This is a genomic window from Acidovorax sp. FG42 (genome assembly GCF_057809195.1).
Map to the genome: position 1 here is coordinate 1 of NZ_JBMDJM010000012.1, position 56702 is coordinate 56702.

Annotated in this window: 48 protein-coding genes (1 of these 48 running past the window's edge); 27 read left to right on the top strand and 21 right to left on the bottom strand. The window is 65.4% G+C overall.

From position 1 onward, the window contains the following. The first annotated feature begins 211 nt into the window (after positions 1-211). From ACODSM_RS13565 to ACODSM_RS13585, 5 genes are all read left to right on the top strand, one after another. Positions 212-1267 carry a histone deacetylase family protein gene (locus tag ACODSM_RS13565; protein ID WP_488805623.1) on the top strand — a complete coding sequence of 352 codons (1056 nt, stop codon included), beginning with the start codon at positions 212-214 and terminating at the stop codon, positions 1265-1267. A 17-nt stretch (positions 1268-1284) separates the two neighbouring features. Further along, complete coding sequence (locus ACODSM_RS13570; protein WP_488805624.1) at positions 1285-2382, top strand: NAD(P)/FAD-dependent oxidoreductase; 1098 nt, start codon at positions 1285-1287, stop codon at positions 2380-2382. Positions 2383-2527: 145 nt separating this feature from the next. Further along, a complete protein-coding gene (locus tag ACODSM_RS13575; RefSeq protein WP_008904788.1) occupies positions 2528-2830 on the top strand; it encodes a DUF883 family protein in 303 nt (100 codons plus the stop codon). A gap of 52 nt (positions 2831-2882) precedes the next feature. After that, a complete protein-coding gene (locus ACODSM_RS13580; RefSeq protein WP_488805625.1) occupies positions 2883-3278 on the top strand; it encodes a phage holin family protein in 396 nt (131 codons plus the stop codon). Next, positions 3275-3625, top strand: a complete 351-nt coding sequence (locus ACODSM_RS13585; protein WP_488805626.1) for a hypothetical protein — start codon at positions 3275-3277, stop codon at positions 3623-3625. Before ACODSM_RS13580 ends, ACODSM_RS13585 begins: the two co-directional genes overlap by 4 nt. A 123-nt stretch (positions 3626-3748) precedes the next feature. On the opposite strand, the gene ACODSM_RS13590 is transcribed toward ACODSM_RS13585, so the two are convergent. Continuing rightward, a complete protein-coding gene (locus tag ACODSM_RS13590) occupies positions 3749-4804 on the bottom strand; it encodes a quinone-dependent dihydroorotate dehydrogenase (protein ID WP_488805627.1) in 1056 nt (351 codons plus the stop codon). Positions 4805-4840: 36 nt separating this feature from the next. Here ACODSM_RS13590 and rpiA point away from each other — a divergent pair, with 36 nt between their 5' ends. Further along, positions 4841-5530: a ribose-5-phosphate isomerase RpiA gene (rpiA, locus tag ACODSM_RS13595; protein WP_060984586.1), complete on the top strand. Its 690-nt coding sequence runs from the start codon at positions 4841-4843 to the stop codon at positions 5528-5530. 135 nt (positions 5531-5665) lie between these two features. Here the strand turns inward: rpiA and ACODSM_RS13600 are convergent, their stop codons facing one another. From ACODSM_RS13600 to ACODSM_RS13620, 5 genes are all read right to left on the bottom strand, one after another. Beyond that, on the bottom strand, positions 5666-6313 hold the full coding sequence (locus ACODSM_RS13600) for a DUF4124 domain-containing protein (protein WP_488805628.1): 648 nt from the start codon (positions 6311-6313) through the stop codon (positions 5666-5668). 68 nt (positions 6314-6381) lie between these two features. After that, positions 6382-8427, bottom strand: a complete 2046-nt coding sequence (locus ACODSM_RS13605) for a M3 family metallopeptidase (protein WP_488805629.1) — start codon at positions 8425-8427, stop codon at positions 6382-6384. 69 nt (positions 8428-8496) lie between these two features. Beyond that, positions 8497-9351 carry a bifunctional methylenetetrahydrofolate dehydrogenase/methenyltetrahydrofolate cyclohydrolase FolD gene (gene folD / locus ACODSM_RS13610; RefSeq protein ID WP_488805630.1) on the bottom strand — a complete coding sequence of 285 codons (855 nt, stop codon included), beginning with the start codon at positions 9349-9351 and terminating at the stop codon, positions 8497-8499. A gap of 72 nt (positions 9352-9423) precedes the next feature. Then, entirely contained in the window at positions 9424-10050 is a 627-nt protein-coding gene (locus ACODSM_RS13615; protein ID WP_015013997.1) for a response regulator transcription factor, read from the bottom strand. Continuing rightward, positions 10047-12608: a PAS domain S-box protein gene (locus ACODSM_RS13620; RefSeq protein ID WP_060984581.1), complete on the bottom strand. Its 2562-nt coding sequence runs from the start codon at positions 12606-12608 to the stop codon at positions 10047-10049. The genes ACODSM_RS13615 and ACODSM_RS13620 overlap by 4 nt, the downstream gene beginning before the upstream one ends. Before the next feature lie 167 nt (positions 12609-12775). Between ACODSM_RS13620 and aceE the strand changes: the two genes are divergently transcribed. The 5 genes from aceE to ACODSM_RS13645 all read left to right on the top strand — a co-directional run bounded on the left by aceE (position 12776) and on the right by ACODSM_RS13645 (position 20960). Continuing rightward, a complete protein-coding gene (aceE, locus tag ACODSM_RS13625; RefSeq protein WP_488805631.1) occupies positions 12776-15484 on the top strand; it encodes a pyruvate dehydrogenase (acetyl-transferring), homodimeric type in 2709 nt (902 codons plus the stop codon). Positions 15485-15503: 19 nt separating this feature from the next. Next, positions 15504-17195 (top strand): dihydrolipoyllysine-residue acetyltransferase, encoded by a 1692-nt coding sequence (gene aceF / locus ACODSM_RS13630; RefSeq protein WP_488805632.1) that lies wholly within the window; start codon positions 15504-15506, stop codon positions 17193-17195. Between the two features lie 16 nt (positions 17196-17211). After that, on the top strand, positions 17212-19062 hold the full coding sequence (lpdA, locus tag ACODSM_RS13635; protein WP_488805633.1) for a dihydrolipoyl dehydrogenase: 1851 nt from the start codon (positions 17212-17214) through the stop codon (positions 19060-19062). Positions 19063-19110: 48 nt separating this feature from the next. Beyond that, positions 19111-19320: a DUF3079 domain-containing protein gene (locus tag ACODSM_RS13640; RefSeq protein WP_015014002.1), complete on the top strand. Its 210-nt coding sequence runs from the start codon at positions 19111-19113 to the stop codon at positions 19318-19320. A 218-nt stretch (positions 19321-19538) separates the two neighbouring features. Beyond that, entirely contained in the window at positions 19539-20960 is a 1422-nt protein-coding gene (locus ACODSM_RS13645) for an aspartate kinase (protein ID WP_060987711.1), read from the top strand. Between the two features lie 114 nt (positions 20961-21074). Here ACODSM_RS13645 and ACODSM_RS13650 read toward each other — a convergent pair whose 3' ends face one another. Further along, positions 21075-22040: a DMT family transporter gene (locus tag ACODSM_RS13650; protein ID WP_488805634.1), complete on the bottom strand. Its 966-nt coding sequence runs from the start codon at positions 22038-22040 to the stop codon at positions 21075-21077. A 149-nt stretch (positions 22041-22189) separates the two neighbouring features. On the opposite strand from ACODSM_RS13650, the gene ACODSM_RS13655 reads away from it, so the two are divergent. Next, entirely contained in the window at positions 22190-23095 is a 906-nt protein-coding gene (locus tag ACODSM_RS13655) for a LysR substrate-binding domain-containing protein (protein WP_015014013.1), read from the top strand. A 16-nt stretch (positions 23096-23111) separates the two neighbouring features. On the opposite strand, the gene ACODSM_RS13660 is transcribed toward ACODSM_RS13655, so the two are convergent. Next, positions 23112-23873 carry a DeoR/GlpR family DNA-binding transcription regulator gene (locus ACODSM_RS13660; RefSeq protein ID WP_488805635.1) on the bottom strand — a complete coding sequence of 254 codons (762 nt, stop codon included), beginning with the start codon at positions 23871-23873 and terminating at the stop codon, positions 23112-23114. A gap of 167 nt (positions 23874-24040) precedes the next feature. Between ACODSM_RS13660 and ACODSM_RS13665 the strand changes: the two genes are divergently transcribed. Beyond that, positions 24041-24673, top strand: a complete 633-nt coding sequence (locus ACODSM_RS13665) for an NUDIX domain-containing protein (RefSeq protein ID WP_015014015.1) — start codon at positions 24041-24043, stop codon at positions 24671-24673. A 24-nt stretch (positions 24674-24697) separates the two neighbouring features. Here the strand turns inward: ACODSM_RS13665 and ACODSM_RS13670 are convergent, their stop codons facing one another. Next, on the bottom strand, positions 24698-27070 hold the full coding sequence (locus ACODSM_RS13670) for a penicillin acylase family protein (RefSeq protein ID WP_488805636.1): 2373 nt from the start codon (positions 27068-27070) through the stop codon (positions 24698-24700). Positions 27071-27207: 137 nt separating this feature from the next. Between ACODSM_RS13670 and ACODSM_RS13675 the strand changes: the two genes are divergently transcribed. Further along, positions 27208-28305: a GlxA family transcriptional regulator gene (locus ACODSM_RS13675; protein WP_488805637.1), complete on the top strand. Its 1098-nt coding sequence runs from the start codon at positions 27208-27210 to the stop codon at positions 28303-28305. A gap of 158 nt (positions 28306-28463) precedes the next feature. After that, positions 28464-29429 (top strand): class I SAM-dependent methyltransferase, encoded by a 966-nt coding sequence (locus ACODSM_RS13680; RefSeq protein ID WP_488805638.1) that lies wholly within the window; start codon positions 28464-28466, stop codon positions 29427-29429. A 111-nt stretch (positions 29430-29540) separates the two neighbouring features. Here ACODSM_RS13680 and ACODSM_RS13685 read toward each other — a convergent pair whose 3' ends face one another. Next, positions 29541-30044 carry a flavodoxin family protein gene (locus tag ACODSM_RS13685; protein ID WP_488805639.1) on the bottom strand — a complete coding sequence of 168 codons (504 nt, stop codon included), beginning with the start codon at positions 30042-30044 and terminating at the stop codon, positions 29541-29543. A gap of 122 nt (positions 30045-30166) precedes the next feature. Here ACODSM_RS13685 and ACODSM_RS13690 point away from each other — a divergent pair, with 122 nt between their 5' ends. After that, positions 30167-32971 (top strand): PAS domain S-box protein, encoded by a 2805-nt coding sequence (locus ACODSM_RS13690; RefSeq protein ID WP_488805640.1) that lies wholly within the window; start codon positions 30167-30169, stop codon positions 32969-32971. A 31-nt stretch (positions 32972-33002) separates the two neighbouring features. Here the strand turns inward: ACODSM_RS13690 and ACODSM_RS13695 are convergent, their stop codons facing one another. Further along, positions 33003-33518: an EVE domain-containing protein gene (locus tag ACODSM_RS13695; RefSeq protein ID WP_488805641.1), complete on the bottom strand. Its 516-nt coding sequence runs from the start codon at positions 33516-33518 to the stop codon at positions 33003-33005. A 316-nt stretch (positions 33519-33834) separates the two neighbouring features. On the opposite strand from ACODSM_RS13695, the gene ACODSM_RS13700 reads away from it, so the two are divergent. Beyond that, the gene (locus ACODSM_RS13700; protein ID WP_488805642.1) at positions 33835-34947 is read left to right on the top strand and encodes a DUF3592 domain-containing protein; all 1113 of its coding nucleotides are present in this window, start codon (positions 33835-33837) and stop codon (positions 34945-34947) included. Positions 34948-34972: 25 nt separating this feature from the next. On the opposite strand, the gene alkB is transcribed toward ACODSM_RS13700, so the two are convergent. The 5 genes from alkB to ACODSM_RS13725 form a co-directional block, all read right to left on the bottom strand. Next, entirely contained in the window at positions 34973-35626 is a 654-nt protein-coding gene (alkB, locus tag ACODSM_RS13705) for a DNA oxidative demethylase AlkB (RefSeq protein WP_209819602.1), read from the bottom strand. A gap of 64 nt (positions 35627-35690) precedes the next feature. Next, positions 35691-36446 (bottom strand): 2OG-Fe(II) oxygenase, encoded by a 756-nt coding sequence (locus ACODSM_RS13710; protein ID WP_488805643.1) that lies wholly within the window; start codon positions 36444-36446, stop codon positions 35691-35693. After that, positions 36443-37576, bottom strand: a complete 1134-nt coding sequence (ada, locus tag ACODSM_RS13715; RefSeq protein ID WP_488805644.1) for a bifunctional DNA-binding transcriptional regulator/O6-methylguanine-DNA methyltransferase Ada — start codon at positions 37574-37576, stop codon at positions 36443-36445. Before ada ends, ACODSM_RS13710 begins: the two co-directional genes overlap by 4 nt. Before the next feature lie 227 nt (positions 37577-37803). Next, positions 37804-40614, bottom strand: a complete 2811-nt coding sequence (locus ACODSM_RS13720; RefSeq protein ID WP_488805645.1) for a DEAD/DEAH box helicase — start codon at positions 40612-40614, stop codon at positions 37804-37806. A 39-nt stretch (positions 40615-40653) separates the two neighbouring features. Next, positions 40654-41526 (bottom strand): helix-turn-helix transcriptional regulator, encoded by an 873-nt coding sequence (locus ACODSM_RS13725; protein ID WP_488805646.1) that lies wholly within the window; start codon positions 41524-41526, stop codon positions 40654-40656. Positions 41527-41692: 166 nt separating this feature from the next. Between ACODSM_RS13725 and ACODSM_RS13730 the strand changes: the two genes are divergently transcribed. From ACODSM_RS13730 to ACODSM_RS13740, 3 genes are all read left to right on the top strand, one after another. Continuing rightward, positions 41693-42169: a DUF3237 domain-containing protein gene (locus tag ACODSM_RS13730; RefSeq protein WP_015014028.1), complete on the top strand. Its 477-nt coding sequence runs from the start codon at positions 41693-41695 to the stop codon at positions 42167-42169. Between the two features lie 69 nt (positions 42170-42238). Continuing rightward, entirely contained in the window at positions 42239-43276 is a 1038-nt protein-coding gene (locus ACODSM_RS13735) for a Bug family tripartite tricarboxylate transporter substrate binding protein (RefSeq protein WP_488805647.1), read from the top strand. Between the two features lie 168 nt (positions 43277-43444). Further along, a complete protein-coding gene (locus tag ACODSM_RS13740) occupies positions 43445-45124 on the top strand; it encodes a DUF6351 family protein (protein ID WP_488805648.1) in 1680 nt (559 codons plus the stop codon). Positions 45125-45203: 79 nt separating this feature from the next. Here the strand turns inward: ACODSM_RS13740 and ACODSM_RS13745 are convergent, their stop codons facing one another. The 3 genes from ACODSM_RS13745 to ACODSM_RS13755 form a co-directional block, all read right to left on the bottom strand. Further along, positions 45204-45719 (bottom strand): hypothetical protein, encoded by a 516-nt coding sequence (locus ACODSM_RS13745; protein ID WP_488805649.1) that lies wholly within the window; start codon positions 45717-45719, stop codon positions 45204-45206. Between the two features lie 96 nt (positions 45720-45815). Next, positions 45816-46067 (bottom strand): GlsB/YeaQ/YmgE family stress response membrane protein, encoded by a 252-nt coding sequence (locus ACODSM_RS13750; RefSeq protein WP_488805650.1) that lies wholly within the window; start codon positions 46065-46067, stop codon positions 45816-45818. An 83-nt stretch (positions 46068-46150) separates the two neighbouring features. Continuing rightward, positions 46151-46858 carry an adenylate/guanylate cyclase domain-containing protein gene (locus ACODSM_RS13755; RefSeq protein WP_488805651.1) on the bottom strand — a complete coding sequence of 236 codons (708 nt, stop codon included), beginning with the start codon at positions 46856-46858 and terminating at the stop codon, positions 46151-46153. 159 nt (positions 46859-47017) lie between these two features. Here ACODSM_RS13755 and ACODSM_RS13760 point away from each other — a divergent pair, with 159 nt between their 5' ends. After that, a complete protein-coding gene (locus ACODSM_RS13760) occupies positions 47018-47467 on the top strand; it encodes a hypothetical protein (RefSeq protein ID WP_488805652.1) in 450 nt (149 codons plus the stop codon). 44 nt (positions 47468-47511) lie between these two features. Here ACODSM_RS13760 and ACODSM_RS13765 read toward each other — a convergent pair whose 3' ends face one another. Further along, entirely contained in the window at positions 47512-48099 is a 588-nt protein-coding gene (locus ACODSM_RS13765; protein ID WP_343736248.1) for a C40 family peptidase, read from the bottom strand. A 166-nt stretch (positions 48100-48265) separates the two neighbouring features. Between ACODSM_RS13765 and ACODSM_RS13770 the strand changes: the two genes are divergently transcribed. The 3 genes from ACODSM_RS13770 to ACODSM_RS13780 all read left to right on the top strand — a co-directional run bounded on the left by ACODSM_RS13770 (position 48266) and on the right by ACODSM_RS13780 (position 52118). Further along, positions 48266-49459, top strand: coding sequence for a PQQ-dependent sugar dehydrogenase (locus ACODSM_RS13770; RefSeq protein ID WP_488805653.1), 1194 nt, complete (start codon positions 48266-48268; stop codon positions 49457-49459). 149 nt (positions 49460-49608) lie between these two features. After that, entirely contained in the window at positions 49609-51180 is a 1572-nt protein-coding gene (locus ACODSM_RS13775) for a thymidine phosphorylase family protein (RefSeq protein WP_488805654.1), read from the top strand. 2 nt (positions 51181-51182) lie between these two features. After that, positions 51183-52118 carry a ribose-phosphate diphosphokinase gene (locus ACODSM_RS13780; protein ID WP_291442934.1) on the top strand — a complete coding sequence of 312 codons (936 nt, stop codon included), beginning with the start codon at positions 51183-51185 and terminating at the stop codon, positions 52116-52118. A gap of 368 nt (positions 52119-52486) precedes the next feature. Here the strand turns inward: ACODSM_RS13780 and ACODSM_RS13785 are convergent, their stop codons facing one another. After that, positions 52487-53389, bottom strand: coding sequence for a LysR family transcriptional regulator (locus ACODSM_RS13785; RefSeq protein WP_042423659.1), 903 nt, complete (start codon positions 53387-53389; stop codon positions 52487-52489). A gap of 126 nt (positions 53390-53515) precedes the next feature. Between ACODSM_RS13785 and ACODSM_RS13790 the strand changes: the two genes are divergently transcribed. The 3 genes in view from ACODSM_RS13790 to ACODSM_RS13800 are tightly spaced (at most 37 nt apart) and all read left to right on the top strand, a layout consistent with a single transcriptional unit that may run on beyond the window. Continuing rightward, on the top strand, positions 53516-54856 hold the full coding sequence (locus ACODSM_RS13790) for an MFS transporter (RefSeq protein WP_042423661.1): 1341 nt from the start codon (positions 53516-53518) through the stop codon (positions 54854-54856). A gap of 37 nt (positions 54857-54893) precedes the next feature. Further along, complete coding sequence (locus ACODSM_RS13795; protein ID WP_060986504.1) at positions 54894-56081, top strand: M20 aminoacylase family protein; 1188 nt, start codon at positions 54894-54896, stop codon at positions 56079-56081. A 3-nt stretch (positions 56082-56084) separates the two neighbouring features. Next, positions 56085-56702: the 5' portion of a glutaminase gene (locus ACODSM_RS13800; protein ID WP_042423665.1), read on the top strand. Its footprint extends 309 nt past the window's final position; the window shows 618 of its 927 coding nt (coding positions 1-618); it begins with the start codon at positions 56085-56087; its stop codon lies beyond the right edge, outside the window.

The window sequence follows — 56702 nt, forward strand, 5'->3', positions numbered from 1 at the left end:
GAGCACTGCCTTCACACGGCAGGGGTCACATGTTCGATCCATGTATCACCCACCAATTTGAAAATCCCTGCAGGTTATTGACCTGCAGGGATTTTTTCTTTTTCGGTCCGAGAGGCCGTGCAGCCCGCAAAACCGTCGTAGCGATCGGTGATGGAGCTTTGCGGGGGGCTGGCACGCTACAGTTGTCCCTCGTACCTGCAACGCAGCATCCATGATCACCTTCCACAATCCCTTGCACCAGGGGCATGCGCCCGTCCACGAATTCTTCCGTGGCGAACGCGTGCCGTGTTTTGAAAAGCCCGCACGGGTGGACTATGTGGAGGAGGCCCTGCGTGCACGCGGCCACACCATGGTGGCTCCTGATGTGGATTGCAGTGCCGTGCTGGAGCAAGTGCATGCACCGCGCTACCTGGCCTTTCTGCAGACCGCGTGGCAACAATGGCTGGCGCTGGACCCCGGCAACGCTGCGGTACAACCCTTTCCGTCGGTATGGCCAGTGCGCACGCTGCGCAGCGATGTGGAGCCCGACAACTTCGTAGCGCGCCTCGGTCTGTATTCGATGGACAACGGCACCCCCATGGCGGCAGGCACCTGGGCCGCAGCCAAGGCCGGGGCAGATGCGGCAGCCAGCGCAGCGGCTCGCGTAGCACAAGGCACGCGTGCCGCGTTTTGCTGCACACGGCCGCCAGGCCACCATGCGGGCCCGGACTTCATGGGCGGCTATTGCTTTTTGAACAACGCCGCCGTGGCCGCACAGACCCTACGCAACCAGGGCGCCCAGCGTGTGGCAGTGCTGGATGTGGACTACCACCATGGCAACGGCACGCAGAGCATCTTTTACGACCGCAGCGATGTGCTGTTTATCAGCATCCACGGCGACCCGCGCACGGAATACCCCTTTTACCTGGGCCACGCCGATGAGACGGGCGAGGGGGCTGGCGTCGGTTTCAACCTCAATCTGCCTTTGCCCGCCGGCACCAGCGCGGCGACCTGGTTCGACGCGTTGGAGAAGGCGTGCGCACGCATCGCGGAATACCGCGCAGACGGACTGGTGATTTCGCTGGGACTCGATGCGTTCGAGGGCGATCCCATCTCGCGGTTTGCGCTGGCCTCGTCTGATTTCACGCGCCTGGGCGAGCGGCTGGCGCGGCTCGGTCTGCCCACGGTGTTCGTGCTGGAGGGCGGTTATGCGGCGGCCGAACTGGGTACCAATGCCGTCAACGTGCTCGATGGTTTTGAACAGGCTGACCCGTCACTCGCCAGGTGAGGCATGGAGACACACGGATGATCGATACGGTGGATTGTGTGGTGGTGGGCGCGGGTGTGGTGGGGCTGGCAGTGGCCCGCGCGCTGGCGCTGCAGGGTAGGGAGGTGATGGTGCTGGAAGCGGCAGACGCCATCGGCACCGGCACCAGTTCGCGTAATAGTGAAGTGATTCACGCGGGGCTGTACTACCCCGCAGGGTCGCTCAAGGCCCGCCTGTGCGTGCGGGGCAAGGAATTGCTCTATGCCTACTGCGCGGAGCGCGGCGTGCCCCACCGCCGTTGCGGCAAGTTGTTGGTGGCTACCTCTGCAGCCCAGTTGGACAGCCTGGAAGGCATCCAGGCGCGCGCCAGTGCCAACGGAGTGCTCGATCTCCAACGCCTGAGCCGTGAAGAAGCCCTGGAGATGGAGCCCGCGCTGGCCTGCGTCGGTGCCTTGCACTCGCCCAGCACCGGCATCGTCGATAGCCATGCGCTCATGCTGGCGCTGCAGGGCGATCTGGAGCATGCGGGTGGTGTTGTGGCGCTGAATTCGCCACTAGCGCTAGCATCTATTGGCTCTGATGCTATTGATTTGGAAGCAGTGGATGGCACGCGCCTGCGCGCTCGCACCGTGGTCAACGCCGCTGGGCTGCATGCCCCCGCGCTGGCTGCGCGATTTGGCGGTCTGGCCCCGCAGCATGTGCCCACGGCGTTTTATGCCAAGGGCAACTACTTCACGTTGACGGGCAAGGCGCCTTTCAGCCGGCTGATTTACCCGGTGCCCGAGGCGGCTGGGTTGGGTGTGCACCTCACGCTGGACCTGGGCGGACAAGCCAAGTTTGGCCCGGACGTGCAGTGGGTGGATTCGCCTGACGATCTGCAGGTGGACCCAGCGCGCGGCGATGCCTTTTATGCCGAAGTGCGCAAATACTGGCCTGGTTTGCAAGATGGCGCTCTGGCGCCCGGCTATGCAGGCATGCGCCCCAAGATTCACGGGCCGGATGCACCGGCGGCAGATTTTGTCATTCAAGGGCCCACCGTGCATGGGGTGGCGGGGCTGGTCAACCTGTTTGGTATCGAGTCGCCCGGCTTGACAAGTGCCCTCGCCATTGCGGAGCATGTGGCTGCGCTGGTTTGATCTGCGGCAAGCCATTTGCAATCAGTAACCTCTTGCGTCCCCGTCCTACGAGGGGTTTCTGCGCGGATGGCTAAGATGAACTTCAGTCCTCCACGTTGGCGTGCGGGATTTCCCATCACTTTTGGCACTACACAGAAAGGCTTGTATGACTGCTTCTGACACCACGACCACCCAGGGCGAACTGGAAAAGCTGGTTTCCGATCTGCGGGGGCTGTTGGCCAACAAGGATCTGGACGCAGTGCCCGAAATCAAGTTGCTTCGCCAGCGCCTGGACGACGGCATGCACAACGTGCGCGAATCTGCTGTTCGCGCAGCCCAGGACGCAGCACGCCAGGCCAAGGAAGCGGCATTGGCGGCCGACCGTTATGCCCATGACGAACCGTGGCGTGTGGCAGGTGCGGCGTTGGCTGTGGGCGCGTTGGTCGGTTTCCTGCTGGCGCGCCGTTGATTGCCGCTGATCCCTCATCCGATATGACGGCACAGCACAAAGGCGACAAGACATGAATTGGCTCTCGCTGCTGGGGCTGGAGGGCTTGGCGGCCCGCTGGCGTGCCAACCTTATCGAGGGGGCCATCGCCGCCGAAGACCGCATGGACCTGGCCCGCCTCGAATGGGCGGACCTTAAACAACTCCTTCAGCAATTGCTGGTGCTCACCATCCTGGTGGCCGGGCTCACGGTGGTGGCGCTCATCATGGTGTCGCTGGCCGTGCTGGTGCACTTTTGGGATTCGCCACAGCGCACGCTGGTGGCATGGCTGGTGGCTGGCGTGTGGGCTGCTGGCTGGGCGGCTGCCACGGTCTCGTTGGTGTCTGTGGCCCAACGTGCGGGCAGTGGTTTCGCACTGACGCGGCGAGAGCTCGCGCAGGATTGGCGTGACATCAAGGAGCGCTTGTGAGTACCCCACATTCCACCACCACACCACGGAGTGCGCCTGTGGCGCGGACTACACCCACCGTGGAGCAGCAGCGTGTGCTCGACCGTATCGAACTACAGCGTGAGCGGCTGCGTGCCCGCCGCGTAGCCCGGGCCCAGGCCCACGCCCACGCCCACGCACTCGCGGAGCAAGCTGGGGGCCCCTCGGGCGGTGCGGACGCCTCACTGGCTCTGCGCGCCGCCGGGTTTGCGCGCGAACATCCACTGGTGGTGGCGGCCATGGCCGGTGTTGCTCTGGTGGCTGGCCCGCGCAGGTTGATCCGGTGGGCAGGCATTGTCCTACCCATGCTGATGCGCTTGCGGCGCTGAGCAGTGCTGCGGTGTGCAGTTGTATCCCGCAGCTCATCCCATAGAGCAACAAAAAGGAGCCCTGATATCAGAGGCTCCGTTTTTTCATGGGGCATAAGCCCCGGGGCTTGTGGGCCCTGCGGGTCAGCGCAGGGCTTTGATGGCTTTGGCGGCCTTGACGACCAACGCCGGTCCTTCATAGATCAGGCCAGTGTAGATCTGCACCACATCTGCACCTGCGCGAATCTTGCTCACGGCGTCGTCAGCGCTCAGGATGCCGCCCACACCAATGATGGGGAAGCCGCTGCCCAATGCGGCGCGCAGTTGCCGAATGACCTGGTTGCTGGCTTCCAGCACCGGGGCACCGCTCAGCCCTCCCGTCTCTTCCGCATGGCGCATGCCCTGCACTGCGGTGCGGCTGATGGTGGTGTTGGTGGCGATCACGCCGTCCATGCCGTGGCGCTGCAGCGTCGCAGCGATGATGGCCACCTGGGCTTCGTCCAGGTCGGGGGCAATCTTCACGAAGACTGGCACACGGCGTTGGTGACGGGTGGCCAGGGCCTCACGCCGCTCGGCGATTGCGCCCAGCAGGGCGTCCAGGGCGGCGTCGCTTTGCAGTGCGCGCAGGTTCTGGGTGTTGGGCGAGCTGATGTTGACCGTGACGTAGTCGGCATGGGGGTACACACCCTCCAGGCAGATCAGGTAGTCGCTGGTCGCGTTCTCGATGGGGGTGGTGGCGTTCTTGCCGATATTGAGGCCCAGCAGCATGGGGTGCTGCTGGCGGGTCTGCTTGCGAAACTGCGCCTGCTGCACATTGCGCAAAAAGGCTTCGAGGCCTTCGTTGTTGAAGCCCAGGCGGTTGATGAGGGCGCGGGCCTCGGGCAGACGGAACATGCGTGGCTTGGGGTTGCCTGGCTGCGCCTTGGGGGTTACGGTGCCCACTTCCACAAAGCCGAAACCCATGGCGCCCAGCGCGTCGATGCAGCGCGCATTCTTGTCCAGGCCCGCCGCCATGCCCACGCGGTTGGGAAACGTCAGCCCCGCCAGGCTAATAGGGTCGTTCACCGTTTCGTTGCACCAGGCCCACTGCAGCGGCGTGCGCTGTCCGCGCGCTAGCATGTCCATGGTGAGTTCGTGGGCGGCTTCGGCGTCCATGCCAAAGAGAAACGGGCGGGTGAGGGCGTAGGGGATGAGGGACATGGAGGGATAATTCAGGATTACCCCCGATTTTCTCCCATGACGACCACCACTCCCCTCACCCAAGACGAACTCAAGACCCTGGTAGGCCAAGCCGCGCTGCAATACGTGGTGCCTGGCGAGATTGTGGGGGTGGGCACGGGCTCCACCGTGAACAAGTTCATTGATGCCCTGGCGGGCATGAAGGACCAGATCAAGGGCGCTGTATCCAGCTCCGTGGCCAGTACGGAGCGCCTGAAGGCACTGGGCATTGCCGTGTTCGATGCCAACGAAGTGTCTTCACTGTCTGTCTATATCGACGGCGCCGACGAAATCGATGGCCAGGGCCATATGGTCAAGGGCGGCGGTGCTGCATTGACCCGCGAGAAGATCGTGGCGGCGTTGGCCGAACGCTTCGTGTGTATTGCCGACGAATCCAAGTTAGTGAAAGCCCTGGGCCAGTTTCCATTGCCAGTGGAAGTGATCCCGATGGCAGCCAACCACATTGCGCGCCGTTTTGCGGCCATGGGTGGACAGGCCAGCCTGCGCCTCAAAGACGGACAGCCGCTGGTGACCGATAACGGCCAGCACATTCTGGACGTGAAGGGCCTGTCCATCACCGATCCGCTGGCGTTCGAATCCGAGATCAACCAATGGCCTGGCGTGGTGACCGTGGGGGTGTTTGCCCACCAGAAGGCGTCCGTGTGCCTGCTGGGCACTGCGCAGGGGGTGCAGACGATCACCTATTGACGATTAGGGCGGTGGCTTGAGCACTCCCAAGCCCACTGTCTTTTGATGCAAAGTCAATGCAAAAGGGGCCTGTCAAGGCCCCTTTTTGCTGGGTGAGCAAATGGTCTCACGGCAGGTAGCGGTCACATGGCACTGTCAGAACCGGATGCCCGCTGGATTGCTCGGCGTGGGACCATCATTCGCCGGTGGTGGTGGCGTGGGCCGCGCAGGAGCTTTTGGAGCGGCCGCTGGTGCCGCTTCTACCGGCTTAGCCGCGACCAGTGGTGCGGGCGCTGGCTGGCGATAGTTGCTGGGCAACTGAGATTGTTTGGGGTAGCCCGCCGCGTCGAGGTATTGGATCCACTCGGCGTCAGAAAAACCCACCAACTGTTGACCCCCGATGGTGCCAAAGGGCAGGCTGGAATTGCCGCTCAAGCGCTGTAGTGCCGCGATGTCTTCATTGCTGACCACAGTGCGTTCGGTGTAAGGCACACCGCGTGCCGTGAGCAGGTTGCGCAAGCTGCCGCAGGGCGCGCAGTCGCTGCCGGTGTAGATGGTCACCGGGTACCGGTTGGCAATCTGCCGCAGTTCGTAGGGCAACGCTCCGTTGCCAGCCGCAGGGCTTGCCGGGGCGGCACTGCTGCGCGCTGGCTGGGCAGTAGCCTCGGCGGGGGGGCGGTCCGAAAAGGTCACCTTGCCATCCGGTCCAACGATGCGATAGACCGCCTGCGCCTGAGCACCTACAGATGCCAAGGCCATCAACAAGGAAGCAGCTGCAGCAGGGACGAACGTAAGACGGGGCATGCGGGTTCTCCTCATTCTTGTGGGCTTTGGTTGTTATGGGTCAGGCTGCGGTTTTTCGGTCTGCGGCCTCAGGCAGTCAGCTCTTCCGCCATGCCCTGGTGGCGCAGCAGGGCATCCAGACTGGGCTCGCGGCCACGGAAGGCCTTGAAGGACTCCATGGCGGGGCGGCTGCCACCCGCTTCCAGGATGGCCTCACGGTAGCGTCTCCCGGTTTCGGTGCTGGGCAAGCCGTCGGTACCGGCGGTTTCTTCAAAGGCGGCGTAGGCGTCGGCGCTGAGTACCTCGGCCCATTTGTAGCTGTAGTACCCCGCTGCATAGCCGCCGGCAAAGATATGGCTGAAGGTGTGGGCCGTGCGGCTGAACGGGGGCGGCTGCAGCACGGCCACTTCCTGGCGCACCTGGGTCAGCAGGGGCATGAAGTCCTGAGCCGGGTCGTGTTCGGTGTGCAGCAGCATGTCGAACAGCGCGAACTCAATCTGGCGCAGCGTCTGCATGCCGCTCTGGAAGTTCTTGGCGGCGATCATCTTGTCGAACAACGCGCGCGGCAGCGGCTCACCGGTGTCCACGTGGGCGGTCATGTGCCGCAGCACATCCCATTCCCAGCAGAAGTTTTCCATGAACTGGCTGGGCAGCTCCACGGCGTCCCATTCGACGCCGCCAATGCCAGAAACATCGCGTTCGTTCACCTGGGTCAGCATGTGATGCAGTCCATGACCAAACTCGTGGAATAGCGTGATCACGTCGTCGTGCGTCAACAGGGGTGGCTTGCCGTCCACACCGTCCGCGAAATTGCAGACCAAGTGGGCGATGGGCGTTTGCAAGACACCCGTGTCGGGGCGTTGCCAGCGCGTGCGCACGTCGTCCATCCAGGCGCCGCCCCGCTTGCCGGTGCGGGCGGGCTGGTCGAGGTAGAACTGGCCGACCAGCTGGCCGTTGCGTTCGATGCGATAGAACTCCACCGCAGGGTGCCACACCGGAGCAGTGTCGCGGCGGATGGACACCTCAAACAGCGTCTCAATGATCTTGAACAGACCTGCCAGCACCTTGGGGGCCGTGAAATATGCCTTGAGCTCTTGCTCGCTGAAGGCGTAGCGGGCTTCCTTGAGCTTTTCGGAGATGTAGGGCCAGTCCCAGGGCTGCGGGTCGGTCAGGCCCAGGTGTTCTGTGGCAAAAGCGCGCAGATCGGCCACGTCCTTCTCCGCATAGGGCCGGGCGCGGCGGGCGAGGTCGCGCAGGAACTGGATGACTTCGGCAGGGGACTGCGCCATCTTGGGCACGACAGACACTTCGCCAAAGTTGGCGTAGCCCAGCAACTGGGCTTCTTCCCGGCGCAGTGCCAGGATTTCGCCGATCAGCGCCGTGTTGTCGAACTTCTGGCCATCGCCCTCGGCTTGGTCTGAGGCCCGGGTGACATAGGCGCGGTACAGCTTGGCACGCAGATCGCTGCGGGTGGCAAACTGCATCACCGGCAGGTAGCAAGGCATCTTCAGGGTGAGCTTGTAGCCTGGCTTGCCTTCCGCCTGCGCGGCCGCCAGAGCGGCTTGCTGCACATCAGCAGGTACACCATCCAGTTCTTCGGCGGTGGCGTAGTAAGCAAAGGCGTCGGTGGCGTCGAGCGCGTTCTCGCTGAACTTCTGGCTCAGCTCGGCCTGGCGTTCCTGGATCTGGGCGAACCGCTCTTTGGCGGCCCCGGTCAGTTCGGCGCCGCTGAGCACAAAGTTGCGCACCGCGTTGCGGTGGGCTTGGCGCTGCTCGGACGTCAGGGTGGCGGGGTCAATGGCCTTGTACTTAGCGTAGAGACGTTCGTCGGCGCCCAGGCGGGTCCAGAACTCGGTGACGCGGGGCAGGGCGGCGTTGTAGGCGGCGCGCAGCTCCGGCGTGTCCGCTACGCTGTTGAGGTGGCTGACGGCTCCCCAGGCGCGTCCGAGCTGTTCGGTGGCTACGTCCAGCACCTTGGCGATGGCGTCCCAGCGGGCAGGAAAGTCGGGCGCCGTGACGGTCTCCAGGGCCTGGTTGGCACGCTCCAGCAGCACATCAACCGCAGGGGCGACATCCTGCGGGGTGATGCGGTCAAAGGCGGGGAGGTCGGAGAAGTCGAGGAGGGCGTTGCTCATGCGGGGTTAGATGGCGCCGGGCGGCGCAGGTTCAAGTTGCAAAGCGGCTGGCGTCTTCCCCGGGCGCGGTCAGCGCGCGGCGGTCCGCTCAGCGGCTTCGATGGTGTTCACCAACAGCATGGTAATGGTCATGGGGCCAACCCCGCCAGGGACGGGGGTGATCCAGCCTGCCACTTCCTTGACGCCGTCAAAGTCCACATCGCCGCACAGTTTGCCTTCGTCATTGCGGTTCATACCCACGTCGATCACCACGGCGCCAGGTTTGACCATGTCTGCAGTCAGCACATTGCGTTTGCCCACGGCCGCGACGATCACGTCGGCCTGCAGTGTTTGTGCCTTCAGGTCCTGCGTGGCACTGTGGCAGATGGTGACGGTGGCGTTCTGGCCGAGCAGCATGAGCGCCATAGGCTTGCCCACGATGTTGCTTCGGCCGATGACTACGGCGTGTTTGCCCTTGAGGCTGTAGCCGATGCTCTCCAGCATCTTCATGCAACCGTAAGGCGTGCAGGGCCAGAAGCCGGGCATGCCGGTCATGAGCGCACCCGCACTGGCAATGTGAAAGCCGTCCACATCCTTGGCGGGTGAGATGGCTTCGATGACCTTTTGCGCATCGATGTGCTTGGGCAACGGCAGCTGCACCAGGATGCCGTGGATGGCCGGGTCGTTGTTGAGCGCTTCCACGCGGGCCAGCAGTGCGGCCTCGGTCATATCGGCATCGTACTTTTCGAGTACCGAGTGGAGGCCGCTGTCCTCGCAGGCCTTGACCTTGTTGCGCACATAGACCTGGCTGGCCTGGTTGTCGCCCACCAGAACTACAGCGAGCCCAGGCGTCACGCCACGGGTTTTCAGCGCCGCAGCGCGTTGCGTCACCTCGCTGCGAAGTTGGCGAGAAAGGGCGTTGCCGTCGATGAGTTGGGCTGTCATGTCAGAAATACAAGTCAAAATGGCCAGTAGCGCTAGTGGAACATGCGCTGATAGCTATCAAAATAAGAGCGATCAGCCCTTGGGCGCGTTCTGTCCCAGGGCGATCTTGAGCAGGTCCGCCACAGTGTTGGCGTTGAGCTTTTCCATGATGTTGGCGCGGTGCGCCTCCACCGTCTTGATGCTGATGCCAAGGTCGTCGGCAATCTGCTTGTTCAGGCGGCCGGCGACGATGCGTTCGAGCACCTGCGCTTCGCGGCTGGTGAGCTTGGAGAGCAGGGCGTCGCGGCTGGCGGCCTGCTGGTAGCCTGCGAAGCTCTCGCGGGCGTGGTCCAGCATGCGCTCGACCAGACCGACCAGTTCTTCCTCGTCAAACGGCTTCTGGATGAAGTCGAGCGCGCCCTTCTTCATGGTGTTCACGGCCATGGGCACGTCGCCGTGGCCGGTGATGAAGACGATGGGCAGCGGGGATTTGCGCTCGATCAGGCGGTCTTGCAGTTCCAGGCCCGTCATGCCGCCCATGCGGATGTCCACGATCAGGCAGGCGACTTCGCGAGGGTCGTAGCGCGACAGGAATGTCTCGGCCGAATCAAAGCAGCGCACCCGGTAGTCCTTGCCTTCCAGCAGCCACTGCAGGGAATCGCGAACTGCTTCGTCGTCGTCCACAACGTAAACAGTGCCTTTTTTCGGAATCAAGCTCATGCAACAGTCCTTGGGTTTTGTTCGTTTGCTACTGAATTTGTAGTGGCATCAGCAGGCTTGGCAAGCGGCAGCCAGAAGGAGAACCTGCAGCCTGTAACCTCCGAGCCATTGTAGAGGTTCTCCGCCTGCATCCGGCCCTGGTGCGACTCGACGATGCTGCGGCACAAATTGAGGCCCATGCCCATGCCTTCCTGCTTGGTGGAGAAGAAGGCCTCGAACAAGCGCTCCAGCACTTCAGGGGCCAGGCCCTTGCCGGTGTCCTGCACCGAAAACTCCACCACCTGGCGATCATCGATCTGCTTGGGCACCACACGCAGTTCCACGCTGCGATTCGGGGCGGGGCGGTCGGCGTGCTGGATGGCTTCGGCGCCGTTCTTCATCAGGTTGACCAGCACCTGCTCGATCAGGATGGTGTCGGCCATCACCTGCGGCAGGCGCGCGGCGACATAGTGCGTCAGGCGCACGTTGTGCCGGCGCAGCTCGATGTCGGCCAGTTCCACGGCTTCGTTGACCATTGAATGCACATCGGCCAGCGCGCGGTTGGGCTCGCTCTTTTTCACGAACGAGCGGATGCGCTGGATGATCTGGCCCGCGCGCTGCGCCTGGTGGGCGGTTTTCTGCAGGGCCGTGAGCAGGGCTTCTTCGGTGAGCTGGCCGCTCTGGATGCGCGAAACCATGCCACTGCAGTAGTTGTTGATGGCCGTGAGCGGCTGGTTGAGCTCGTGCGCCACGCTCGATGCCATTTCGCCCATGGTGATAAGGCGGCTGACCGACTGGGCGCGCTCAGCCTGTCGCTGGGCTTGCTCTTCAGCCAGTCGGCGCGGGGTGATGTCCGTGGCAATCACCATCTGGGCCAAGCGGCCGTCCACCCAGTTCAGATAGCGCGAGCGCACTTCCAGCCACTTTCCCAAGTCGGGCAGGTAGATCTCGGCGTTTTCACTGCGGGCGCTGGTCAGCGTGTCGGTGGGCAGGCCCATCAGGCCGTCCTCATCGTCCATGCCGCTTTGCTCCTTGCCCGCAATCGGCACCACGCCTGCCTGCGCCACCAGTTGCAGGTGTCCGCCGGTTTGCGACCCGAACCACTGGCGGTAGAGCTTGTTGGCAAACAGCAGCTCTTCGCTGCCTAAGGGGGCCACCGACACCGAGGCGTCCAGAGACTCCAGCACGATGGTGAAGCGCTCGTGCGACGCCGACAGTTGTTCGCGGATGCGGTTGGGCTCGGTGATGTCAGTCATCGACGTCATCCAGCCTGTCTGCTGGCCATGGGCGTCGATCAGCGGAGACACATAGAGCCGGGCGTCGAACAGCGTCCCGCTCTTGCGCTTGACGCGTACCTGGAAGCCGCCCGCCATGGTGTTGCCCCGCAGCTCGTCGCGCAGCTTGGCCTGCAGGGTTTCGTGGTCGGCCTCGGGCCAGTAGGGGAAGGGGGCCTTCAGGCCCACCAGCTCTTCCGCGCTCCAGCCTGTCATCTGGCAAAACGCTGCATTCACGTAACTGATGCGGCCTTCCATGTCGAGGGCGCGCATGCCGGTGAGGATGGAGTTTTCCATCGCCCGGCGGAAGTTGGTTTCGGCCACCAGGGCCTCTTGCGCCTGCATGCGGCGGCGGGTGTGGCGCCAGGTGGCGATCAGCATCCAGGCGGTCATTGCGCTCAGCGTACCTACCAGCCAGAACAGGCCGCTGCCCACCACGCCGAGCGACGTGCGGTAAGCCTGTGCGCGCAGCACCAAGCCGTTGCCGACGGGAGAGACGGGCACTTCATACTCGTTGGCCTTGGGTGTCCAGGGTAACAACTGCGTGGCCTTGTTGCGCGGGCCCAGCGGCGTGCCCGCCAGCACCTGGTTCTTGCTGTCGAGCAGGGTCACTGCATAACGCGCCAGCACTTCGGTGGGGGTGCCATAGCGCAGCAGGCTGTCGATGGAGTACTCACCCAGCACCACGCCGCTGAACTTGCCCTGGTTGTTGAGGGGCACCTGCAACTGCAGCAGCGGGGCGGCGTCGCCCGTGGTGGCTGCCGGCTGGGCGTACACGGGTTGCTGCAGGTCCCGCGCCAGGCCAAAGGTGTCGGCCGTCTCGCCGGGCTTGAGCACTTCACCTGCAATGCGCAACTCGCCACTGGCCAGCGTGGGGGCGGCCTGGCTCGCGCGGATACGTCGGCGGTCGTCAATCCAGGTGATCGCCTGCAGTTCCGGGTACTGGCTGATCAGCGCTTCGGCGCGGCTGATGAACTCGGCCTTGCCGAGGTCCTGGTTGGACAGGTCGCGTGCAATGCGCATGAGCTGCTCTTGCCGTTCCAGCAGGCGCAGGCGCACCCGCTGCTGTGCGTATTCCACGTCACGCCGCAGGGCTTCTTGCTCGCGCTCGGCCTCTTCTGCGCGCAAATACCAGAACGCCGCCACGATGGCCGCCAGAAACATCAGCACCGCCGCCAGCGGGGCCAGTGCGGCAAACCGGTCTTGCCGGGTGGGCGACAAGCCGCGCCACCACTTGCGCCACCAGCGAATGGGCGCAGCCACGGTCGGGGCCGTGGGGGAGGGGGCGGTAGGCATCGAATCCATGCGTGGAGTGTAGAGGAGCCCTGGCGGGGTCCCAGTCTGCTGGGTCATGTGCATTTGCAGCAAATTATTGCAATATGAAATGCATAGGCACCATTTGAAATTACGAAAAAATATGCGAAACTAGAGCCAACGTACTAAATTGCTGCCACACCTACAGGAGACAAAGCATGTCAGCTCAGCCCGACCCTCAGGCCGGTTTCGGCATCGGTTCCGACACCGACCAGCAAGAGACCCGTGAATGGATGGACGCGCTGTCCGCCGTCATCGACAAGGAGGGCCCGGAGCGCGCCCACTTCCTGTTGGAACAACTTCTTGAACACGCCCGCCAGAGCAGCATCGATCTGCCGTTCTCTGCGAACACGGGCTACGTCAACACCATCGAGCCTGAAAAAGAGGCCCACTGCCCCGGCAACATCGCCATCGAAAAGCGTCTGCGCGCCTACATGCGCTGGAACGCCATGGCCATGGTGGTGCGTGCCAACCGCCTGAACCCCGCCGATGGCGGCGACCTGGGCGGCCACATCGGTTCGTTTGCTTCGGTGGCCAGCATGTTTGGCGCCGGTTTCAACCATTTCTGGCATGCCGAGAGCGAAGGCCATGGCGGCGACCTGCTCTACATCCAGGGCCACAGCGCCCCCGGCATCTATGCCCGTGCCTACCTCGAAGGCCGCCTGACCGAAGAGCAACTCGACAGCTTCCGCCAGGAAGTGGACGGCAAGGGGCTGTCCAGCTACCCCCATCCCAAGCTGATGCCCGAGTTCTGGCAGTTCCCCACGGTGTCCATGGGGCTGGGCCCGCTGATGGCCATCTATCAGGCACGTTTCCTCAAATACCTGCATGCCCGTGGCATCGCCAACACCGAAAACCGCAAGGTCTGGGTGTTCTGCGGCGACGGTGAAATGGACGAGCCCGAATCCCTGGGCGCGATCGGCCTGGCCGCGCGTGAAAACCTCGACAACCTCGTGTTCGTCATCAACTGCAACCTGCAGCGTCTGGATGGCCCTGTGCGTGGCAACGGCAAGATCGTGCAAGAACTCGAAGGCGAGTTCCGTGGCGCGGGCTGGAACGTGATCAAGCTGCTGTGGGGCAATGGCTGGGACGAGCTGCTGCGCCGCGACAAGAGCGGCAAGCTCAAGCAGCTGATGATGGAAACGCTCGACGGCGACTACCAGGCCATGAAGGCCAATGACGGCGCTTTTGTCCGCAAGAACTTCTTCGGCAAGTACCCCGAAACCCTCAAGCTCGTCGAGCACATGACCGACGAAGAGGTGTTTGAGCTGCGCCGTGGCGGCCATGAGCCCGCCAAGGTGTACGCTGCCTTCCACGCCGCCAACGAGCACAAGAACCAGCCCACCGTGCTGCTGGTCAAGACCGTCAAGGGCTATGGCATGGGCAAGGCCGGTGAAGGCAAGAACACCGTGCACCAGACCAAGAAGCTGTCGGACGAAGACATCAAGTACATCCGCGACCGCTTCAACATCCCGATCCCTGACAGCCAGCTGGCCGAGATCCCGTACTACAAGCCTGCCGACGACACGCCGGAAATGCAGTACCTGCACGAGCGTCGAAAGGCCCTGGGCGGCTACCTGCCGCACCGCCGCGTAAAGGCTGACGAGAGCTTTACCGTGCCCGCGCTGGACACCTTCAAGGCCATCCTCGAGCCCACGGCCGAAGGCCGCGAAATCTCCACCACGCAAGCCTACGTGCGCTTCATCACGCAACTGCTGCGCGACCAGGCCCTGGGCCCGCGCGTGGTGCCCATCCTGGTGGACGAGGCGCGTACCTTCGGCATGGAAGGTCTGTTCCGCCAGATCGGCATCTACAACCCCAAGGGCCAGATGTACACCCCGGTCGACCGCGACCAGGTGATGTACTACAAGGAAGACAAGGCCGGCCAGATCTTGCAGGAAGGCATCAACGAAGCCGGCGGCATGGCCAGCTGGATTGCTGCCGCCACCAGCTACAGCACCAACAACCGCATCATGGTGCCGTTCTACGTGTACTACTCCATGTTCGGCTTCCAGCGCATTGGCGACCTGGCCTGGGCGGCGGGTGACATGCAGGCGCGTGGCTTCCTCTTGGGCGGCACTTCGGGCCGTACCACGCTGAACGGTGAAGGTCTGCAGCACGAAGATGGTCATAGCCACATCCTGGCCAACACCATCCCCAACTGCGTGAGCTACGACCCCACCTTTGCCCACGAAGTCGCAGTGATCATGCACCGTGGCCTCAAGCGGATGGTCGAGCAGCAAGAGAACGTCTTTTACTACATCACGCTGCTTAACGAGAACTACAGCATGCCGGGCCTCACGGCGGGTACCGAAGAGCAGATTATCAAGGGCATGTACCTGTGCAAGCCCGGCGCCGAAGGCGACAAGCGCGTGCAGCTGCTGGGCTCCGGCACCATCTTGCGCGAGTCACTGGCCGCGCAAACGCTGCTGGCTGCCGACTGGGGCGTGCAGGCTGACGTGTGGAGCTGCCCGAGCTTCAACGAGCTCACCCGCGAAGGCCAGGACGTGGACCGCTGGAACCTGCTGCACCCGTTGGAAACACCACGCGTGCCGTTCGTGGCGCAGCAGCTGGGCACCAGCACCGGCCCTGTGGTCGCATCCACCGACTACATGAAGGCCTATGCCGAGCAGATCCGTCCCTTTGTGCCCAAGGGCCGCAATTACAAGGTGCTGGGCACCGACGGCTTTGGCCGCAGCGACTTCCGCAGCAAGCTGCGCGAGCACTTCGAGGTGAACCGCCACTACATCGTCGTGGCCGCCCTCAAGGCACTGAGCGAAGACGGCGTGCTGCCCGTCACTAAGGTGGCCGAGGCGATTGCCAAGTACGGCATCAATGCTGACAAGATCAACCCGCTCTACGCATAAAACGAACGGAGACAGAACAATGGCATTGGTCAACATTCAAGTCCCGGACATCGGGGACTTCGACGAAGTGGGCGTGATCGAGTTGCTGGTCAAGGTGGGCGACACCGTGAAGGCCGAGCAGTCGCTCATCACCGTCGAATCCGACAAGGCGTCGATGGAGATCCCCTCCAGCCACGCAGGCGTGGTCAAGGAACTCAAGATTGCGCTGGGCGACAAGGTCAAGCAGGGCTCTGTGATTGCTGTGGTGGAGTCCGCTGAGGCAGGCGCTGCGGCAGCTCCGGCCGCTGCACCGGCTCCTGCCGCAGCTGCTCCCGCGCCCGCCCCAGTGCCGGCACCAGCACCGGCGGCTCCTGCTGCTGCCCCAGCGGCTGCTGGCCCGGTCGAAGTGCGCGTGCCCGACATCGGCGACTTCAAGGACGTGGCCGTCATCGAGATGCTGGTCAAGGTCGGCGACACCATCAAGGTCGAGCAATCCTTGTTCACCGTCGAATCCGACAAGGCCTCCATGGAGATCCCATCGCCCGCCGCGGGCGTGCTCAAGGAACTCAAGGTCAAGATTGGTGACACCGTCAATATCGGTGATCTGGTCGCTGTGCTCGAAGGCGCTGCCGCCGCAGCGGCCCCGGCCCAGGCCGCAGCTCCCGCACCCGTTGCGGCCGCTGCACCGGCACCTGTGCCCGTGGCCGCCCCTGCTGTGGCTACCGCCGCAGCACCTGCCGCTGCCACAGCCTCGGTGCCTGTCCCAGCCCACCAGCCCGGCACCCCCACCGCAGGCCTGCCCCACGCATCGCCTTCGGTGCGCAAGTTCGCCCGCGAATTGGGTGTGCCCATCGACGAAGTCAAGGGCACCGGCCCCAAGGGCCGCATCACCCAGGACGACGTGGCCGCCTTCACCAAGCAGGTGATGGCAGGCGCCGTGCAGACCAAGGCCCAGGCCGCCAAGGCGCCCGCTGCGGCATCCGGCGGCTCTGGCGTGGGTCTGGACCTGCTGCCCTGGCCCAAGGTGGACTTCACCAAGTTCGGCCCCGTCGAGCGCAAGGACCTCTCGCGCATCAAGAAGATCAGCGGCGCCAACCTGCACCGCAACTGGGTTGTCATCCCGCACGTCACCAACCATGACGACGCGGACATCACCGACCTGGAAGCCTTCCGCGTGCAGTTCAACAAGGAGAACGAGAAGAGTGGTGTCAAGGTCACCATGCTCGCCTTCATGATCAAGGCCGCCGTGGCCGCGCTCAAGAAGTTCCCCGAGTTCAACAGCTCGCTCGACGGCGACCAACTGGTGCTGAAGAACTACTTCCACATCGGCTTTGCGGCCGACACGCCCAACGGCCTCGTTGTGCCTGTCATCCGTGACGCCGACAAGAAGGGCATCGTCCAGATCTCGCAAGAGATGGGTGACCTGGCCAAGAAGGCGCGCGACGGCAAGCTCGGCCCGGCCGATATGACCGGTGGCTGCTTCTCCATCAGCTCGCTGGGTGGCATTGGTGGCCGTTACTTCACGCCCATCATCAACGCCCCTGAAGTCGCCATCATGGGCGTGTGCAAGAGCAGCCTGGAGCCCAAGTGGGACGGCAAGCAGTTCGCTCCACGCCTCATGCTGCCGCTGAGCCTGAGCTGGGACCACCGCGTGATCGACGGTGCTGCCGCCGCACGCTTCAACGTGTACTTTGCCTCGCTGCTGGCGGACTTCCGCCGCATCGTGATGTAACGCGAGGGCAACACACATGGCAATCATCGACATCAAGGTGCCCGACATCGGCGACTTCGCCGAAGTGGCCATCATCGAAGTGCTGGTCAAGCCCGGCGACACCATCAAGGCCGAGCAGAGCCTGATCACCGTGGAGTCCGACAAGGCCTCCATGGAGATCCCCTCCAGCCATGCTGGGGTTGTGAAGGAACTCAAGGTCAAGCTCGGGGACAAGGTCGCCGAAGGCTCGGTGGTGCTGACGCTGGAAGTGCAGGGCGCAGGCGCGGCAGCGCCGGCACCTGCTGCGGCCCCAGCGCCTGCCGCTTCTGAGCAAAAAGCGGCTCCAGCGCCTGTGCCGCAAGCGCAAGCAGCTATCAATCCGGTAGCATCCAGCTTTGCAGGCTCCGCCGATCTGGACTGCGACGTGCTCGTGCTCGGAGGCGGCCCCGGCGGCTATAGCGCAGCCTTCCGCGCGGCCGACCTGGGCCTCAAGGTCGTCATCGTCGAGCGCTACGCCACCTTGGGCGGCGTGTGCCTTAACGTGGGCTGCATCCCGTCCAAGGCGCTGCTGCACGTGGCAGCCGTCATGGACGAAGTCAGCCACATGGCCGACTTGGGCGTGGACTTTGGCGCCCCCGCCGTCAACATCGACAAGCTGCGCGGCCACAAGGAAAAGGTCATCGGCAAGCTCACCGGTGGCTTGGCCGCCATGGCCAAGATGCGCAAGGTGACCACCGTGCGTGGCTACGGTGCTTTTGTCGGCGCCAACCATCTCGAAGTGGAAGAAACCACCGGCACCGGCCAGGAGAAGACGGGCACCAAGAAGGTCATCGCCTTCAAGAAGGCTATCATCGCCGCCGGCAGCCAGGCCGTGCGCCTGCCCTTCATGCCCAACGACCCGCGCGTGGTCGATTCCACCGGCGCCCTGGCGCTCAAGGAAGTCCCCAAGCGCATGCTGATTCTGGGCGGCGGCATCATCGGCCTGGAAATGGGCACCGTCTACAGCACCCTGGGCGCACGCCTGGACGTGGTGGAAATGATGGATGGCCTGATGCAGGGCGCTGACCGCGACCTCGTCAAGATCTGGCAGAAGATGAATGCCAAGCGCTTCGACAACATCATGTTGAAGACGAAAACCGTCGGCGCCGAGGCCACACCCGAAGGCATCAAGGTCACGTTCGCGCCAGCGGAAGAGGGCGGCACCGCCCCCGAGCCACAGGTGTACGACCTGGTGCTGCAGGCCGTGGGCCGCACGCCCAACGGCAAGAAGATCGCTGCCGAAAAGGCAGGCGTGGCGGTGACGGACCGTGGCTTCATCAACGTCGACATCCAGATGCGCACCAACGTGCCGCACATCTTTGCCATCGGCGACATCGTGGGCCAACCCATGTTGGCGCACAAGGCGGTGCACGAGGCACACGTGGCGGCTGAAGTCATCGCTGGTGAACTGCAGGGCAACAGGGAGCTGGCAGCCGCCGCCTTCAACGCCCGCGTGATTCCGAGCGTTGCCTACACCGACCCCGAAGTGGCCTGGGTGGGCCTGACGGAAGACCAGGCCAAGGCCCAAGGCATCAAGGTCAAGAAGGGCCTGTTCCCCTGGACGGCCTCCGGCCGCGCCATTGCCAACGGCCGCGACGAAGGCGTGACCAAGCTGCTGTTCGACGACTCGCCCGAGGCCCATGGCCACGGCAAGATCCTGGGCGGCGGCATGGTGGGCACGCATGCGGGCGACATGATTGGCGAGATCGCTCTGGCGATTGAAATGGGCGCGGACGCTGTGGACATCGGCAAGACCATCCACCCGCACCCCACGCTGGGCGAGAGCATCGGTATGGCGGCGGAGATTGCGCATGGCAGCTGCACGGATGTGCCGCCGCAGAAGAAGTGATCTGACGATCCGAGCGAAGGCAGCAGTCGCAACCGCCTGAGCGCCGCCATGGCAGCAGCCAAAAGGTTCCCCCAAGCCCCCGCCCATCCGGAGCGGGTGTGCTGGGGGTGCGATCGTTACTGCCCAGCCAATGCCATGCGCTGCGGCAATGGCTCTGACCGCACCCAGCACCCTTCAGAGCTGTTTGGCGAGGACTGGGACCAATGGGGCCTGTGCGCCGAAGAGGCTGCCGCAGCGCCTCCCGAGCCACTCTCGTAAACGCCGCCACGTCCCCAGTCTGGTGATGGATCGGCGCCTGGGGCCTGCGTCTGCTTCGCAGGTCCACGCTATTCGAGCGCTGACGGCACCTGTATCAAGATGGCCTGCGTCAAAGTGCCCCGGTAAAAGTCGTGGAAAATAGAGGGTTTCCTGCCGCTGAGCCCCTTGGCAGAGCACCCGTCCAGCTTTCCAACCTTTTTGCTCCCCTGAGCCTGTCCATGCAAGACGTTCAAAACTCCAAGATCTCTGTCGAGAAGATCGGCGGCACCTCGATGACCGCCTTTGGCGATGTGTTGCGCCACATCGTGCTGCACGACCCCAAGCGCATTAACGGCCGGATTTACGTGGTGTCCGCCTATTCGGGCGTGACGAACCAGCTGCTGGAGCACAAGAAGACGGGCGAGCGCGGCATCTATGCCCTGTTTGCCGAAGGCAAGGGTTACCAGGATGCTTTGACGCAACTGGCTGCCAGCCTTAAAAAGCTCAACGCAGGCTATGCCGACCTGGGCCTGCCGCTGGATGTGGCCGATGCCTTTATTGACCAGCGCATTGCCCAGGCACGCGAATATCTGAACGCCATGCAGCACGTGCTGGCCAGCGGCTATTTGAGCCGCAAGGACGTGTTGCTCGCGGCGCGCGAAGTGCTGGCCTCGATTGGCGAGTCGCACAGCGCGTTCAACTCTGTCGAGATCCTCAAGGCCAATGGCGTCAATGCCCTGCTGATGGACCTGGCCGGTTTTGACGACAACGAAGCCTGGACGATTGACGAGCGCATTGCCAACAGCTTCAAGGGCCTGGACCTGAGCGACAAGGTGGTGGTGGCCACGGGCTACACCAAGGGCACCGAAGGCATCATGCGCGAGTTTGACCGGGGCTACTCCGAGGTCACCTTCAGCAAGATCGCCGTGGAAGTGCGCCCCGCCGAGGCCGTGATCCACAAGGAATTCCACCTGTCGTCCGCCGACCCCAACCTGGTGGGCCTGGAAAACGCCATCGTGGTGGGCGCCACCAACTACGACGTGGCCGACCAGCTGGCCGACGTGGGCATGGAAGCCATCCACCCCAAGGCCGCCAAGCCCATGGAACTGGCCGGCATCCCGATCCGCCTGAAGAACACGTTTGAGCCCGACCACCCCGGCACGCTCATCACCAAGGATTTTGTGGGCGAGCGCGCGCGCGTGGAGATTGTCACGGGCACCGACAAGGTCACGCTGATCGAAATCCACGACCCCAGCATGGTGGGTACCGTGGGCTTTGATGCGGGCCTGATGAACGTGTTCTGCAAGCACGATGTGAGCTACATCCTCAAGGCGACCAACGCCAACTCCATCGCCCATCTGGTGTGGGACAACCAGGTCACACCCGAGCTGGTGGCCGAGCTGCAGAAGGACTACCAGGTCGTGACGATCAAGCCCAGCGCCATCGTGTGCACCATTGGCTCCAACATCGGCATCCCTGGCGTGCTGGCCAAGGCCGCGCAGGCGCTGGCCGATGCGCGGGTCAACGTGAATTGCGTGTCCCAGACACTGCGCCAGGTGAACATGCAGTTCGTGATCGAACGCGAGGACTATAAGACTGCGATCAAGGCGCTGAACATGGCGCTGTGTGTGAACTCGGGTGCGCCCATTCCGCGTGCCTGAACAGGTTTTCGCCTTCGGCTCAAAGCCCGCTCCGTGCGGGCTTTTTTGCGTCCACGTCTGGTATCGGGCGCTGGAGCGCAGTGGATCGGCAGATCGTGGGAGACGAGTGCTGTACTACTTTTTGTAGAGCAGAAAAGTCCTGTCCATCAACCCCATGGAGCCCGGCAGTATGCTGATTTTGCTGATCAACATCACCCCCGCGAGCACCAGCGCCGCACCACCCATCTGCCACCAGGTCAACGGTTCATCCAGCAGCCAGACACCAAAAAAGATCGTCAGGATAGGCCCCAGAGTGCCGATCAGCGCGGTCTTGGAGGCGCCGATGCGGCGGATGGCGGCCGAGGTCATGAACACCGGCAACACCGTGGAGAACACGGCCATGCCCAGCGCATGCAGGTAGACCGGCGCGGGCTGCACCAGCGCACCCGCAGGCTGCGACACCACAAAATGCAGCAGTGTGGCGCCCGTGGAGACCAGCATCGCCAGCGCCGTGAAGCGCGCCGCGCCCATGCGGCGTATGGCGGGCTCGCTGCCTGCCTGGTAGAACGCATACGACACGGCCGAGCCAAACACAAACCCTGCGCCCACCAACACGGCGTGCGAATCGCCCGCCACATGCAGGTCGTGCGCAAAGGCCAAGCCAATGCCCGCGTAGGACAACAACAGCGCACCCAGCTCCCGGCGAGAGGCCCGCTTGCCCATGAACAGCACACCGATCACGATGGTGAGCGTGGGGTAGGTGAAGAGGATCAGCCGCTCCAGGCTGGCGGTGATGTACTGCAGGCCGATGAAGTCGAGAATGCTCGCGCCGTAGTAGCCCAGCAGGCCCAGTGCCACGATGGCCAGCCAGTCGCGCCCCGCCAGCGGGGCCAGGTTGCGGCTGGCGCGCCAGCCCACCCAGGCGAACACGGGCACCGAAAACGCCATGCGCAGGCACAGCAGGGTGACGGAATCCACCGGTGCCGCCTGGGGCACGGCATAGGCCAGCTTCACAAAGATGGCTTTGAACGAGAAACCCAGCGCCGCGAGGATGGCGAGGGCGAGACCAAGGCGTTCGGAAGACCAGTTTTTCCAGGGCATGGAGTAGGTTTGCGCGTTTCGTGCGGTTTGGCCGAACGATTTGCATACTTTGTATCGGGAAGGCTGGCATCCTGCCTTTAAATGCTGCAAGGCACAATTGCTGATCCAGCAACCATGCGTTCGTTAATGACGAACGCCAGGGGCCCGCTTTGAACTACGACCTCACCGACCTGCGCCTGTTTGTCGCCATTGCCGAAGAGCGCAACCTCACACGCGGCGCCGCGCGTGCCTACCTGGCGCCGTCGTCGGCCAGCCACCGGCTGCGGCGGCTGGAGGAGGCGCTGAACACCTCGCTGTTTGAGCGCCAGACGCGCGGCGTGGCGCTGACCCGCGCGGGCGAGGCCCTGCTGCGCAACGCCCGCCAGGTGCTGGCCAGCATCGAGCAAATGCATGCCAACCTCTCCCCCTTTGCCACCGGCATTCGCGGCCATGTGAGCCTGTGGGCCAACACGCATGCCACCCACACCTTTTTGCCGGATGACCTGGCGGGCTTTCTCAAGCGGCACCCCCATGTCAGCGTGAGCCTGGAAGAGCGCACCAGCGCCGAAATTGTGGTGGCCGTGGCCAGCGGCGAGATCGAGGTGGGCGTGCTGGCAGACAGTGGCACAGGCGCTGGGGTCGAGCTGTCGCCGTACCGGCAGGACCGCCTGGTGCTCATCGTGCCCGCAGGCCATGCGCTGGCGGCGTGCGGCCGGGTGGGCTTTGCCGAGGTGCTGGACCAGGCCTTTGTGATGCTGCACGCGGGCTCGGCCATCCACACCTTCACGACCAATGCCGCCGCCGCGCTGGGGCGGCATCTGGATGTGCGCATTCAGGTGCGCAGCTTTGAAGCCGTGTGCCGCATGGTGGGCGCGGGCGTGGGTATCGGCCTGGTGCCCCGGGGCGCGGCCTTGCAGGTGGCGGGCCTGAGCGAGCCGCCGGTGCTGGTGGAGCTGGACGAACCGTGGGCGCAGCGCGACTTGCAAATCTGCGTGCGCAAGGGCGCGGTGCTGACGGGCTTTGCCGCAGCCCTGGTCGCGCACCTGCGCCAGGGCGCGGGCACCGCTACTGCCTGATTGCCTGATTGCAGGATCAGCCTGCAGCAATCTCTACCTTGGCCCCACCGGCCTGCAGCTTTTTGCGCAGCGCCTGGGGCGTGGCGGCAGGCACCACCAATGCGGCAAGTTCGCGCAAGGGTGCCACGCTGAACGGCGATGCTGTGCCCAGCTTGTCAAGCGAAGCCAGCACCACCGTCTCTGCCGCCCGCTGGTGCAGGGCGCGCTTGACAGCGGCTTCCTCAAAGTCTCCCGTGGTCAGGCCAGCCTGGGCATGCACGCCGGTCACACCCATCAGGTACAGGTCGGCCCGCAACTGGGCGGCGGCCTCGACCACGCTGGCGCCCACATTCACCATGGAGTGGCGGAACAAGCGCCCGCCCAGCATCAGCACCTCCACCTGCGCATGCCCCGCCAGCGCCACCGCCACGGTGGGGCTGTGCGTGACCACGGTGGCGCGCAAGTCCAGCGGCAGGTGCTGCACCACCTGCAGCGATGTGGTGCCCCCGTCCAGGATCACCACCTGGCCGGGCAGCACCAGCGCGGCCCCGGTGCGGCCCAGGGCGCGTTTGTCTTCGGGGGCCAGCTGCTCACGCACTTGCAGACTGCCCACAGCGGCCGAGGCGGGCAGGGCGCCGCCATGCACACGCTGCAAGCGGCCCTCATCTGCCAGCTCGCGCAGGTCGCGCCGCACGGTGTCTTCCGAGATGCCCAGCTCCTCGCTGAAGGCTTTGGCCACGATCTGGCCGTCCTGCTGAAGTCGAGCGAGCAGGAGCTGTTTGCGTTGGGTGGTCAGCATGAAGGGTTAAATCCGGTGATTGCACGAATTTGCATGTTTGTGCATGATATTGCGCAAATCAATCTTGTCAAAACCATGCGCTTACCACCAGACCCCACTGCCTTCCCGCAGGCGCCCGCCGTGTGTCGCCACCCAAGCCAGCCAAGCCAGCCAAAAGGGAGCCTCGCATGAGCCGCCCCGTGCCCGATGTCCCCATCGCCGAGCTGAACGCCCGCACCGAGCATGTGAAGCTGCTGGACGTCCAGGTGCTCTCCGATAACTGGTATGTGCTGCGCAAGGTCACCTGCTCGCTGCGCAGGCGCGATGGCCAATGGCAGACGATGAGCCGCGAGGCTTATGACCGGGGCAATGGTGCCGCACTGCTGTTGTTCGACCCGCGTCGCAGCACCGTGGTGCTGACGCGCCAGTTCCGGCTGCCCGCCTTTCTCAACGGTTGCGCTGACGGCCTGCTGATCGAGACCTGCGCGGGCCTGCTCGACGGTGACGACCCCGAAACCTGCATCCGCCGCGAGGCCGAGGAAGAAACCGGCTACCGCGTGCGCCAGCCGTGCAAGGTGTTCGAGGCCTACATGAGCCCTGGCTCGGTGACGGAAAAGCTGCACTTTTTCGTGGCCGAATACGAACCCGGCGACCGCATCCGCAGCGGCGGCGGCCTGGAGGGAGAGGGCGAGGACATCGAGGTGATCGAGATGCCGCTGGCCGACGCCCTGGCCGGCATTGCCAACGGCACGATCCAGGACGGCAAGACCATCATGCTGCTGCAGCATGTGGCCTTGCACCTGCGAGGCACCGCCCTGTAAAAAAGGCGCAGTGCTCGCAGGCGCTCAAGGCCGTACCAGCCGCAGCGGCTCGCCCACGCGCGCCTTCACCACATCGTCGCGGTGGAAGGGCAGGGTGTGCCAGCGCTTGGCCGAGAACTCGCGCATCTGGTCGTTGGCGTGGGGCGACGCGGGGTTGGTGGACTGGCCATAGGTCAGGATGGCCTGGGCCACTGGGCCCCTGGCGTCGAAGGTCACGGTCTGCACATAGCTGGTGCCGTAGTCGATGCGCAAGCCTGCCTTGTTGATGGGCGCGGGCTCCTGGCGGCCCAGGTTGTTGAGCACGCCTTCAAACTCCTCGCCGCCGTGCAGTGCAATCGCTTCTTCGGTAGTGGCGGGGCGCTGCACGCTGCCCAGCGTGGCGTCGAGCGTGTAGCCGCTGGTGCGGGTGGCCTTGACGGCTCCGTCCAGCGCCTCCCACACCTTGGCGGCGGTGGCGGCGTCCTCCATCTTCAGGCCTGCAGGGGTGGCCACGGGCTGTTGCGCATCGAAGGGCACGCTGTGCACGCCGGGGATGTTGCGCCCGGTGCGCCAGAACTCGCGGAACACATGGGCGCCGCGTGCATCGATGTTGTTGCGGCGGTCCCAGCCTTTCAGGGCCGCGCAGCCGTCGCGCGACTCGGCCGTGGGCGCCTTGTCGCAGGCGGCCAGCAGGTCGGGCACCACCACTTGTGCCATGAAGTTGCGGTTCTCGAACAACTGGCCCTGGATGGCCTGCAGCGTGACCTTGCCGCGGCTGAGCATTTCAGGAATCTCTGCCAGACCGGCGCGGGTGCGTGGCCGGGTCAGGCTGGCGTCGCCCACCAGGGGCGAGATGCCGTCAAACTTCTGGCCGGGGTGGGTGTAGACAAAGCTGTCGTTGCTGTTATGCACCCAGTCTGTGCGGAAGGCCACCGGCATGCGGCCGATGGGGATGAGTCCCGGCACGGGTGATGCGCTGTCGCGGCGCCAGTCGCACTCGGCGCGTGATCCGTTCAGCACCACCAGGCCGGCTGCAGCGCGCAGTGCGGCGGCGGGCTGGCTGGGGGCGCAACGGGCGAGTTGGGCTGCGTCCACATCGGGCACCACGCTCACGTCGGCATACATGGCCTGGCCGCTGCGGTCGGCCGCGAGCGTGTTCACCCAGGGCAGGCCCAGGTTGGCGTGGGCCTTGTGCAGGTCTTGCACCGAGCGGGCACGCGCAAAGGCCAGGGCCGCGTCCATCATGCGGGTGTTGCCGGTGTTGGCGTCGCGCAGGGCGTAGGCGGTCTTGGCGTTCCAGGTCAGGCCCGCGCGGGGCACCACCACCAGCGGGCCCCAGCGGGTGGACCACACGGTGTGCTCCCGCATCTGCAGCTTGCCATCCGGGCTGGGGACCTGGGCGCTGATCTTGCGGGCGGTCATCTTCTCAGGCTTGCCGTCCACCAGGTAGGTGGTGGGGTCGCCTTCGGCCAGCGTCACTTCGTAGAACGTAAAGCGCTTGCCGGTGGACACCGTGTGCGACCAGGCCACGTCCTTGTTGAAGCCGATGGAGACCATCGGGTAGGTGCCGATGCCCACGCCCATCACGTCCATCTGGCCGGGAATGGTGAGGTGCATTTCATAGAAGCGGTTGGGGCCGCTCCACGGGAAGTGCGGGTTGCCCAGCAGCATGCCGCTGCCGTTGGCCGTCACGTCCTTACCAAAGGCCCAGGCGTTGGAGCCCAGGGGCGAGTCGAGCAGGCCCACGTCGCGCAACGCCTGCGCGGCATCGGCCAGGTTCACGTCAGCGGAGGGCGCCTGCGCGGCCTTGGCGGCGGGTGGCTGGGCGCCCAGCATGCCATCGGCCAGTGCGGCAATACCGGCCTGCACGGCCACCACCTCGGCCATGCGGCGGTACTGGGCCAGGGTCATGGGCTGCACCCAGGGCTTGCCGCTGCAGGCCTCGGGCAGGGTGGCGGCGTTGTCGGCCAAGAAGCGGTTGTAGCCCGCCACATAGCCACGCGCCAGTGCCTGCGTTTCGGCGCTGGTCTGGGCCCAGGCGCGCTCCAGCATGGCGTCGTCCATGTGGGCGGCCATGAACAGGTCGATCTGCGCGTTGGGGATGTAGCGGCGGCCCAGCAGCCCGATGGTCTGCGCGCCGAAGGTGCTGCTGCGCTGGCCGCGTGCTGTGACGAGCTGGTCTACCGTCATGCAGACGTTGTCTTGCGCGTAGGCGTACGCCACGCCGTAGGCCAGGGATTCGGGGTCGTTCGCGGTTATGTGCGGAATGCCGTAGGTGGTGCGCTCGATGGTCACGCTGCGGTCTGTGCCTGCAGCGCCTGGCTGGCCGGCGCAGCCCGCCAGAAAGAGGGCGGTGCAGGCCGCTGCCAGGGTGGTCAGGGCCATTGAAAGGCTGCGGTGGGTTGAGGGTTCGTGCATGGGTGGGTGTCTCCGTTTGTGTGGGCCCGCAACGCAGGCAATGGCTGCGGGGCGCTGTCGTCGCATGGTCATGCTACTGCCCGGTAACACTGTCAAGCGGTGGCGGTTTGGCCACAAAGGGTGGCAAGATCGCCACCATGTCCACTGCCAAAACTGCACTGCCGTCCTGCCTGAACGTGGGCATCCTCTGGGGGCACGGCAGCATTGCAAGCACCGCCGCCGCTGCAGTGGACGCCCTGCGCGCCATGAACATGCTGGCGGCGATGCGCCCCGGGGGCGCGCAGCCTGTGGTGCGCTGGTTCTGGCTGCGCATGCCGCAGGAGCGCGATGCCACACCGCCGCCGGTGCCCGGCGCAGACCTGGGCCCTGAGGCACTGGATGTGGTCGTCATCCCCGGCTGGCTGGTCCCCACCGGGCCGCAATTGCGAGAGATCAGTCAACGCTACAGCCAGCACTTTGGCGCCATGCTGCGGGGCCACCTGCAGCGGGGCGGGCTGGTGGCAGCGCTGTTCAACGGGTCCAGCCTGCTGGCGCACTGTGGCCTGCTGGCGGGGCGCAAGGCGGCGTTGCCCTGGGTGTTTGCGCCGTCCATCGTGCTGCAGTCCAGCGAGAGCGGCGCCAAGACGGCCGATGTGGCGGAAGTGATCTGGCAGCGGGAGCGAACCTGGCAGCGCGATGGCGCCCTGTGGACCACGGCCTCGCTGCAAGACACCCTGGCGGCGATGCTGGACCTGCTGGCCCAGACACCGGCGGCCGAGCTGGCGCAGGCCGCATCGCACGCGCTGCTGTTCGACCCCCAGCGCCAGCTGACCGCCACCACCGCCATGGAAACCCCCACTGGCCACCCCCTGGCTGCGGGCGCGCTGGAGCAGGCGCGGCGTTGGCTGCAGGACCACCGCAACGAGCCCTACAGCGTGCAGGCCACGGCCCGCGCCGCCGCCACCAGCCCGCGCACCTTGCTGCGCTGGTTTGCCCAGGTGCATGGGGAAACACCGCAGGACTACCTGCACCGGCTGCGCATGGCCCAGGCCCAGGCGCTGCTGCAGACCACTTACCTGACGGTGGACGATGTGGCGCAGCAATGCGGCTACAACGACACGGGCAGTTTTCGCAAGGTGTTCACCCGCGTGGCGGGGGTGACGCCAGGGGCCTACCGCCAGCGCTTCAAGCTGCGCACTTCGCGCAAGCAGTGGCTGGGGCGGCAGGGGCTGTCTGGCGACGATGGGCCGGTGTAGGCAGGCCGATGGCATTCGCTGTCGCTGGCGGGTGTTTGCGCCAGCGCTGGCGGTGATAATGCTGCATTGCTATTGAATCAATAGCTGCTCAGGCATGATGGACTAGCGCTTGGTGCCGTTTTGATTCTCAAACTGTTTTTTTGCCGCCATTCTTCTCCATGCAAGCCCTGCTCGACGCCATTGCCGCCATGCCCCTGCCCACCGACGCCCAGCGCGTCTTCCACGGCCGGGGTGGGGCGTTTCCGGGCTGCGAGCAGTGGGTGCTGGACGCGTACTCGCCGGTGCTGGTGCTGACCAGCTTTGCGCCAGCCAGCGAAGCCGAACTGGAGACCATTGGCGCTGCGCTGCAGGTGCGCTGGTCTCAAATTGCACCTGCGGGCGAGCCGCTGAACTGGGTGTTCCAGCATCGGGGCGAGGCCCTGCGCATTGAAGGGCGCAGCGAAACGCGCCTGATGGCCGGTGCTGTGCCCGACCCCCATGTGGTCACTGAAGCGGGCCTGCGCTACCGCGTGCATGTGCTGCGCGGCCAGAACCACGGCCTGTTCCTGGACATGGCCGCGGGCCGCCGCTGGGTGCACGACTACGCCGCCGCGCGCAGCCAGGACCGCTACGGGCTCAAGGTGCTGAACCTGTTTGCGTACACCTGTGCGTTTTCGGTAGTGGCGCTGCAGGCTGGCGCCAAACAGGTGGTCAATGTGGACATGAGCCAAGGCGCCATCGGTATCGGGCAGCAGAACCACCAGCTCAACGGCATCACCTCGGGCGCCACCTTTCTGCCGCACGACATCTTCAGCAGCTGGGGCAAGATCAACCGCAGTGGGCCCTACGGCCTGGTCATCGTGGACCCGCCCAGCTACCAGAAAGGCAGCTTTGTCGCCACCAAGGACTACGCCCGCCTGACGCGCCGCCTGCCCGACCTGCTGGCCCCTGGCGGCCACGCGCTGCTGTGCCTCAATGCGCCCGAACTGGGTCTGGCCTTTTTGCAGGACCAGATGCAGGAGCTGGCGCCTGATCTGCGGTTTGTGGAGCGTGTGGCCAATCCACCTGTGTTTGCCGATGTGGATCCGCAGCGCGCGCTGAAGGTGCTGGTGTACCAAGCGCCTGAACTGGCGGCGGCAGCCTAAGAGCGGCTGACAAAACTCAGCGAAGCGGTTCTGGCAAGGCGCTGTGTCGCAGGCAGTACGAGCAGTACGACAAGACACAGCAACGGCGCTAGAAGAGTCTTGTCAGCCGCTCTAAAACACCCCCATCCCCAGTCCCGCCGCCATGGCCTCTCCCAGCGCGCGGCAGCGCTCCAGGTCGGCCGGGCCAATCTGCTTGGGGGCCAGGATGGCCTCGGGCGTTTGCGCGTGGGTGCAGACGATCAGCGGGTCTGCCACAGGCCGCAGGCGCCAGCCGGTGGCAATGCGTGCGATCTGGCGTGTTGCGTTGGTGCCGTCGCTGCCAGCGCAGACCAGGCTGGCATAGGGGCGGCCGTTGAGCTGGTCGAGTGCGCCGTAGTAGGTGCGGTCAAAAAAGTCCTTGAGCAGCCCGCTGACAGCCGCTAGGTTTTCAGGCGTGGCAAACAGGTAGCCATCGGCCGCCAGCACATCGGCTACCTGGGCCTCGGGTGCAGGCAAGAGCCTTACTGCCACCCCGCTGTCAGCCGCCTGGGCGCCAGCAAAGGCGGCCTCCACCATCTGGCGGGTGCCGCCGGTGTGGGAGTGGTAGACGATCAGCAGGGTTTTGGTGGCGTGCATGGCGCCAGCATAGAGGACATGCATGCGGGTTTCTCCCCGCGCTGCTTTGCGCCACACTGCGTATGCGGCGCAGGGTTCGCTGACAGAATGGAGGCGTTCTGCATCCTGCACTTCCCGATTCCATGCGTCTGACTTCCTCCGTGTCCCGCTGGCTGCACACCACGCGAGCGCGCCTGACCCTGCTGTTTGGCGGCACTGCAGTGGCTACCGGCCTGGCGGTGGGCTTGCTGGCCGACGAGTTGTTGACGCGCCAGCTCACGGACCTCAGCGGGCAGTCGCTCATGAACTCCAGCCAGCCGATTGCGCTGGCACTGGCCCAGGGCATGCAAGAGCGGGAGCGCGAGATTTCGCTGCTGAGCCACCTGCCCATGCTGACCCAGGGGTCGGGTTACGACCCGCAACTGCAGGCCCACCTGGAGCAGATCCGGCAGTCCTATCCGTTCTATTCATGGATCGGTGTGACCGACACCCAGGGCGTGGTACAGGTGGCGACGGGCAACCTGCTGCAGGGCCAGGATGTGTCCCAGCGGCCCTGGTTTGGCGCGGGCAGCCAGGGCCCCTACGTGGGCGATGCGCACGACGCGGTGCTGCTGGACAAGCTGCTGCGCGCGCCGGGCAGCCAGGTGCCATTGCGCTTCATGGACTATGCCTCGCCGGTGCGTGGTCAGGACTCGGCCTTCAAGGGCGTCATTGCGGCCCATGTGAACTGGGCCTGGGTGCAGGACATCATCCAGCGCGCCAGCCCGGCCTCGCCCTTGGCGAGTGGGCTGGAGGTCATGCTGGTCAACAAGGACGGCGTGATCAACACCGAAGGTGCGGTGGATCAGCCCCGTGCGTCCTTGCCCATCCTGCCGGAGCCCGGCGCTTTCCGCGTGATGTCGTGGGGCGGTGCGTCCCCGCAGCCGTACCTGACTGCGGTGGTGTCGGTGCGTGCGCAGACCGCCACCGACCTGGGCTGGCTGCTGGTCACGCGGCAGCCGCTGGAGATGGCCCTGCAGCCCATCAGCCGTCTGCACACCCTGCTGGCGCTGTTGCTGGGGCTGATGGCGGCGCTCCTGGCCGGGCTGGCGTACTGGGTGGCACGGCGATTCAGCCAGCCGCTGGAGCGCCTGGCCCAGGCCGCCCAAGAGGTGCAAGCCACTGGGCAACTGGCTGCACTCCACGTCGATGTGAAGACGCTGGAGTTTCAGCACCTGCGTTCGGCCCTGGAGAACATGGCGCAAGGCCTGCTGGAGGGGCGTGCCGCGCTGCAAAGCGCCAATGCCGAGCTGGAGCAGCGCGTGGCCGAGCGCACGCAGGCCCTGCACCAGAGCGAGCAGCGGTACCTCTCCATCCTGGAGGACCAGACCGAGATGATTTGCCGGTTTGACGCCGGCAACCGCATGACCTTTGTGAACGAGGCGTTCTGCCGGCTGTTCCACCTGCGCCGCGACGAGGTCGTGGGCCAGGTGTGGGCGCCTATCGTGCATCCGGACGACCTGCCCATGGTCACGCGGGCGCTGCAGGGTGTCAGCCCCGCCCAGCCCGTGGTGGTGGTGGAAAACCGCGTGGTGGCGGGCGATGGCGCTATCCGCTGGTGCCAATTCAGCAACCGGGCCCTGTATGACGACGACGGCCAGTTGGTGGAGTGGCAGTCGGTAGGGCGTGACGTGACCGAGCGCCGCCAGCTCGAAGCCGAGCTGGCACAGGCCTCCGAGCGGTTCCAGGACCTGTATGACCACGCCCCCTGCGGGTACTACGCGCTCGACCGCCAAGGCAAGTACGTGCACCTGAACCTGCTGACCCTGCAATGGCTGGGCCTGCCGCGCGAGGAGGTGATTGGCAAGCTGGGGCCGGCCGACTTTTTTGACGACGAAGGCAAGGCACTGTTCAACGCGTGTTTCCCGGTGTTCTTGCAGAACGGCAAGATCGGGCCGCTGGAGTTCAACCTGTGCGGCCGGGGCGGTGAGCAGCGCCGGGTGAGCGTGTCGTCCACCGCCATCCTCAATGCGCAGGGCGACTACGTGATGAGCCGCTCCATCATGTACGACGTGAGCGAGCTGCACGCCGCGCGCCAGCAACTGCACACGTTGAACCTGGAGCAGCAGGCAATGCTGGACAACGACCTGATCGGCATTGCCAAGGTCAAGGACCGCGTCATCGTCTGGCGCAACCCTGCGCTGGAACGCATCTTTGGTTATGCGCCCGGCACGCTGCAGGGGCGCACAACCGAAGAGATGTACGTGGACCAGGAAGACTTTCTGGCCTTTGGCCGCGACGCCTATGCGGTGCTGGCCTCCGGCCAGCACTATCGGCAGCAGCGCCGCATGCGCAAGGTGACGGGCGAGATCGTGTGGATCGACGTCAACGGGGTGTTGCTGGAGGGGCGGGGCGAGTCGCTGTGGCTCATGCAGGACATCACGGCCATGAAGCAGTACCAGGAGCAGGTGGAGCACATCGCGTTCCATGATGCGCTCACCCACTTGCCCAATCGGCTGCTGCTGGCCGACCGCATGACCCAGGCCTTTGCGCTGAGCGACCGCACCCAGACCCAGGCAGCGGTGTGTTATTTCGACCTCAACGGCTTCAAGCCCATCAATGACCGCTACGGGCACGACATGGGCGACGAGGTCCTCAAGATCACTGGCCGCCGCCTGCTGGAGCAGGTGCGGGGCAACGACACGGCCGCCCGCATCGGGGGGGATGAATTTGTGCTGGTGCTCACCGCCGTGAAGGACCCGGCCGAGGTGGACCAGGCGCTGAGCCGGGTGATGGCGGCCATTGAACAACCCATTGACCTGGGCGGGGGCCGCGTGGTCCGTGTGTCAGCAGCCGTGGGGACGGCGCTTTACCCCCTCGACGGCACCACGAGCTTCGAGCTGCTGCGTGCGGCGGACCAGGCCATGTACGCCGACAAGGGGCATGTGTCGGCCGAGCGCAGCTTGTGACCCTTCCTGGGCCCCACTGCACCAATACCTTTCAGTCGCCCTGCATCAGCACCCCAGTGATGTAGTCCCACTCAGACGCCTCCACCGGCGTGATCGAAAGGCGGCTGCCCTTTTGCAGCACCCGCATGTCCGCCAGTGCCGGGTGGGCGCGCAGCTCGGCCAGGCTGATCAGCCGCGTCTTGCGAACGGCCTGCACGTCCAGCAACAGCCAGCGAGGGTTGTCTGCCGGGGACTTGGGATCGTGGTAAGGCGATGCGGGGTCGAACTGGGTGGGGTCGGCGCGGGTGCCGCTGGCCACGCGGGCCAGGCCGGCAATGCCGGGCTCGGGGCAGCTGGAGTGGTAGAACAGCACGCCGTCACCCACCTGCATCGCATCGCGCATGAAGTTGCGGGCCTGGTAGTTGCGCACGCCGGTCCAGGGCACAGTCGCGCCGGGCGCGGCCAGAGCGTCGTCGATAGAGCACTCGTCCGGCTCGGACTTCATGAGCCAGAACTGTGCGGGCCGAGCGCTGGGGGCGATGCTGGAGGGGGAAGGGGCAGTGACCATGCACGCATTCTGTCAAAGATGGAGCGGGTGATGGAAGGTGGCGGCGGGTCTGGAGGCGCTGCTGACGGATGATGTTTGCTATACAAGTGATAGCTATTTGGGCATGTTCGACTAGCGCTTGTGGCCCAAAACACCACAAAAGACCCGTAAGCCCATCGCATGGGGCCCGCCACCCGCACAGGCAGATTGCGCAGTGCTGGAGCGCGCCGCAGAATCTGGCATGGCGAGGTTCGTAGCCTCCGTCTGCCGGCAGGTAGCCACTCACTCGGCATTCTCAGCCCGCCAGTTGGCAGCCTTTTCTTACGCCCGTTCATTCATGGCCAGACACTCATCCACACCCGCCGCGCAACGTACCCCCAGCTCGGTTGCAGGCAAGACCCAGCGCGCCGGCGGCTGGCTGCTGGGCCTGTTTGCCCTGCCATTTGCAGCCGTGGGCGTGGGCATGCTGCTGCTCAGCGTGCTGCCTACGTTGTACGACTGGGCGCGCATGCAGTGGTGGCAACCAGTTCCGGCCACGTTGGAGGCGGCACGCCTGGAGACCAGCCGCAGCAGCAAATCCAGCTCCTACACCGTCAAGGCCAGCTACCGCTACCAGGTAGCGGGGCGTGAGTACCAGGGGGACCGCGTCGCGGTCAGTGGTGGGGGTGACAACGTGGGCGATTTTCAGGAAGCGCTGGGTGCGCGGCTGGAACAGGCGTTGCGCGATGGCGCGCCGGTCCAGGTGTGGGTCAGTCCGTCCGACCCGACGGAGGCCGTCATTGACCGCAGCCTGCGGCCCGGCCTCCTGGCCCTGAAGATGGTGTTCGTGGTGGTGTTTGGCGGCGTGGGCGTCGGTCTGCTGGTGCATGTGCTGCGCCCCACCCGCGCCGCGCAGGGCAGTGCGGGCAGCAGCAGCCAGCCCCTGACGGCGGGCATGCCCGGGCGGGTGGAGCGCATACCCGGCGGGGTGGCCATGTACTTTCCGGCCGGCCGGTGGTGGGGACTCAAGCTGGCGCTGGCAGTGATGGGGGCCGTGTTTCTGACGGTCGGGGCGCTGGTGCCCTGGGAGCAGGAGTCCTCGGGCGAGGTCGGGCCGTGGCTGTTCCGCCTGCTGTTTGGCGGTGTGGGCGGTTTGGTGCTGCTGGGCAGCTTCTACGCCCTGGCCAACAGCCTGCGTGTGCAGCTGGACCACAACGGCCTGCGCACCGAGCGGCGTCTGCTGGGCCTGATGCTGCGCTGGCACCAGGTGCCCCCGCACGACATTGCCCGGCTGCGGGTGGTGGAGAGCTACACGGTGGAGAGCAACAGCAAACGCGACGTTTACTACCGCATCACAGCCGAGCTGCGGGGCGGGCGGCAGCTCACCATCGCCCAGGATCTGAAGGGGCGTGCCCAGGCCGACAAGCTGCTGGCGTCTATTGGCGGCTGGACCGGCTACGCCACGCGTTGAGTCGAGCAGAGTCGCCGAGACGACCTCAACCGGCCTTTCTGAAGGTGAGGTTGATGCGGTGCGCACCCGTCAACGGGTGGTGCGCCTCGGGCAGGGGCAGCACGCCATGAAAGCGCAAGCGCGCCGGTCCGCCCCACACCACCACATCGCCGTGCAGCAGCGCGATGCGGCGGGTCTTGTCCGCCCGCTGCGCGCCGCCCCACAGAAACATCGCCGGAACGCCCAGCGACACGGACACGATGGGATGGGCGTAGTTGCCTTCGTCACGGTCCTGGTGCAGTGACAGGCGCGCGCCGGGGGCATAGCGGTTGATGAGGCAGGCGTCGGGCGCAAAACCGGCGAAGCCAGCCGTTTCAGCTGCTTCGCGCGCGAGTTGGCGAAACAGCAGCGGCATGGTCGGCCAGCTCTGGCCGGTCTGCGGGTCGATGGGGTCATAGCGGTAGCCGCTGCGGTCACTTACCCAGCCCAACGCGCCGCAGTTGGTCATGGCTACCGACATGGTCAGGCCTCCGGGGGTCACCAGATGTCTGAAGGGCGCCTGGGCGGTGATCTGCTGCACCGCAGCCAGTAAGTCCGTCGCCTGGGCCAGCGCAAAGCCGCGCAGCACCACGGCGCCGGGCTCCAGCACCTCGGGTGGCCCGGCAGGCTGGGGTGGGTCGTCGAACAGGCTGGCGGTCATGGCATGGGTCATTGTGGGCGAGTGTGCTGCCTGCAAGGGCACTGCGGGCACTGCGGGCGCAGCGTCACTCAGCATCATGAAAGATGATGCCCAGCGTGTGCCGCTGCCCGCTGCGCAGGCGGCTCACGCCATGGCGCATCTGCACGCGGTACGGCCCGCGCGTGCCCTGCACGGGGCGGTGGTGCACGGCAAACACCACGGCGTCGCCGCGCGATAGCGGCACCACCTCGGCCCGCGACTGCATACGCGGGCGCTGTTCGGTCAGCACGAACTCGCCGCCGGAGAAGTCGCGCCCCGGCTCCGACAGCAGGATGGCCACCTGCAGCGGAAATACATGCGCGCCATACAGATCCTGGTGCAGGCAGTTGTAGTCGCCCGCAGCGTACTGCAGCAACAGCGGGGTGGGGCGCACTTGGCCTGCCGCGTGGCAACGGGCGATGAAGTCGGCATGCTGCGCGGGGTAGCGCACGTCGATGCCCATCGCGGCGTTCCATTGGTTGGCGATGGGGGCCAGATGCGGGTACAGCGCCTCGCGCAGACCTGCCACAAGATCGGGCAAAGGGTAGCTGAAGTACCGGTATTCACCCTGGCCAAAGCCATGGCGCTGCATCACCACGCGGCTGCGAAACGTGCCCTCTGGCGCGTGCCCGTACATCCGGGCCAGCGCTGCGCATTCGGTGGCGTCCAGCAGTTGGTGCAGCACGGCATTGCCATGCTGGTGCAGGGCGTCGGTGGTGCTTTGCCAATCGATAGCGGCCGCGCGTTGGTGCCACGCGTCGTCCGCTGGCGTGCCGGGTGCTGAAAGAGCCGCCAAGCTCATGCCACCTTCTCCGCCGGCAGCGGGGCCGCCTCTACGTCGGACTCGCGCGCCAGCAGGGCACGTTTGCGATCCACGCCCCAGCGGTAGCCCGACAGCGCGCCATCGCTCTTCACCACCCGGTGGCAGGGAATGGCCACGGCCAACCCATTGGCCGCGCAGGCCTGGGCCACGGCCCGCACAGCCTTGGGGCTGCCGATGCGCTGCGCCACCTCGGCGTAGCTGGCCGTCTGCCCGGCCGGAATGGCCTGCAGCACCCGCCACACCCGCTGCTGGAACGCGGTGCCGCGCACATCCAGCGGCAGGTTCAGCCCCAGGCCGGGCGCCTCGACAAACGCCACCACCTGCGCCACCAGGGCTTCAAACGCGGCGTCGCCGCCGATCAGGCGGGCCTGCGCAAACCGGTCCTGCAGCTCGCGCAGCAGCGCATCGGGGTCGTCGCCCAGCAAGATCGCGCAGATGCCCCGGTCGCTCTGCGCCACCAGAATCGCGCCCAGCGAGCATTGGCCGATGGCAAAGCGGATGTCTTGCGACGCACCCCGCGCACGGTACTGGCTGGGCCGCATGCCCAGCACCTGGGCCGACTGTTCGTAAAACCGGCTGCTGGACTGGTAGCCCGCGCCATAGATCGCGTCCGTCACCGAGTCCGTGGTCGGGCTGTCGAGCGCACTGCGCAGCCGTTGCGCACGCTGGGCCACTGCATAGGCCTTGGGGGTGAGGCCCGTGGCCTGCTTGAAGATGCGGTGCAGGTGCGAGGCGCTCAGGCCGACGCGCGCTGCCAGTGCATCGAGCGTGGGGGCGTCTCCGGGTGCGGCGCTTTCGATGATGCGGCAGGCCTCGGTCACAAGGGCCGCGTGGTGCGACAGCGCGGTGGCCTGGCGCGGCTTGCAGCGCTGGCAGGGGCGAAACCCGGCGCGCTCCGCATCGTCGCAACTGGCATGGAACAGCACGTTCTCCGGCCGGGGTGTGCGCGACGCGCAGCTGGGGCGGCAGTACACGCCCGTGGTCTGCACCGAGTACCAGAACGTTCCATCGGCCCCAGTGCTGCGCGCCACCACCGCCGCCCAGCGCGGGTCGGCCTGGGTGGCGGCGGCCTGCGCGGCTTTGGTGTTGGGGCGGTGGCGGGTGGGCATGGGGGCGCTGTGGGGCAGAAGGGTGGACACGTTCATCATGGTGCACGGCTCACGAGGTGGGTTGCAATGCCATGCACTCTAGGGACGGAGGCTGTGGGGCGCACTCCGAAGCTTGCTTTTGAATTCTGCGCTTTTGCGCAAGGTTCCCCGCACGGATGAGTGTGCTCATTGATTGATAGCTGCCAGCGCATGATTTGCCAGCGCTACAAGGCAAAAACGCCCAAAACTCAGGTTTCAGGTGGCTGCAGCGGCCGGGGCCGCCGTTTGCCTGTACCGCCCCAGCGCAGCGCGTCTTCGCCGGGGATGCCCAGCGGGTTGTTGGCCGGTTCGGTCAGGGGCGCGAGCAGTACGTGCAGATCAGCCTCACTGAACTTGACCGCGCCCTCGGCATCGTGCCCCAGCACGCCCTGGGCCAGCGCGGCCTTGCGGGCTTGCAGCTCCAGCATGCGCTCCTCAATGCTGCCTTCCACCACTAGCTTGTAGACGAACACGGGCTGGTCTTGCCCGATGCGGTGGGCGCGGGCGGTGGCCTGTTCTTCGACGGCGGGGTTCCACCAGGGGTCCAGGTGGATCACGGTGTCGGCGGCCGTGAGGTTCAGGCCCAGGCCACCGGCCTTGAGGCTGACCAGCAGGATGGGGGCGCTGGTTGCGTCCTGCGCCTGGAACTGCCGCACCACCGCGCCGCGCTGGCGGGGCGGCGTCTGGCCCGTGAGGGTGAGGTAGGGCAGGGCCAGGGTATCGAGCAGCTCAGCCGCCAGCGCCAGCATTTCGGTGAACTGCGAGAACACCAGAACGCGGCGGCCTTCATCGACCAGGGCGGGCAGCAGGTCGGCCAGCAGTTCGAGCTTGGCGCGCTCCATCGAGTGCGATGTTTTCGTGGTGCCTTTGACGAGGCGTGGATCGCAGCAGACCTGGCGCAGTTTCAGCAGGGCATCGAGGATGGCGATTTGTGAACCTTCAAAGCCCTGGCGCTCCAGCGCACGGCGCACCTGTTTGTCGGCCGTGGTGCGCACGGCCTCGTACAGCTCGCGCTGCTTGCCTTGCAACTGCACGCGCAGGATGGTTTCGGTGCGTGGTGGCAGTTCGGTGGCAACGTCCTGCTTGCGGCGGCGCAGGATGAAGGGGCGTACGCGCTGCGACAGCAGCTGGGCGCGCAGGGTTTCGCCGTTTTCTTCGATGGGCTTGCGCCAGCGGGCGTTGAAGCTGCGCACATCACCCAAAAAGCCGGGCATCAAAAAGTCGAACTGCGCCCACAGCTCGCCCAGGTGGTTCTCCAGCGGCGTGCCCGTCAGGCACAGCAGGTGTGGCGCCCGCAGTTTCCGCAGGGCGCGGGCGCTGCGACTGCCTGCGTTTTTCACCATCTGGGCTTCGTCCAGGATCAGCAGGTGAAACGGCTGCGCGGCCAGCGCCTCCACATCGCGCCAGAGCAGCGGGTAGGTGGTCAGCACCAGATCATGGTCTGCGATGTGCAGGTAGCGTTTGCCGCGGTCCGCGCCATGCAGGGCCAGCACGCGCAGGCTGGGCGCCATGCGCGCGGCCTCGGCCTGCCAGTTGAAGAGTAGCGAGGTGGGTAGCACCACCAGCGCCGGGCGCTTCAGCCGCCCGGCCTCTTTTTCGGTCAGCACGTGGGCCAGCGTCTGTGCGGTTTTGCCCAGGCCCATGTCGTCGGCCAGGATGCCGCCCAGGCCCTGGGCGCGCAGGTACTGCAGCCAGGCAAGGCCTTCGAGCTGGTACGGGCGCAGCTGCACCTGCAGGCCCTGCGGTGCGGCCACCGGCTGGGGCGTGCCGATGGAGCGCAGGCGCTTGGCGAGCTGCGCCAGGCCCACATCGCCCTGCAATTGCCAATCGTTGTTCCACCCGTTCACCGTGCCCACGCGGTGCGCCTGCACCAGCCCGGCGCGCAGGGCCTCGATGCGGCGGGCCTCCCACGCGCCCAGGCGCAGTGGGTCGCCATCCTTGAGTTGTCTGCGGGTGGGGTCGGTCAGCAGGTCCACCATGGCGCCCACGATGGCCTTGAGCGGCCCGGCGGGCGCCTCGATGCGCTTGCCGCCGGGCGCACGCAGCGAAATGATGGCGATGTCGTCGATGGCGGCCATCTGCTGCGCGTTGAGCCAGCGGGCGTCGCGGCGCAACAGGTCGGCCAGCATGGGGGCCAGGTCCAGCGTTTCGCCGTCGATCTCTATGCCCAGGCTGAGCAGCCAGGCGCCCTCGCGCTCGGGCAGCATGAGCTTTTGCACGGGGCGCTCTCGCGGGGCCAGCGGGCCGTCCACTTCCTTGCCCAGCAACTCGCCGGTGTCGGGGGCAATCAGCAGCTTCCAGCGCTGCACGGGCACGCTTTCGTGCGCAAAGCCGGGGTGCACCACCACGCTCCAGCCCTCGGAGCGCAGCTGCGGAACCACGTCGGCCCAGAAGTCGCCAAAGTGCGCCTCCTGCGCCAGCGTCCACACAGGGCCCAGCGTGGTAGCGGCTGCGCGGTGGCGCCACTGCAGGCTTTTGGGGTCTACAGGGGTCAGTCCCAGGTCCCACACGCGGTCCATGGCGTCGGCTTCAGCCGCCAGGTTGCGCTGCATGCGCACCACCGGGCCACCGGTGTCGAACAGGTCTTGCACCGGGGCCGGGCGCGCGTTGAGGATGGAGGTGGGGGCCGGCGTCTGCCAGGTGGCGCCATCGTCGGTGCGGTAGGTCCAGTCGATCTGCACCAGCGTCACGCTGTCACCGCGCGGGCCCAGCTTGCCCTGGGGCGCCATGCCCAGCAGGCCGTCGCCCCGGCCCAGGGTCATGAGTGTGATGCGTGGGCGGAAGTGGCCGGGGACGACGCCATCGGGCGTGGCAGGCGTCGCGCTGTGGCCCGGCCGGTGCCCGCCATCGCCCCGCAGCTGGGCCATGACCTGCGCGGCCTCGGCATCGGTCAGTGGGGGCAGCTGCTGCAGGGCGGCGCTGTCAGCCCGGTTGCGCAGGGCCTGGGCCCATTGCGCGACCACGTGGGCACGGCCTGCAGGGGGCGTGGGTGGAACGGGCAACGGCGGCAAGCTGGGCATGGGCTGGCATTGTGCCCATGCGCAGTGCGGCGCTGGACGCTAAGCGCTGCGTTGGGTGCCCAGCGCCAGCGCAAACAGCTCGTTGCGAAAGTGGATGCCCAGGCGGCTGAACGCGCGGTTGCGGTAGGTTTTGACGGTGGGCAGGCTCAGGCCCAGGTCGCAGGCAATGCCTTCCTGCGTCATGCCTTGCAGCAGGCGGGCGCACACGTCCAGCTCGCGCTCGGTCAGCCCTGGGTGGGCGCGCAGCAGGCGTTCGCGCAACGCAGGCAGGCTGTGGGACAGCGCGGGGGCTGTAGCCTGTGGCGGGGGCTGCAGTGCGGGTTGCAGCACGCCGGGACGCTGTGCCAAGGCGATGTGTTTGCGGGTCAGCGCCAGCAGCACCGGGGCCATGCCCTCAAAGTCGCTGATCTGCCGGTCCTGAAACGGCTTTTGGTGCTGGTGGCGGTAGAAGTTGACGGCGAAGACCGAGCCATCGCTCTCGTGTTCCACCACCGACACCCGCTCGGCCACGCCATGGGCTTCGTACACGCGGGCGCGGTGTTCTGCGTCCACCTCGGGCGCGGTCAGGTGGCACAACTGGGTGGGTGCTTCGGCGGGGGCGGCTTCGTCCAGCGAGCGGCCCCAGGTGCGGTCGGTGCGGTAGGGGCCCGACAGGTAGGCCCACCAGCAGTCCTGTGTGGTGTCGGGAATACCGTAACTGGCCGACATGAACAAGGTGGGTTTGCAATGGCGCCCAGTGCGGTACACCGACCACGACGCTGCGGGCAGCACGGGTGCCAGCTCCTGCAGCATGCCGCAGGCGAACCCGTCGTCGCCCAGCTGGTGAACCATGGCGCCCAGGGCCGAACCCGTGAGGTTGGGCGTGGGGGCAATGCCGCTGCCCGAGGTGCTTGCAGGGAGCCAATGCCTCATGGGTTGCGCGGGGTGTGCCGGGTGGGCGTTGTCATGCCTGTCATCTTCAGGGATGACAGGGGTCAAGCACCACGGGATTTACGCTAGGTGCAACCCCGCAAGCAGGCTGGGTGCAAGCCGTCCAGCATGCGCCATCCCCTTGCCAGACACCCGAAAGATGGAGCCCATGACCGAACCCGTGCCCTTTGTGGAACCCCGTTTGCGATTTTTTGCCGACCTGCGCGTGGAGGTGGGCGTACCCCAGGAGGTGGGCCGCACCGTACACGGCCTGCGCCGGCTCATCCCCATCCTGGGCGGGAAAGCCCTGGGCGATGGCTGGCAGGCCCGGGTGATGCCTGGCGGGGCGGATTTTCAGCTCATCGTGAGCGACACCCTGGCCGAGCTGGACGCGCGCTACACGCTGGAGGCGGATGGCGGCGACCTGATCTATGTGCAAAACCGCGCTGTGCGGTCCGGCCCGCCGGAGCTGATGGCCCGCCTGGTGCGTGGCGAGGTGGTCGACCCAGCGCAGATCTACTTTCGCTGCAGCCCCCAGTTCGAGACAGCGTCTCCCGCGCTGCGCTGGATCGGGGAGCGCATGTTCACGGGCACCGGCGCGCGGTTTCCCGATGCCGTGGCCATGCGGTTCTGGGAGCTGATGTAGCCGCACCGCAGCCCTGCAAGTCCTTTTTTGATGACCGACAGCACACAACAACACCCTGGAGACCTTGTCATGACCTCTTTTTCCACGCTCACCCGCACCCTGTCCCGTGGACTGTCCCGCCGCCACGCCCTGCGCAGCGTCTGCCTGGCAGCTACGGTGGCGGCGGGCCTGGCCCCTGCCACCGGCGCCCTGGCGCAGACGGCAAGTTACCCCAACAAGCCGGTGCGCATCATCGTGGGCTTTCCGGCGGGCACCGGGCCGGACATCGTGGCGCGGCTGCTGGCGCAGAAGCTGTCGGAAGGCTGGGGCAACCTGGGCGTGATCGTGGACAACAAGCCCGGCGCCGGTGGCCTGATCGCTGCGACCGAGGCCGCACGCGCCGCCCCCGATGGCTACACGCTGATGCTGGGCGAAACCGGCCAGCTCAGCATTGCGCCCAGCAGCTACAACAAGCTGCCCTACGACCCGCAAAAGGACTTTGCGCCCGTGAGCCAGGTGGTCACTGCCGACTTTGCACTGCTCGTCAACCCACAAAAGGTGCCGTCGCGCAATGTGAAGGACTTTGTGACCTGGACCCAGCAACAAAAGGGCCTGTTCCTGGCCACCTTTGGCGCGGGCACGCCGGGTCACTTCGGCGCCTTCATGTTTGGCGAAGCCGTGAAGCTCAAGCCCGAACCAGTGCACTACAAAAACACCACCGATGCGCTGGGCGGCCTGTTCAGCGGTGACGTGCAGGGCGTGTTTGCCAGCGTAGGCCTGGCCGCGCCCAACGTGAAGGCCGGCAAGCTGGTGGCGCTGGGCACCACAGGCGGTACCCGGTCCAACGCACTGCCCGATGTGCCCACCATCAAGGAGCAGGGCTACCCCAGCCTGGAGTTCAACTCGTGGTTTGGCATCGTGGCCCCGGCCAAGACGCCCCCCGAGATCGTCGCCAAGCTGAGCGCCGACATCATCAAGGCCGTGCAGTCGCCTGAGGGCAAGGCCAAGATGGAAGAGGCCGGCTTCCGCGTGACGGGCACCAACCGCGAGGAGTTCGCCCGCATCATTGCGGCCGACACGGTCACTTGGGGCAAGGCCGTGGCCGCCACGGGCTTCAAGGCCGACTGAGTCTGTACGGGCCCGTTATCACAGGGCGCACAGCCCTGCGATAGCAGCAAGGCCCTTCGCCCTCCAATAAATCTGCGCACCTTCTTCTGCGACGCCCTGACGGCCGTCGCCGGGCATTCCTGCGCCGATGGTTCAACCCCACAAGACCGATTCACCGAGGAGACCACCATGCCATCCCTGTCATTGGACACCCCCATCGCGCAACGCGTTGCGCTGCCCGCCGCCGTGCTGCTGCCGTTATTGCTCAGTGCCTGCGGCGGCGGCAACGCCGTGCTGGTGACCGAGAGCGCTAACCCGGCCGCCGCTTGCGCCGCATTGAGCACCAACGCGCAGCTCAGCAACACCAACTTGTCCACCAGCTATGTGCCCCCCGGCACACGCCGCCCCGGTGGTGCTGCGACGGGCGACTTTTTGCCTGGGCACTGCGTGGTCACGGGCGCCATCAACCCGCGTGTGGGTGTGGATGGCAAGAACTATGCGATCGGTTTTCAGCTCAGCCTGCCCGACCGGTGGAACGGGCGTTTTCTGTTCATCGGCGGGGGCGGCAATGACGGCATCCTGCGCGACACCTCGCTCAGCTCCAGCATTTCGGGCGGCACGCCGTCGCCGCTGGGGCAGGGCTTTGCGGTGGTGTCCACCGATGCGGGTCATACCGGCACCAGCGCCAGCTTTGGCGCCGACCCGCAGGCGCGCATCGACCATGCCTACAACTCCTACGACAAGACAGCCGTGGCCTCCAAGTCGCTCATCAGCACGCGCTACGGCCGCAAACCGGACTACTCCTACTTCTCGGGCTGCTCAGGCGGTGGGCGCCAGGGCATGATGTTCTCGCAGCGGTTCCCAGACTACTTTGACGGCATCACCGCCGGGGCGCCCGCGATGCGTGTGTCCAGCGGCGCCACCGTCGCCGCGATGTGGAACACCATCCAGTTCAACGCGATTGCGCCGCAGGATGCCAGTGGCAACCGCATCCTCTCCAAGGCCTTCAGCAACAGCGACCTCAAACTGGTGGCCAACGCGGTCAATGCCACCTGCGACGCCGCCGACGGCGTGGTGGATGGCCTGGCCCAGAACGTCAATGCCTGCAAGGCGTTCGACCCCGCCGTGCTGCAATGCACGGGCGGCAAGACCGAAAGCTGCCTGTCGTCTGCCCAGGTGGGCGCGCTCAAGAGCGTGTTTGCCGGGCCCCGTAACTCTGCCGGCAAGGCGCTGTACACCGGCCAACCGTGGGACGCCGGGCTGGCGGCACCGGGCTGGCGGTCGTGGACGCTGGGCAACTCGACCACGGCCACGCCCGATGCGCGCTACATCACGTTGATGGTGGATGCCCTGGTCAACGAGTTCTTCACACCGCCCGATCTGTCGTTCAACCCGCTGGCGTTCAACTTCGACACCGACCCCGCACGCATGGCAGCATACTCGGCCATCTACGACACCTACGCCGACGACAAGCTGGCGGCCTACAAGCAGCGCGGCGGCAAGCTGTTGTTCATCCACGGCATGTCCGACCCGATCTTCTCGGCGTTTGACACCGTGGACTACTACGAACGCCTGGCGGCGAACAACGGCGGCGTGGCGGCGACGCAGAGCTTTGCGCGGACCTTTCTGGTGCCGGGCATGAACCACTGCTCGGGCGGTCCGGCTACCGACAACTTTGACTCGATCCAGACCATGGTGGACTGGGTGGAGAAGGGCATCGCACCGCAAAGCATTGCGGCCAAGGCGCTGCCCACCAACACCGACTTCCCCGACCGCACGCGTCCGCTGTGCCCCTACCCGCAATTTGCCAAGTACAAGGGCTCGGGCAGTGTGGAAGATGCCAGCAGCTTTGTCTGCTCGGCGAGTTGACGCGCAGCCGGTACGGCGTCGCTACGAAGGAAAAAGGGCCCCCGGGCCCTTTTTTTTTATTGCCATCGGGCTCGGGGAGTCAGTGTCTTACCGCCGAGGCTGACGCCGGTGGCGGCAAGCGCAGTTGGGCCTGCTGCACCACACGGATGCAGTCACGCAGATGCTGCTCGCCCAGGTAGCGCAGGGTGGCGTAGCCGATGGTGGCCGCCACCGCCTGGCCTGCCAGGGGCACGTATTTGGCGACCTGCTTGGTGCTGAGGCGCAGCCCCACGGTCTGGGTCGCCCGCAAGACCAGCTCGCGGGTGATCAGCTTGCCGATGAGCACAGACCCCACCAAGCCCACCGCCTTTTGCACCTGCTCCCGCTTTTTGGGGTCCAGCTGGTCGATCTGCTCGGCTGTGAGGCCGAACTCTGCGTTGATCTGGGGGATCAGGCGGGAGAGCAGGGCGGCATCCACCGCCCAATCCAGCCCCGGCACAGGCACCACGCTGGCCGCTGCTGCCACCACCGCGCGGCGGTGCAGCAGCTTGCGGGCGCGGCGCACGGCCGCAGCCAGTTCAGGGTCTCCGGCAGCCATTTGCAGTGAGGTGGGCATGGGTGGCAATTTGAAAGAGGGTGGGTGGACGAACGTGGGTGTTTAAGAACAGGTTCTAAGCACCGATGTGGGCAGCTCAGCGCGCTTTATCAAGTCTCAAGACTTGCCCTTGACGAAGCCGTACACCACCAGCAGGGCGACGGCTCCAAGCACCGAGGCAATCCAGCCAGCGCTGTCCCCCTGCGCATACCAGCCCATGGCCATACCAACATAGCTGGCCAGAAAAGAGCCTGCAATACCCAGCAGCGCCGTCATGATCCAGCCCAGCTTGTCGTCCCCGGGTTTGACGGCCCGGGCGATCAGGCCCACCACCAAACCAATCAGCAACATCCCCAGCAATGACAGCATGTTTTTCCCCTTGATAGTTGGTTCAGACGATGGAGTCACTTTACAGATCGGGCAGTCCAAATGCTGTCGGACAATGCCCCCTGTCAGCGTCCCGCCGGCAGGGATGTGGTGGGAGATGCGGCCGCCGAGGGATGCAAGGGGCGGTCAAAAAGGCAGCGATCAAAGCGGTAAGCGTGCAATTCCATCCCCGATATCTGGTGGTCGGTGCGTGAGCACACGTAGCGCCCAGTGGGCAGGCTGGTCCAGGCCGCCTCGGTGAGCAGGATCTCGTTGGCCATGGCAATGTCTTCGCCCAGTTTGCAGGCGCAGTTCATTTCGGGACCAAACAGGTCTTCGCGCGCAATCACCAGGGTGGGGCCAAAGCCAATGCCTGCGCTCACGTTCAGCGCCCGCTCGGGGGGGAGCACGGTGTTCATGGCGCTCAGGGCGCGCAGGGTGTCCAGGGCGGCCTCGAGCGCTTGCTCGGGCGTGGCGAAGACTGCAAACAGGTTGTCGGCCTCCTGCTTGATGACCTCGCCGCCGTTGCCTTCAATGGCCGGGCGCGCCGCCTGCTCCATCTGGTGGATCATCGCCAGGAAATGGATGATGCCGTGGCTCTGGGTGATGCGTGAGAAGCCGCACATGTCCAGCACCAGAATGGCCACGCTGCGCACAAACGCCTGTTCAATCGCGGCATCAATCACGCCGGTGCCGCTTGCAGGCGTCTGGTTGCGCTCAGACAGCAGGCGCCGTAGATAGCCCTTGTCATGTGCAGCCGCTGCGTGGGGAGGCAGTGCGGGAGAGTGGTTCATGGCAATGCCCTGTGGGTGGTGTCCGACATGGTAGCGCGGCCCATGCTGGCGCTTTGCAGGTCGTGCACGGGGCTACAGTGGGGCATGCAAAGGGCGGTTGGGTGCATGTCGCAATTGCAACCGCCGCAGACTTCATCAAGACAGAAAGGTGTACCGACCATGTTCACTTCGTCCTTCACTCCCCTCACTTCTGGCTCCGTCGCATCGGCCGGGGCCCAGCGCCGGTTTTGGAGCCGATGGGTGGCGCGTCCAGCTGCCGTACTGGTGTCGGCCCTGGCCTTGGGCGGTGCGCTGTCGTTACCGGCCGCTGCGCAGTCCCAAAGCGACGAGGCCTCGCTGGCGCGGGGTGCAGTGCCTGACACTACCCCACAGCAGCGTTACCAGTCTGCAATTCGTGAAGCGGGCGGTGGGCTCAAGGTGAGCCTGGAGGAGTGCCGTGCCATGCCGACGGCTGAACGCAAGGGGTGTGAGTCCGAGGCCCGGGCGCGCTACCAAGCCGATATGGCAGCTGCCAAGGCGCTGCTGCGAGGCGATCCATCTGCTGGGCCCGTCAATGTGACGGGTGGCCCGATCCGCAGCACCGAGACGGTGTACGTGGTCAAGCCCTGATCCCCAGGGCTTGCTAGTGGGGCAAGCCGGGAGCGTTTCAAGCGCTACTTCTGCGCTTGGGGTGCCTGGGCGCTCTCGACACCTTCGCCGGGGGTTACGCGGCGCGCACCGTTGAAGCGGCGCGCCCAGTAGGCGATGCTCATGTCTTCCACTCGAATCTCTGAGCCGCTGCGGGGCGAGTGGATGAACTTGCCATCTCCCACGTAAATGCCCACGTGGCTGAAGTTGCGGCGCATGGTGTTGAAAAACACCAGGTCGCCGGGTTGGAGTTCTTTCTTGTCGATGACCTGGGTGGCAGCCGCCTGCTGATCGGCACGGCGGGGCAATAGCAGGCCTACGGTCTGTTCGTAGATGGCGCGCACAAAGCCGCTGCAGTCAAAACCGGTTTCGGCACTGTTGCCGCCGCGCTTGTAGGGCACGCCCAAAAAGCCCATGGCGTTGACCACCAGGTCACCCGCATGGCCGGCAACAGTCTGGGCCTTGTCTGCCACCTTGTGGCTCACGTCTTCGAGTCGGGTGAGAAGCCCTTTGTCCGCGAGCAAGCGGTCCATATCGTCAGAATTGGTGCCCTGGGGCGCAGCATGCGCTGCGGTGGCGCAGGCAAGGATGAGAATGCAGAACCATCTGGACATGGGGGCGAAGGGTAACACGATATGGTTATTTATAAAAAATAATCGTTTTTACAAGCTGTTGATTTCATTCAGATAAATCGTTGATTCCAGCCTTTTCACAGGCAAATGCAGCTTGCAAGATGTGCGCCACACGGGCGTTGTACCGCGCTGGTGCAGGACGTAAAGCATGGCCCGGAAATACAAGGAGGTTGAAGGCATGGGTTGGACACCAAATCGGCCGGTGGCGATAGTGCGCAAAGCGCAGCTAGCTCTGTTTTTGATAGTGACAGGCGCGCAGACCGGCGCCCATGCCCAAAACGCACCCGCCCCTGCGCCAGCGGTGTCACTGGTGCCCGTTGCCACCGGTTTGGTGCATCCCTGGGCGGTGGCCTTTTTGCCCGGCGGGCAGTTTTTGGTGACCGAGCGCCCGGGGCGCCTGCGCGTGGTCAGTGCAACGGGGCAGGTGGGGCCTGCGCTGGCAGGGGTCCCGCCGGTGGCAGCGGGCGGGCAAGGCGGCCTGCTGGACGTGGTGACCGACAACGACTTCGCCCGCACCCGCCGTATCTACTTTTGTTTTGCCGAGCCCGCCGCTGGTGGCACGGCGGGCAACAGCACGGCGGTGGCGCGCGCCACCCTGTCGGCAGATGCTAGTAGTCTGCAGGACGTGCGCATCATCTTCAGCCAGCGGCCCAAGGTCGAGAGCGCGCTGCACTTTGGCTGCCGCATTGCCCAGGCCGGTGACGGCAACCTGTTTGTGGCGTTGGGCGAGCGCTACCACCGCAAGGACGACGCCCAAAAGCTCGACAACCACCACGGCAAGGTCATCCGCATCACCCCGGACGGAGCAGCGCCGCCCGACAACCCCTACGTGAAACAGCACGGCGCCTTGCCCGAGATCTGGAGCTATGGCCACCGCAACCCCCAGGGCGCCACCATGGGCCCCGACGGCAGGCTGTGGATGCACGAACATGGCCCACAGGGCGGCGACGAAATCAATCTGCCCCAGCCAGGGCGCAACTACGGCTGGCCTGTGATCACCTACGGTGAGAACTATGGCGGCGGCAAGATGGGCGAAGGCACAGCGCGCGCAGGCATGGAACAGCCGCTGCACCAGTGGACACCGTCCATCGCCCCCTCGGGCATGGCGTTTCTGACCAGCACGCGCTACGGCACGGCGTGGCAGGGCAGCCTGTTTGTCGGGTCGCTCAAGTTTGGCACCCTGCACCGGCTGGAGGTGGCGGGTGGCAAGGTGCAGAAGGAAGAACGGCTGTTGCAAGGCAACGGTGAGCGCATTCGCGACGTGCGCCAGGGGCCCGACGGCCTGCTGTACCTGCTGACCGACAGCCCGCAAGGGCGGTTGTTGCGCCTGCGTCCCCGGTGAGCGGGCTCAGAATCTTGATGCAGATCATGTGAGCGGGAAGATATGCAGCGCAATCGCGCCAGGGCGGGAAGCTCCCGGGGGCTGAGCGGGCACTTTGGCGTTAGGCTGGCGTGATGCCTTCCGCGACATCTTCCTTACCCGCATCTGCCATGCCCGCGGCCCCGGCCGACGACGCGCCGCCGCGCTCCCAGCTGGCCCTTCGCCGAGTGGCCATCGACACCTGGCGCGAAAACGTGGCCTACCTGCACCGCGACTGCGCCGTGTACCGGGCCGAGGGCTTCCAGGCGCTGTCCAAGATCGAGGTGCGCGCCAACGGGCTGCGCATCCTGGCCACGGTGAACGTGGTGGACGACTCCGCCATCGTCGGCTGCCACGAGCTGGGCCTGTCGGAGGACGCCTTTGCCCAGTTGGGCGTGGAGCCCGGCTACAAGGTGGCCGTGGCCCAGGCCGAGCCGCCCGAATCCATGGGGGCGCTATTCCGCAAGATCGCGGGCGAGCGCCTGGGGCGCGCGGATTTCCGCGCCATCGTGCGCGACATTGCCGACCACCGATATTCCAAGATCGAGCTCACAGCCTTTGTCGTCGCCTGCAACCGCGACGAACTCGACCGCGAGGAGGTGTACTTCCTCTCCGACGCCATGGTCCAGACCGGCCAGCGGCTGGACTGGCACGCCCCGCAGGTGGTGGACAAGCACTGCATCGGCGGCATCCCGGGCAACCGCACCTCCATGCTGGTGGTTCCCATCGTCGCTGCGCACGGCATGCTGTGCCCCAAGACCTCCTCACGCGCCATCACCTCGCCCGCCGGCACGGCCGACACCATGGAGGTGCTGGCCCACGTGGAACTGCCGCTGGAGCAGTTGCAGGCCATCGTGCGCGACCACCACGGCTGCCTGGCCTGGGGCGGCACGGCTCAGCTCTCGCCCGCCGACGACGTGCTCATCTCCGTGGAGCGGCCGCTGTCCATCGACTCCGCTGGGCAGATGGTGGCGTCCATTCTGTCCAAGAAGATCGCCGCGGGCTCTACCCACCTAGTGCTAGACATCCCCATCGGCCCTACGGCCAAAGTGCGGTCTATGCCCGACGCGCAGCGCCTGCGTCGCCTTTTCGAATATGTGGCGCAGCGCATGGGCCTGTCACTGGACGTGGTCATCACCGACGGGCGCCAGCCCATAGGCAACGGCATAGGCCCCATGCTGGAGGCGCGCGACGTGATGCGCGTGCTGGAGAACGACCCGCGCGCACCCAACGACCTGCGCCAGAAGGCCCTGCGCCTGGCGGGCCGCCTGATCGAGTGCGACCCCGACGTGCGCGGCGGCGACGGCTACGGCATCGCGCGCGACATCCTCGACTCCGGCCGCGCACTGGCGCGCATGCGCGACATCATCGCCGCGCAGGGCGCCAAGGAGTTCGACCACAACAGCCCCAACCTTGGCGCGCTGCAATTCGAGATCTGCGCACCCGCCGCCGGCGTTGTGGCGGGCATAGACAACCAGCAGATCGCCCGCATCGCCCGCCTGGCCGGCGCACCCAAGGTGCAGGGCGCGGGCGTGGACCTGCTGTGCAAGCTCGGCGACGCCGTGACCCCGGGCCAGCCCATGTACCGCGTGCATGCGGGTTTCCCGGCCGACCTGGAATTTGCCCGCCAGGCCAGCCATCGCGCCAGCGGCTACCGCATCGGCAGCGCCGACAAGGTGCCCCACGTGTTCGTGGAGTTCTGAGCATGGCCGCGCCCGACGCCCCCGCGGCCTGCCTGCTGCACTTCGACGGCGAACGCGCCGCCGCCGCCCGCCTGGCCGCCGCCTGCGGCCTTCCTGCGCTGGAGATCGCGCGCCACCGCTTCCCAGACGGCGAGCTCAAGCTCACCCTGCCGGTGGACGCCGCGGGCCAACTGCCCGCACGCGCCGTGCTGCTGCGCAGCCTGGACCAGCCCAACGAAAAACTCATCGAGCTGCTGCTCGCCGCGCGCAGTGCGCGCAGCCTGGGCGTGCGCCAGCTCATGCTGGTGGCGCCCTACCTGGCTTATATGCGCCAGGACATCGCCTTCCACCCTGGCGAGGCCGTGAGCCAGCGAATCGTCGGCCCCTTTCTCGCCAGCCTGTTCGACGCCGTGGTCACCGTGGACCCGCACCTGCACCGCGTCGCCACGTTCGACGATGCCGTCCCCGCCGCGCGCACCGTGGCCCTGAGCGGCGCGCCGCTGCTGGCCGACTGGATCGTGCAGCAGCGCCCCGGCGCGCTGCTGGTGGGCCCCGACGGCGAATCCGCCCAATGGGTGGCCCAGGCCGCCGCGCGCCACGTCCTGGAGCACGCCGTGTGCACCAAGGAGCGACACGGCGACCGCAGCGTCACCATCCACCTGCCACCCGTGGCCGTGCAGGGCAGGGCGGTGGTGCTGCTCGACGACATGGCCAGCACCGGCCACACCCTGGCCCAGGCGGCGCGGCTGCTGCTGCAGGCGGGCGCTGCCTCGGTGGACGTGGCGGTGACGCACGCGCTGATCGACGCAGAGGCCCTGGCCGCGCTGCACGCAGCAGGGGTGGGAGAGTTCTGGAGCACGGATTGCGTGGCGCACCCTACAAACGCGGTGGCGATGGCGGTGGAGCTGGCGCGGGGGGTGGGGCAGTTGTGGGGCTTGGGGGCTGATATTCCCGGTTGAATGTGTTTGCCCGCCTGGATATGTAGCACTGTCGGCCATGGTCCAGCAGCTGGGTTTCTGGTGGCCGGCTTCTGTGACACGACGGTTTGCAGCAGCCGACTCGTTCCAACTACTTGTCAATTTTTGGCGAGCGACCGCTTGGGCAAGCATCGGGGGCGCCAAAACTGCAAATTCATCGGCCCGATTTCACCCCAACCCTTCGGGCAAGTGTCTTGCCGGGCGGTCTGCGGCGTTGCGGCGCTTGTGGATAGCCGAGCTGTACGCTGCGCCCCGCGCCTTGCATCCCAACACAGCAAAGGACTCGTGCGACTCCAAAAAGACTTTGAACCAAGGCTTTTGGAAGATTTAGCGTGGCCCACAAGGGGCTCTCAGTCATGCAGATGCTCGGCTACAAACTGGCGAAAAATTCCCATGGCAGGCGCTTCAGTACGGTCGGCCAGGGTAACGAACGCAAAGTGTGCGCCCTCGTTCAACGCCGGAGTGATGGGCAACTCCACCAAGCTACCGGCAGCGATGGCTTCACGCGCGGGCCTGACGAGGCCGAGGAACACCGCGTCACTGCCTTGTACCGCGTATAACAAACTGTTGACATCGTTGCAACGCAAGGTCACTGCGACCTGGGGATCCGCTGCGGGTCCATAGCGGGTGATCAGAAGACGTGCCAACTCCGGATTGAGTGAAGTCGACGCTAACGGATAGCGTTGGAGGTGTGCAAATGTAATGGGGGTGTTGAGTTTGGCAAGGGGGTGACCCACGCGACAGATGAAACCACCGCGCATTTGGCCCAAATCTTCGATCAACAGGTCATCAGCTGGCGTGACGCTGCGTAGATCCACGACCAGTGCGTCGAATCCACGTTCGCGCAAGCGCCTGGTCTGCAACTCCGGGGGGCCGGATTCGAGGCTGACCTGCACTCTTGGATGCATGCAAGCCATGTAACTCAGAAAAGGCTGCATCAGCAGTGCAGTCGGCCCCGCGCCGAGCCCAATGCGAATGACCCCCAAGTAGCCTTCTTGCAATAGCTGTGCGCTGCGTTTTAGCTCAACGGCATCCAGCACCATGCGGCGCGCCCGGCTTGCAACGGTCTGGCCGAACGGCGTCAACTCGTTGCGCTTGCCCATTCGGTCGATCAGACGTGCTCCGAGGTCGTCTTCGAGGGTCTGGATGCTGCGACTCAGGGCGGACTGGGTGATGTGGCACCGCTCCGCGGCGCGGCTGAACGAACCGGTGTCCGCCACAGCCAGCAGGTACTCCAGATGGCGCAGGTTCATTTCCTTAGTCGCATGAGTTTTTTGAATGCATTCTGAATAAATTATGCATTAGACGCATTTGATCATGATTCATATGATTTCGCACGCTGTCGTCCAGGGCAGCAGCAATCATCCGGAGACAAATTCATGGGCGTTCAAAATTCCAGTATGGGCGACGTCGCGTTGCCGCCCACATCCCAGGGCGTATCGAACAATTTAACTGCCGCGACGAGCAAGGTGCAGCCCCGCGTCGTGGCTGCAACAGTGGCGGGCAACGCGCTGGAGTTCTTTGATTTCACCACCTACGCGTTCTTCGCGGTGTATATCGGCCAGACCTTCTTTCCTGCTGACGAGCCGCTGGTCACGGTGATGCTGTCGGTAGCGGTCTTTGGCGTTGGCTTCATCACGCGCCCTTTGGGCGGGCTGCTGATCGGCTCTTTTGCTGATCGTGTCGGACGCAAGCCGGCCATGCTGTTGACCATTGCGCTCATCACGATCGGCACGATCGGCATGGCGCTCACCCCCTCGTACGCAAGCATCGGATTGGCGGCACCCATCATCGTCATTGCCTGTCGGCTGGTGCAGGGGCTGGCCCTGGGCGGCGAGGTCGGGCCGTCTACGACGTATCTGATCGAGATCGCCCCCCCGGGCCGGCGTGGCCTGTATGGCAGCTGGCAGCTTGCCAGCCAGGGCATAGCGTCGCTGGCGGCTGGCGTCGTCGGCATCGTGCTCACGCTGGCGCTAAGCAAGGAGCAGATGCTGGCGTGGGGTTGGCGTATCCCTTTTTTGCTCGGTCTGGCATTGATCCCCATTGCTTTCTTTCTGCGCCGCCACATGCCTGAGAGCCTCGAGCATCCCACGCATAGCGGACCCATCAAGAGCCCGCTGGCCGATATCCGGCACCATCTGCGCCCGATCATGCTGGCGCTCATGGTGATCCTGGGTGTGACGATCTCGACCTATGCGGCGATCTACATGACCACTTATGCCGTGACCACGCTCAAGCTCTCCGCGACGATCGCCATGTCGGCGACCATCGTATTCGGCGTGGCGACCTGGGCGGGTGCGCTGCTGGGGGGCTGGCTGTCAGATCTGTATGGGCGCAAACCTGTGATGCTCTGGGCTCGCGTGGCATTGTTTGTTCTGGTCTATCCGGCTTATATGCTGCTCATCGACCATACCAGCGTTGCCACTCTGGCACTGGCGACTGCGCTGCTGGCATTGCTCACGGGCATTGGTGGCGCGCCAACGCTGGTGGCCATCCCGGAGCTGTTCCCTGGTCATGTACGCGCGCTCGGGCTGTCGATTGCCTATGCCTTTGGTGTGGCGCTGTTTGGCGGCACCGCGCAACTGGTGATCACCTGGCTGATCAAGGTGACCAACAACCCGGCGGCGCCAGCGCTCTACGTACTTATCACCAGCTTGATCGCCATCGTCGGCATTCTGCTCATGCGCGAAACCGGCGGTGATAAGGAACTACAGAAATGATCACCAGGCGAATTTTTCCGGACTGTGAGTTCATAGCATGACTGTTCAAGACACCTTGCAGGCGGTACGCGCACACGAAGACGAGTTCATCGCTTTGCGCCGTGATATCCATCAGCACCCCGAGCTGCCATTCGAAGAGCTGCGCACCAGTGATTTGGTGGCTGCACGACTGCGGGACTGGGGTTACCACGTTGAGCGCGGCCTGGGCGGAACCGGTGTGGTCGGGCAACTCCAGCGTGGCGACGGCAAGCGCACCCTGGGTCTGCGCGCGGACATGGATGCACTGCCGATCCAGGAGGCCACGGGACTGCAGTACGCAAGTCGCAACCAAGGCGTCATGCACGCCTGCGGCCACGACGGACATACGGCCATGCTGTTGGCGGCAGCCAAGGTGCTGGCAGAGCAGGGTGACTTCTCAGGGACACTCAACCTGATCTTCCAGCCCGCAGAGGAATACGGCACCAGCGACTGTGGCGCCGTACGCATGATCAACGACGGCCTGTTCGACAAATACCCATGTGACGCTGTCTTCAGCATGCACAACATGCCCGGCTGGCCACAGGGGCACTTGATCTTTCGCGAAGGCCCAATGATGGCCTCCTCTGACAAGGTCTACATTACGCTGGTAGGCCACGGTGGTCACGGTGCTGTGCCGCACAAGACAGCCGATCCGGTGGTGGCGGCAGCCAGCCTGGTGATGGCGTTGCAGACCGTGGTCTCGCGCAATGTCGATCCACTACAAACAGCGGTGGTGACCGTGGGGGTGTTGCAATCCGGACGCGCCAATAACGTCATCCCCGACAGCGCATATCTCGAGCTGAGCGTGCGCGCGCTCGATTCTGAGGTGCGCAGTCTGCTGCAGCAGCGCATTACCGAAATCACCCACGCTCAGGCGCAGAGCTTTGGCGTCAAGGCTGAAATCGACTACCGGCGCGGCTACGCGGCACTGGTCAACAGCAAGGACGAAACCGACTTCGCCCGCCAGATTGGCAGCGAATTGGTTGGTGCCGAGCGCGTCGTGCTGCAGGCCCCGCCGCTCACCGGCAGCGAAGACTTCGCTTTCATGCTGGAGAAGTGCCCCGGCAGCTACCTGTTGATCGGAAACGGGGATGGCGACAAGCTGGGCGCCTGCATGGTGCACAACCCGGGTTACGACTTCAACGACGCCAACCTGGCCATTGGCGCTGCATACTGGGCGCTGCTGGCGCGGCGTTATCTGGTTTGAACGATGGACCGTGCCGCTTTGGAAACGCTCCAGAGCTTTCTGGTAGGGCTCGACGCGCGCATGAAGCGCGCACACAAACGCGGCCAGGTGGCGCACTACATTCCGCAACTGGCCAGCGTTGATGTGCATCAGTTCGGGATCAGTGTGTGCCTGGCCAGTGGTGAGCAGCTGAGCGCGGGCGACGCTGCGACACCGTTTTCGATCCAGAGCATCTCAAAGGTCTTCTCACTGGCGATCGCATTGGGCCGTCACGGCGACCGGCTCTGGAAGCGGGTGGGCAAGGAACCATCTAACTACACCTTCAACTCGGTCATTGAGCTTGAGCAGGAAGGCGGCAAACCGCGCAATCCTTTCGTCAATGCGGGTGCACTGGTCACCACCGACGCCATGCTTGATGCGCCCGACGCGGGCGGCGGACTCGACGAACTGATGGATTTCGTTCGCACGGCGGCTGGAGATGACCGGATCTCGATTGATGAACAGGTTGCCGCCTCGGAATACCGCACGGCCTACCGCAACTTCTCCCTGGCGTACTTTCTACGCTCGTGCGGCAATCTGCACACGGAATGCGAACGGCTTCTGCAGATTTACTGTCGCCAATGCGCGATCGCGATGAACTGC

Bases quoted from the DNA above. Each gene is read 5' to 3' on its own strand.
- ACODSM_RS13700 (WP_488805642.1), top strand. From the start codon at position 33,835: ATGGCCAGACACTCATCCACACCCGCCGCGCAACGTACCCCCAGCTCG.
- ACODSM_RS13650 (WP_488805634.1), bottom strand. From the start codon at position 22,040: ATGCCCTGGAAAAACTGGTCTTCCGAACGCCTTGGTCTCGCCCTCGCC.
- ACODSM_RS13620 (WP_060984581.1), bottom strand. From the start codon at position 12,608: ATGGATTCGATGCCTACCGCCCCCTCCCCCACGGCCCCGACCGTGGCT.
- ACODSM_RS13575 (WP_008904788.1), top strand. From the start codon at position 2,528: ATGACTGCTTCTGACACCACGACCACCCAGGGCGAACTGGAAAAGCTG.
- ACODSM_RS13580 (WP_488805625.1), top strand. From the start codon at position 2,883: ATGAATTGGCTCTCGCTGCTGGGGCTGGAGGGCTTGGCGGCCCGCTGG.
- ACODSM_RS13665 (WP_015014015.1), top strand. From the start codon at position 24,041: ATGAGCCGCCCCGTGCCCGATGTCCCCATCGCCGAGCTGAACGCCCGC.
- ACODSM_RS13745 (WP_488805649.1), bottom strand. From the start codon at position 45,719: ATGCCCACCTCACTGCAAATGGCTGCCGGAGACCCTGAACTGGCTGCG.
- ACODSM_RS13775 (WP_488805654.1), top strand. From the start codon at position 49,609: ATGCCCGCGGCCCCGGCCGACGACGCGCCGCCGCGCTCCCAGCTGGCC.
- ACODSM_RS13725 (WP_488805646.1), bottom strand. From the start codon at position 41,526: ATGAGGCATTGGCTCCCTGCAAGCACCTCGGGCAGCGGCATTGCCCCC.
- rpiA (WP_060984586.1), top strand. From the start codon at position 4,841: ATGACGACCACCACTCCCCTCACCCAAGACGAACTCAAGACCCTGGTA.
- ACODSM_RS13760 (WP_488805652.1), top strand. From the start codon at position 47,018: ATGTTCACTTCGTCCTTCACTCCCCTCACTTCTGGCTCCGTCGCATCG.
- ACODSM_RS13695 (WP_488805641.1), bottom strand. From the start codon at position 33,518: ATGGTCACTGCCCCTTCCCCCTCCAGCATCGCCCCCAGCGCTCGGCCC.
- ACODSM_RS13750 (WP_488805650.1), bottom strand. From the start codon at position 46,067: ATGCTGTCATTGCTGGGGATGTTGCTGATTGGTTTGGTGGTGGGCCTG.
- ACODSM_RS13640 (WP_015014002.1), top strand. From the start codon at position 19,111: ATGGCAGCAGCCAAAAGGTTCCCCCAAGCCCCCGCCCATCCGGAGCGG.
- ACODSM_RS13735 (WP_488805647.1), top strand. From the start codon at position 42,239: ATGACCTCTTTTTCCACGCTCACCCGCACCCTGTCCCGTGGACTGTCC.
- ACODSM_RS13720 (WP_488805645.1), bottom strand. From the start codon at position 40,614: ATGCCCAGCTTGCCGCCGTTGCCCGTTCCACCCACGCCCCCTGCAGGC.
- ACODSM_RS13645 (WP_060987711.1), top strand. From the start codon at position 19,539: ATGCAAGACGTTCAAAACTCCAAGATCTCTGTCGAGAAGATCGGCGGC.
- folD (WP_488805630.1), bottom strand. From the start codon at position 9,351: ATGACAGCCCAACTCATCGACGGCAACGCCCTTTCTCGCCAACTTCGC.
- ACODSM_RS13615 (WP_015013997.1), bottom strand. From the start codon at position 10,050: ATGAGCTTGATTCCGAAAAAAGGCACTGTTTACGTTGTGGACGACGAC.
- ACODSM_RS13710 (WP_488805643.1), bottom strand. From the start codon at position 36,446: ATGAGCTTGGCGGCTCTTTCAGCACCCGGCACGCCAGCGGACGACGCG.
- ACODSM_RS13600 (WP_488805628.1), bottom strand. From the start codon at position 6,313: ATGCCCCGTCTTACGTTCGTCCCTGCTGCAGCTGCTTCCTTGTTGATG.
- ACODSM_RS13565 (WP_488805623.1), top strand. From the start codon at position 212: ATGATCACCTTCCACAATCCCTTGCACCAGGGGCATGCGCCCGTCCAC.
- ACODSM_RS13570 (WP_488805624.1), top strand. From the start codon at position 1,285: ATGATCGATACGGTGGATTGTGTGGTGGTGGGCGCGGGTGTGGTGGGG.
- ACODSM_RS13675 (WP_488805637.1), top strand. From the start codon at position 27,208: ATGTCCACTGCCAAAACTGCACTGCCGTCCTGCCTGAACGTGGGCATC.
- ada (WP_488805644.1), bottom strand. From the start codon at position 37,576: ATGCCCACCCGCCACCGCCCCAACACCAAAGCCGCGCAGGCCGCCGCC.
- ACODSM_RS13605 (WP_488805629.1), bottom strand. From the start codon at position 8,427: ATGAGCAACGCCCTCCTCGACTTCTCCGACCTCCCCGCCTTTGACCGC.
- ACODSM_RS13680 (WP_488805638.1), top strand. From the start codon at position 28,464: ATGCAAGCCCTGCTCGACGCCATTGCCGCCATGCCCCTGCCCACCGAC.
- ACODSM_RS13780 (WP_291442934.1), top strand. From the start codon at position 51,183: ATGGCCGCGCCCGACGCCCCCGCGGCCTGCCTGCTGCACTTCGACGGC.
- ACODSM_RS13790 (WP_042423661.1), top strand. From the start codon at position 53,516: ATGGGCGTTCAAAATTCCAGTATGGGCGACGTCGCGTTGCCGCCCACA.
- ACODSM_RS13755 (WP_488805651.1), bottom strand. From the start codon at position 46,858: ATGAACCACTCTCCCGCACTGCCTCCCCACGCAGCGGCTGCACATGAC.
- ACODSM_RS13770 (WP_488805653.1), top strand. From the start codon at position 48,266: ATGGCCCGGAAATACAAGGAGGTTGAAGGCATGGGTTGGACACCAAAT.
- lpdA (WP_488805633.1), top strand. From the start codon at position 17,212: ATGGCAATCATCGACATCAAGGTGCCCGACATCGGCGACTTCGCCGAA.
- ACODSM_RS13690 (WP_488805640.1), top strand. From the start codon at position 30,167: ATGCGTCTGACTTCCTCCGTGTCCCGCTGGCTGCACACCACGCGAGCG.
- aceF (WP_488805632.1), top strand. From the start codon at position 15,504: ATGGCATTGGTCAACATTCAAGTCCCGGACATCGGGGACTTCGACGAA.
- ACODSM_RS13740 (WP_488805648.1), top strand. From the start codon at position 43,445: ATGCCATCCCTGTCATTGGACACCCCCATCGCGCAACGCGTTGCGCTG.
- aceE (WP_488805631.1), top strand. From the start codon at position 12,776: ATGTCAGCTCAGCCCGACCCTCAGGCCGGTTTCGGCATCGGTTCCGAC.
- alkB (WP_209819602.1), bottom strand. From the start codon at position 35,626: ATGACCGCCAGCCTGTTCGACGACCCACCCCAGCCTGCCGGGCCACCC.
- ACODSM_RS13685 (WP_488805639.1), bottom strand. From the start codon at position 30,044: ATGCACGCCACCAAAACCCTGCTGATCGTCTACCACTCCCACACCGGC.
- ACODSM_RS13785 (WP_042423659.1), bottom strand. From the start codon at position 53,389: ATGAACCTGCGCCATCTGGAGTACCTGCTGGCTGTGGCGGACACCGGT.
- ACODSM_RS13795 (WP_060986504.1), top strand. From the start codon at position 54,894: ATGACTGTTCAAGACACCTTGCAGGCGGTACGCGCACACGAAGACGAG.
- ACODSM_RS13765 (WP_343736248.1), bottom strand. From the start codon at position 48,099: ATGTCCAGATGGTTCTGCATTCTCATCCTTGCCTGCGCCACCGCAGCG.
- ACODSM_RS13590 (WP_488805627.1), bottom strand. From the start codon at position 4,804: ATGTCCCTCATCCCCTACGCCCTCACCCGCCCGTTTCTCTTTGGCATG.
- ACODSM_RS13730 (WP_015014028.1), top strand. From the start codon at position 41,693: ATGACCGAACCCGTGCCCTTTGTGGAACCCCGTTTGCGATTTTTTGCC.
- ACODSM_RS13670 (WP_488805636.1), bottom strand. From the start codon at position 27,070: ATGCACGAACCCTCAACCCACCGCAGCCTTTCAATGGCCCTGACCACC.
- ACODSM_RS13660 (WP_488805635.1), bottom strand. From the start codon at position 23,873: ATGCTGACCACCCAACGCAAACAGCTCCTGCTCGCTCGACTTCAGCAG.